This window comes from Vibrio sp. A8-1, from assembly GCF_013048685.1.
In the GTDB taxonomy this organism is placed as follows: Bacteria; Pseudomonadota; Gammaproteobacteria; order Enterobacterales; family Vibrionaceae; genus Vibrio; species Vibrio metschnikovii.
In genome coordinates, this window is sequence record NZ_VHTC01000004.1 from 1 (window position 1) to 57,671 (window position 57,671).

Sequence of the window (57,671 nt, forward strand, 5' to 3'; positions counted from 1 at the left end):
TCTCGTGGTCATGCCTGATTTACTGCATCGCACTTCTCGTCGAGTCGTTGGGCTATTCTATCTATTGCTAGGTTACCCAAGTCGACACAGCCTACTATCAGATTTCTGTTCGTCATCACCACGTTTTTGCCATTTGCTTCCTTCAGATTTCACCTCACGATGAACACCCTTGCATAGGCTAACGGTTCCCGCTCGACTGAGCCCGTAGAGGACTTTGACCTCCTAGATCAACGCCATGCTCGGCGCACAATTTCAAAACGCAGTGCTCTGCACTGCGTTTTACTTCTCTCCCCCCTGCACTCTCGTTTATTCTTCGCTTATTGCAGTCTCACTTTATTAGGAAATCTATGTCTAGAAGATCGACCAGACAACGTCAATGGTACAAACTGTCTCGCAAGAAAGAAACTTTTTCTAGCAACAAATAACTCTCCTTTGTCTTAATCTATTGCCTGTTCTCCATGGCTCTGCTTAACCATCATACCTCCGATTAGCCTGCTGACATCATTAATCCGTCAGCATGTAACGGAAGGCTGAGATGTCTCTTTTTACTATCAATCTCCTTTACAAGCATTTTTTACACGTTACTATCGCAGCAAAATGGTCTTCTTCACCCTATTTAGCCTTACTACGAGGGTTTTATGCTGTCAGATAGTGAGATTTGCCGTACAACTCCCCTACAAAACATTGAGCTCATCGCTAAAAAAGCGGGCTTATTGACTGATGAATTTCATAGCCAAGGCTCTTATAAAGCCAAAGTTTCATTACATTGCTTACAACGCCTTAAAAATGTCTCTTCAGGAAAATTGATCTTAGTTACGGCCATTACTCCTACGCCACTTGGCGAAGGTAAAACGGTGAACACGATAGGCTTAGCACAAGGTCTTGCGCACTTAAATAAATCCGTTATCGCTTGTATCCGTCAACCTTCCATGGGACCGATTTTTGGTGTCAAAGGCGGAGCGGCAGGTGGTGGCTATTCACAAGTTGCACCGATGAAAGAGCTCAACTTACATCTTACCGGTGATATTCATGCCGTCACTTCGGCGCATAACTTAGCCGCAGCAGCGATTGATGCCCGTCTATACCACGAAACTCGTCTTGGTTACGAAAATTTCTCCACACAGACAGGGTTACCTACACTGCGAATCGATCCTAAACGTATTGTTTGGAAACGAGTGGTCGATCATAACGATCGCGCCCTGCGTTACATCACTGTCGGCCGTAATCCTGAAGGCCAAACAACGAACGGCATTGAACGAGAAGACGGCTTTGATATTTCCGCCGCTTCTGAATTGATGGCGATTTTAGCGCTGGCGAAAAACTTAGCCGATTTACGTCGCCGACTTGGTCAGATTATTCTCGCTTATGATCTCGATGGACAAGCGATCACCGCCGAAGATCTCAAGGTCGCGGGGGCTATGGCGGTTTGTATGAAAGACACGATAATGCCAACGTTAATGCAAACCTTGGAAGGCGTTCCAACCCTCATTCACGCGGGTCCCTTTGCCAACATTGCCCATGGTAATTCATCGATTATTGCTGATGAGATTGCCAGTAAGCTAGCGGATTACACCGTGACAGAGGCTGGTTTTGGCTCTGATATGGGCTTTGAAAAAGCGTGTAATATTAAAGCCAATGTAGCTAATAGAGCCCCAGATTGTGCCGTTATCGTCGCAACTTTACGTGGAATTAAAGCCAATTCAGGGCTATTTGAACTCAAGCAGATAGACAGTCAGTTACTTTTTCAACCCGACAACGCGGCACTGACCGCCGGCTTCACCAACTTACAATGGCATATCGATAATGTGAATCGCTATGGTATTCCAGCCGTGGTGGCCATCAATCGTTTTCCACAAGATAGCGAAGAGGAGCTTCAGCAACTAGTTAGTCTGATTAAACGTCTACCTAATGATGTCAAAGTCACTGTTTCAGATGCCTATTCTCAAGGAGGGCATGGCGCACTAGACCTTGCCCAGCAAGTCATCGCTCAATGCCAAAAAGCCACACATTTTAAACCTCTTTATCAAGCGCAAGATTCACTGCTCGATAAACTCACTACGGTTGCGAAAAGTTATGGCGCAACGACCATCGAGCTCAGTGCACTGGCTAAGCAACAACTGGCCGAATTAGAAACGCTACCTTATCAACATTTCTCCGTTTGTTTGGCTAAAAATCCGATGTCTCTCACCGGAGATCCAGCCATTAAGGGTGCGCCCAAAGCCTTTACTCTCACCATTAGAGAGTTAAAACCATGTGCTGGTGCGGAATTCATTTATGCCTTATGTGGCAACGTGCTTACCATGCCCGGACTTCCAGCAAAACCCAGTTTTATGGCGATTGATCTCGATGATGATGGCAACATCATTGGTTTGAGTTAACCAATAACTGATCAGCAAGAGCAATTTCTTCACTTTGTTGCTCTTTCTTGCTCTATTTTACGTATAGATAACAGAGTCTTGATATTGTCGATAAGACACTACTGCTTAGCGTGCTTAAACAATGGTAATACACTCCGCTTTTTAGCACGACGGCCGTTTTAAATAGGCAATAATCACCATCACTGGTCATCTAAATAAAATAGGTAAAGGGCAAGATGAAGCGTTTTACAATATGGTTTTCCTCCAGCGTGCTAACGCTATTGGTTCTATTCTCTATCACTACTCGAGCGAATAATCTGTCTTTATCCGCAGCAGAGTCGTCTTATGCAATCGCGACTTTAGCGGGAGGATGCTTCTGGTGTACAGAGGCCGATTTAGAAAAACTCGACGGCGTCGTCAATGTTGTCTCTGGTTACGCAGGTGGTACATTAGCAAACCCAACCTATCAGCAAGTATCATCTGGAAAATCGGGACATATTGAGGTCATTCAAGTCACTTTTGATGAGCATCTGGTCAGTTATGAACAAGTGTTGGATTATTTCTTACGCCACATCGACCCAACAGACGCAAAAGGTTCGTTTGTAGATCGCGGGCTACAATATCGACCAGCGATTTTCTACCATGATTCAACCCAAAAGCAGATCGCTCAACAGTTAATAAAACAGGTTGATGCTTTAGGTATTTATCAAAAGCCCCTGAATACTGAATTGATTGAGTACACCGAATTTTGGCCCGCGGAAGAGTACCATCAAGATTTTTATAAAAAGAATCCGATTCGTTATAAATACTATCGTCATGCTTCAGGACGAGATCAATATTTAGACCAAATTTTTGGTCGTGAGCGTAATAAGAACCCCATCACATTACGTCAATTGATTGACAAATCGCTTGCAGAACAAAACATCAAGACCTACCACAAGCCATCGCCTGAAGAGATTCGGGCCAGGCTAACTGATGTACAATATTATGTCACTCAGCAAGAAGGCACGGAAAGGGCTTTCAATAATGAATACTGGGATAATCATCAACGCGGTATTTATGTAGACATCGTCACTGGGGAACCACTCTTTTCGTCGCAAGATAAATTTCGCTCAGGAACAGGCTGGCCAAGCTTCACCAAGCCGATTAATTCAGCGTACATTATTACCAAAAGCGATTTTCGTCTTTTCTATACCAGAACTGAAGTACGCAGTCGGTTCGGCGACTCACATCTTGGTCATGTTTTTAAGGACGGTCCGGCACCTACTGGCCTGCGTTACTGTATGAACTCTGCGGCAATGCGTTTTATTCCAGAAGAGAAAATGGCAGCGGAAGGATATGGCGATTATTTGCCCTTGTAGCATGAATTGGGCTGATATTGGACGAATAAGGTTGTTGCTCTACAACCCGAGAGATTGAGCTTAACTCGATAACGTCGTGCAATCTCATCACTCGCGCCAGCGGCAAATAAAAAGCCCCTCATTATCTCTGATGAGAGGCTTTTTATCTATTAACACCACAACGAGGTATTAACGTAATCCATGCAAAAATTCGGCGCGGGTGGCAGGGTTAGATTTAAATATCCCCCCTAAAGCGGTCGTGGTGGTTACGCTTGTCGCGTCCATGACACCTCGAGACTTTACACAATAGTGGGTAGCATCAATGGTCACCGCAACATCATCCGACTCAAGTAACGTCTGCAACGCAACTAAAATCTGTTGCGTTAAACGCTCTTGCACCTGAGGGCGCTGAGCAAAAAAACGTACAATGCGATTAATTTTTGATAGGCCAATAATTTTACCACGTGGAATATAAGCGACCGCAGCTTTACCATCGATGGTCACTAAATGATGCTCACAGGTACTGGTCACGGTAATATCCTTGACGCGTACCATTTCACTGACTTTCATTTTATTTTCAATGACGGTAATTTTTGGGAAGTTTTTATAATCAAGCCCAGAGAAAATTTCATCGACATACATTTTGGCAATCCGATGCGGTGTCTCTTGTAGACTATCATCCGCTAAATCTAGACCCAGAAGAGTTAAGACTTCACGCATATGAAATTCAATTTGCGCTTTTTTCTCTTCACGGCTAATTGCATTGGGTTGCATTGGCGTTTCCTGACCGCGGCTCTCTAGTGCTGCTTTCACTAACTGGGCGGATTCGCTCAAAATTGACATTTCCCCTACCTCTTCATTACCCCTCTCGAATGGCAGACAAGAATACTCGGATTTTTGAATAATTACATCCCTATTTTATGGGCGGACATTATTGTCATGCCCTTTATGTGTTAAAGTACCGACAAAAATAACCACCATAGGATCAACAATATGGGCTGTTGTGATGCGCCGGGCTTAATGCCGATTGAAGATGCGCTGCATTCCATGCTTTCTCGTATTACCCCAGTGAATCAAACACAGCAACTTCCGCTTGCTGAAGCTCTGGGGTTTGTCTTAGCCGAAGATGTTCTCTCTCCGATTCCTGTGCCTCCTTTTGATAACTCAGCAATGGATGGCTATGCAGTCAGACGAGCTGATATCGTCCATAATCAACCCTTGCCCGTAGCAGGAAAATCGTTTGCAGGTCAACCATTTACTGGAGAGTGGCCACCACTGACCTGTATTCGGATTATGACTGGCGCACAAATTCCAATCGGTTGCGATGCGGTGATCATGCAAGAGCAAGCGCAAGTCACCGAGCACGGTATTCAATTTTCTGTGAACCATGTTCAACCCAATGCCAACATTCGTCCGATGGGCGATGATATCGGACACAATGATCTAGTCTTGCGCAAAGGTGCACGCTTAACCGTTCGTGATATCCCAATGATCGCGACTTTGGGTATCAGTCATGTGAACGTATTACGTAAACCTAAAGTCGCCTTTTTCTCTACCGGAGATGAACTAAAACCACTCGGTGAGACGCTCTCTGAAGGACAGATTTACGATAGCAATCGCTATGGTATTAAACCGTTGATTGAAAATTTTGGCTGCGAGGCTATCGATCTGGGGATCATCCCTGATTGCCCAGCGACATTAAAAGCAACCTTTAATCAAGCGCAACAGCTTGCGGATGTCGTCGTCACGTCTGGTGGAGTTAGTGTCGGCGAGGCTGATTACACCAAAGATATCCTTGCCGAACTTGGCGAAATCGGTTTTTGGAAGCTCGCGATAAAACCAGGTAAACCTTTTGCTTTTGGTCGATTAGAAAACGCTTGGTTTTGTGGTTTACCGGGCAACCCGGTTTCGGCGATGCTGACTTTGTATGTTCTGGTACAGCCTATGCTGGCCAAACTGGCTGGACACAGCGAATGGCAAGCGCCTCAGTCTATTCCTGCACGAACCAAAAGTCCCTTCAAAAAATCGCCAGGCCGCACCGACTATCAGCGTGGTATTTATCACCTTGAAAATGGACAGTTTGTCGTAGAGAGCACCGGCAATCAAAGTTCTGGCGCTTTTCGTTCAATGAGCCTTGCTAATTGTTTTGTGGTATTAGAGCAGGATCGTGGGCGAGTAGAAGTTGGTGAAATCGTGAATATTCAGTTGTTTAATGCCTGTTTATCTTAAGGAACACTATGGATATTTTATCTGACCAAGAGATGCTGCGTTATAACCGGCAAATCATCCTTAACCAGTTTGATTTTGAAGGGCAAGAGGCGCTTAAACAAAGCTCTGTATTAATTTTAGGTGCAGGAGGCTTGGGCTGTGCCTCCAGTCAATATCTGGCTACGGCAGGTGTCGGTACGATAACCTTGATCGATGATGACTGCGTCGAACTATCGAATTTACAGCGCCAAGTGTTACATAGTGATGCCGATGTCGGTCGTAAAAAGGTCGACTCTGCAGCAGAATCATTGCGCCAACTCAATCCCTATCTAATCGTCAATACGGTGGATCAACGTTTGGCTGACGAGCCGCTAAAACGCTTAATCGAACAACATACTGTAGTAGTCGATGCTTCGGATAATGTCGAGGCGCGTAATCAATTGAATCGACTCTGCTTTGCAACGAAAACGCCGTTAATATCTGGCGCGGCGATTCGTATGGAAGGCCAAGTCTGTGTATTTCGATACCAGCATCCTGATGAACCTTGCTACCAATGCTTAAGTGCTCTTTTTGGCCACCACGTACTCACTTGCGTTGAAGCGGGAGTAATGGCACCTGTCGTCGGTATTATTGGCGCAGTCCAAGCCATGGAAGCGATAAAAATCATCGCCGATTATGGACACACCAAACTGGGTAAGCTTTTAATCTTGGATGCCTTATCAATGACCTGGCGTGAGATGACTTTACCTAAACAGGCCAGTTGCCCAATTTGCCACACCTGAAGGATAACGACGTGAAAAACGCGGTATTGTTATTTAGCCGCATGCTCACTACTCCCCCTTATTATAAGGAATAAGCCGCATGTCCCCACTGATTACTCCAACTTGGCTCTATGAACATTTAAGCTTACCTCAGTTAGTCATTTTGGATTGCAGCATTGAATTTCAGATTCCGAGCAAAGGTGAAAAAGATTGGCAAAACAAAATCCCCGGCTCACGTCGATTTGATTACGACCATGAATTTTGTGATATTGATAGTGCTTTGCCATACATGATGCCTGCCCAAACGCGTTTTAACCATCTCGCGCAACAATTGGGCATCAACCAAGATTCAGTGATTGTCGTCTACGATAATAGTGGGACGTTTGCTTCTCCCCGCGCTTGGTGGATGTTCCGTGCTTTCGGTCATCAGCAAGTCTATGTTCTCAATGGTGGATTACCAGCATGGAAAAAGGCAGGCTATCCTTTGACTCAAGCGTACTTAACGACCGTAGAGAACGGTGATTTTACTGGTGAACTTGAGCCGCGTTACTTTGTTGATGCTAACTACGTATTGAGCAAACTCAACGATCCGGCCAGCCTTACCATCGATGCACGCTCAGCAGAGCGTTTTCTAGCTCTGATTTCTGAACCTCGCCCAGGCATACGAAGTGGTCATATCCCGCATTCATGCAATCTGCCATTTACTCACTTGGTGAATGGTGGCGAGCTAAAACCAATCGACGAATTAACCCCTATTCTCGCCGATAGTCTATCGGCTGCTGATGAGTATCTGTTTAGCTGCGGATCAGGCGTGACGGCGTGTATTGTTCTTCTCGCCGCTTATCTTTGTGGTTATCAAAACCTCGCCATTTACGACGGTTCATGGACAGAGTGGGGACAACGCGATGAGCTACCTATCGAGCCATCCTGATCGCGTCATAGCCATTGACGGATGGCACTGCGTTAATCATCTACTGTACGTTGCGCATCTGTTCATCGAGGTTTAATACCGTCAGAGCATTACTGACGCTAGTGGCAATAACATCTATCGCTCCGGTGCGTAAGGCTCCCAGCAGCGCCAGTGGCTTACTATTTTCGGCCGCAATGGCAATCACTTCAGATATGGGCCGAAACTCTTCAATCCCTAATCCAATTACCCGATCACTCATCACGGTATTGGCGATTTGTCCATGAATATTAAAGAAATCGTAACCAGCAAAATCACCAACCACACCTTGCTGTAAGCGAGACTGAACGACTTCGTCAGGCGTAAACCAACCGAGGTCAACCATATAACTATTTTCACTCATATCGCCAATCCCTACTAAGGCAATATCGGCTTTACGAGCTAAATCTAAGGTTTGCTTAACCGTCGCATTTTGCATAAAAGCCAATTTTTGCGCGCGATTTTCCGCATAAGCCGGAGCGTATAGCGTTTCCGATGTGCCGCCGTATTTTTTCGCCATTTGGCGACAAATATGATCGGCATTAAACATCCCCCCACGAGGATGAATACCACCAATACTGCATACAAACTTACAATCTCGTGGAGTAATGACGCCGATATGATGGGCAACTGCCGAGACATTTCGACCTTGTCCAATAGTCACAACCATGCCATTTTTTAACGTGCCGGATAGATAATTTGAAACTAAGCCCGCAACTTGTTGCCTTTGTTGCTCTTCATTCGGTTGATCCAAGGCTACTAGAGCACGTTTTATGCCAAAACGTTCAATCAATCGCTGCTCAATTTTCGCACTAAAAACAGGGTGGTATTTAACGGTGATTTCGACAATACCTTCATCACGCGCCTGCTTGAGCATACGTCCAACTTTCGCTCGTGAGATAGCAAATTTTTTAGATATCTCTTCTTGGGTCGCTCCATCTTGATAATAAGCGACAGAAACTTCCGTGAGTAAGTCGGTACTTTCGACAGATATATCTTGATGCAAAGTCGTCATGATGATCTCTTTATTCTGCAAACCCATTGAAGTTGAGAGCCGCAGTGAATAGGTGGATAACAAAAAACATGAGCACGCTGACGATTAACGCTTCAAACAGTAAGGATCAGGCGCGCAAAAAAACGAACATTGAGCATATGCTCATCGTGCTAGGATAAGTGAAGTCCGCCTTCATTTGCAACATTTGTTCATGACAATGACATTTTCTCAGCGTAACAAGTTTCTCTCAATCAACCCTTGTCGTGACTAGCTTAGATTAGGCAAACGTTTCTTTTTCTACCTGCGAAATAAATAACATAAAATTGTTGATTCACATCACCATAAGCCACTAACTATGATTGACTTTCTAACTGGATAAGATAAAGATGGTCACATCATTTACTCAACGAACGAGCAAATGTTCATAACATAAGTTCGGTCGCTGATCATAATTGCGTTAGCTTTTCTGCCATACATTGGCTTGGCCAAAAGAAATAGGATGAACGATATGAGCAACAAATTAGAGCAACTTCGTAAACTGACTACTGTGGTTGCGGATACTGGTGAAATCGATGCCATTAAAAAATACCAACCTGAAGACGCTACCACCAACCCTTCGCTGATCCTAAAAGCTGCCCAAATCGCAGAATACGCACCACTGATTGATGCTGCTATCGAATACGCAAAATCACAAAGTTCAGACAAAGCACAACAAATCCAAGATACCTGCGATATGTTGGCAGTGAACATTGGTAAAGAGATCCTGAAAACTATTCCTGGACGTATCTCAACTGAAGTCGATGCTCGTCTCTCTTACGACACCGAAGGCAGTGTCGCCAAAGCTCGCCAACTGATCAAAATGTATAACGATGCTGGGATCAGTAACGATCGCATCCTGATCAAACTCGCTTCAACGTGGGAAGGTATCCGCGCAGCGGAAATTCTTGAGAAAGAAGGCATCAACTGTAACCTCACGCTGTTGTTCTCTTTCGCGCAAGCTCGTGCATGTGCTGAAGCTGGTGTCTTCCTCATCTCACCATTTGTTGGTCGAATCATGGACTGGTATAAGGCAAAAGAAGGTCGTGATTTTGCACCGCAAGAAGATCCAGGCGTCGTATCAGTAACAACCATCTACAACTATTACAAAGAGCACGGCTACAACACCGTCGTGATGGGTGCAAGCTTCCGTAATATTGGTGAAATTTTAGAACTTGCTGGTTGCGACCGTTTAACCATTGCACCATCACTACTGGCTGAGCTTGAAGCAGCAGAAGGTGAAGTGGTTGAAAAATTAGTCGATTCAAAAGGCAGCAAAGCTCGCCCTGCACCAATGACTCACGCAGAATTCCTCTGGGAACATAATCAAGATCCAATGGCAGTTGAAAAACTGGCTGAAGGTATCCGTAACTTCGCCGTTGACCAAGGTAAACTGGAAGTCATGATTGCAGCAAAACTGTAATTCGCTCAAGAATTAAAATTTGGGGAACGATTGACGTTCCCCTTTCCTTTCTAAATCTATTATTTGTCGGTAATTATTATGGAACGTAAACAACTCGCTAACGCGATTCGTGCATTGAGCATGGATGGAGTTCAACAAGCCAATTCTGGTCACCCAGGTGCGCCAATGGGTATGGCGGATATCGCTGAAGTGCTGTGGCGCTCACACCTAAATCACAACCCACAAAACCCACAATGGGCTGACCGTGACCGTTTTGTGCTGTCTAACGGCCATGGCTCAATGCTGATTTACTCACTGCTGCATCTAACTGGTTATGAACTGTCGATTGACGATTTGAAAAACTTCCGTCAACTGCATTCCAAAACTCCAGGCCATCCAGAATACGGCTATGCACCCGGTATTGAAACCACGACTGGTCCTCTCGGTCAGGGCATTACCAATGCGGTGGGCATGGCGATGGCTGAAAAAGCGCTCGCGGCTCAGTTCAACAAGCCAGGGCATGACATCGTTGACCACTTTACTTATGTCTTTATGGGCGACGGCTGCTTGATGGAAGGCATTTCTCACGAAGCGTGTTCGCTGGCTGGCACGCTTGGCCTTGGTAAGCTTATCGCGTTTTGGGATGACAACGGCATCTCGATTGACGGCCATGTTGAAGGTTGGTTCTCAGACGACACGCCAAAACGTTTTGAAGCTTACGGCTGGCATGTGATCCCAGCGGTTGATGGTCATGATGCACAAGCCATCAACGCGGCGATTGAAGCAGCTAAAGCTGATCCGCGTCCAACATTGATCTGTACTAAAACCATCATCGGTTTTGGCTCACCAAACAAATCAGGTTCTCATGATTGCCACGGCGCACCATTAGGCCACGATGAAATTAAAGCGGCTCGTGAATTCCTGGGTTGGCAATATGGCCCATTTGAAATTCCGGCTGATATTTACGCTCAGTGGGACGCTAAAGAAGCAGGCCAAGCTAAAGAAGCAGCTTGGGATGAGAAGTTTGCTGCTTACGCGGCTGAGTACCCAGCAGAAGCGGTTGAGTTTAAACGTCGCGTTAATGGCGATCTTCCAGCACAATGGGAAGAGCAAGCTAATGCTATCATTGCTGAGTTACAAGCGAACCCGGCCAACATTGCTTCACGTAAAGCATCACAAAATGCCCTTGAAGCGTTCGGTAAATTATTACCAGAATTTATGGGCGGCTCTGCAGACCTAGCGCCGTCAAACCTGACCATGTGGTCTGGCTCAAAATCACTCACCGCTGAAGATTTCTCTGGTAACTACATTCATTACGGTGTGCGTGAATTTGGTATGACCGCCATTATGAACGGTATCGCGTTGCACGGTGGCTTTGTCCCTTACGGCGCGACCTTCTTAATGTTTATGGAATACGCCCGTAACGCACTGCGTATGGCGGCGCTGATGAAAATCCAAAATATCCAAGTCTACACTCACGACTCTATCGGCCTGGGTGAAGATGGTCCGACTCACCAACCGGTTGAGCAAGTTGCTTCTCTACGCTTAACACCAAACATGAGCACATGGCGTCCCTGTGACCAAGTGGAATCTGCAGTAGCATGGAAACTGGCCATTGAACGCAAAGATGCGCCATCAGCGCTGATCTTCTCGCGTCAAAACCTCGCTCAACAACCTCGCACGGCAGAGCAAGTGGCTGATATTGCCAAAGGTGGTTATATCCTTAAAGATTGCGCTGGCAAACCTGAGCTCATCTTGATTGCAACCGGTTCTGAAGTGGAGCTAGCGGTGAATGCGGCGGCTGAACTTGAAGCACAAGGTAAGCAAGTCCGCGTGGTTTCAATGCCATCGACCGATGCCTTTGATAAGCAAGATGCGGCTTACCGTGAAGCGGTATTACCGGCAGACGTGACCAAGCGTATCGCGATTGAGGCTGGCATTGCTGATTTCTGGTACAAGTACGTTGGTTTTGGCGGCAAAATCATCGGCATGACGACCTTTGGTGAATCTGCACCAGCGGATCAACTGTTCAAGATGTTTGGTTTTACGACTGAAAATGTGGTGAAAACTGCTAACGAACTATTGGCTTAATCGTTAACCGAAAGCTGATAAACAAAATCCCGCCAAGGCGGGATTTTGTTATTTAAAGATTAATTATAAACAGCCCGTTTTATTCCAACGACATACCGGAGGCTCAGCATTGGCTAAACAATCATTACTGCGACAGATCGCTGCTCCGAGTGGCCAATCGGCGTCTTTTTTGACTGGTGCATCATTGGGTACGCCTAATGCTTGCAGGTATTTGGGTAGATAAGCGACACGAAAACACGACGTTTCTGCTTTATGGCAAGCACCGCTATTGATACAACACTGCTGCTCATCATTCGTTTGACGATGCTTAAACGCGCCCGTCAAATACCATTCAACTTGCCTACCTTGTTCAGTTGGGATTTTTCGATACTGGGCTTGTTGCTGATACTGATAGTTATAAGGATCTAAAATATCGCCTGACTGGGTCAATTTCAGCGTCTCTTGACACGCTGATAACTGCCAATTTTTTTGACGACTGCCTATACCATGTTGGCAACTTTCAGCAACGCCTAATACTTTCGCCGCCTCATCTTGCCCTAAGCCTAAAAATGAGTAGCTGTACATGGGTAACTCTTGATTTCCTACTTTGACACGACGTAATGCATCATTAGGTTCGCAATCGGGGCATGGGAAAGTAATCTGGCTGGAAGCTCCGCCCATTTCTACAATACCAAATTGCGTATTTTGCACTTCATCATGTACCGCTAACCAAGCGTATAATCCCTCTTCATAGCCGGAAAGGGTTTTCGTCACCACGTCAACCGAATCAGGCAATTGCTGGCGTAAAGCTTGATTCAGCGCTTGCCACATTTGTTGACTTTGTTGTGGATTATTTTGCTCAGCAATACGCATGCCTGCCGTGGCATACACCATCACCGACTGCAGTTCACAGGCCGTTTGCCAGTTAAAGGCTCGCCATGCTGGCTTGCCCTCATTATTGCGCGGCCCCTCTGTCTTTATCTGTTGTAATGTATCAGCCAACTGAGTGACCACTAGTGGAATATCCTGCGCGGTTTTCCCTCTATTCTGGCGAATAGGATCGGCTAAAGCCTCCATCTTAGGACCTTTATGAACTTTCCATTGGTCTGAACGCTGCTCATAGACATACATTCGCGTACCACTACTGCCCGCATCATAAATAATATGACATGGGTTCTTGTCACTGGCGAAGGCACTCGTTGCTGACAACAACGAAATAAGTAAACTGCTGCCGACTATCATGCGCTTAGACAGTAACGTCATACCTTGTTTTCTACTTTGATACATGGTTTATTTCTCTTCAAACCGTTTCGCAAGTTGATGAAAGTCATCCACTTTGCGGTTCATTTCAATGCTATATTCTTCAACTTTATGGGTTGCAGCAAGGTTTTGAGTGGCGGCAGAGGCAATCGAGTGAATATGTTGATTAACCTGATGAGTGATATCACGTTGTGATTGTGCTGCTTTCGCCATGTCAGCTACCGTATCGTGCATTTCTAGTAATAAGCTTTCAACTTGTTGTAAACGAGAAGCACTTTGCTCAGCCACCTCGCCACAAGCCTGAGTTTGCTGCTGACTTTGATGAATTTCTTTTTGCCATCCATCAATCGCTTGCAACATCGCATTAATACTCGATTGGATCTGCTCGGTGGCTTTTTGCGTTCGTCCCGATAAGGCACGGACTTCATCAGCAACGACCGCAAATCCACGTCCTTGCTCACCCGCTCGCGCTGCTTCAATCGCCGCATTCAACGCTAACAGATTGGTTTGATCAGCAATTCCGCCGATTTCTCCCATCAATTGACTCACTCGCTGAGCTTGATCGCTCAAAGCATAAGTGGTTTGAGTCGCTCTTTCTGCTTGCTCGTTGAGTTGCAATAAATTTTTCTGGGTCAGATCAATGCTCTGTTTGCTCTGAGTGCACTCTACGCGAGCTTGATCAATCAATGCATAGGAAACTTGAGTATTGTCAGAAACGGCATTCGCCGCCGCTTCAACCTCATCGGTAGCCTGCATTACTCGACGAATATCTTTTTCCTGCTGAGTTAATGCTTGTGCTACTTCGGTACTGGTTTTATGTAAGGTATTGGCCATAACTTGTAGTGGTTTCGCCGAATCCATCATCCGACCTAATACCGTTCGAATCCGAGCCGATGCCATTTTTAAATGATAATCAGCAATGGAAAACTGATGATTACCTGAATAAATCAATCGACTAATGCTGTCGTATTGTTGGCGCAGCTGAGCGAGCTGACGCGGTGTATCAATCAGCTCTTGGCGGAAAAATAATCCTAGAGAGATAACTGGGAGCACACTTGCCAAAAGCTGACTGCTCTGATCCCCCCACAAAGAGGCGGCAATCGGTGCACTCAATGAACCAAGTAATATCGCATAACGAACGGAATCCGCTATTGTCAGTGAAAATTTCCGGCCAGAGCGTTCAGCTTGACGCAGCCCTTGATAGGCTTTGTTGGCAATATCAACCCAACGGCGTTCAGGCTTGACTCGCACTGATTGATAGCCGGATATTTTTCCGTTTTCATAAATAGGCGTTACATACGCATCCACCCAGTAGTAGCCATTATCTTTGGTTTTATTTTTGACTATTCCACGCCAAGCATGGCCCTGTTTGAGACGCTTCCACATATCAGCAAATGCGGCTTTAGGCATATCATCATGGCGTACAATATTGTGATTTTGCCCTAATAGCTCTTGTTCGGTAAATCCGGCAATGCGACAAAAGGTTTCATTACAATAGGTGATCACACCTTTTAAATCGGTGGTTGAAACCAGTTGATCGTGTTGGCTAACGGGAACTTCTTTTGTTGAGGAAAACTGACGGCCTGACATAATTTCGTAACCTATGATTGGTTTTGTGGCGACTGTATACACAAAATAGAGAAATGTTTCAAAGTATTGTCTCATTTTAGTTGCACAAGCGTGAAAACTATCAATCTACGCTTAAATGAGCCGTAAAAACTATTCAGTCAGTCACATTTAACCACATCGCTCATTACTTACTGACTATCCATAATCATCAACAATTCAACACGACGATTACAAGCGCGGCCTTGAGACGTTTGATTGGTACAAGTAGGAGTATGCTCGCCATAACCACGGGTATAAATGGCGGCTAGTGATACTTGTTGTTCAAGTAAAATATTTTTCACCATATCCGCTCGGCGCATTGAAAGACCGTCGTTAAATCGCTCAGTGCCGGTATTATCGGTGTGCCCTTCAATCACAATATCAATCTGTGGCGTATTCGCTAAATAGCGTCCGAGTTGGGCGAGCCATTGTACTGATGCACTTGGCACCACCGCCGATCCAGTTTGAAACTGCACTGCACGTTTGAGTTTGACCATCGTATGATCGCCAGGGATAAGTTCATAATCTAAGCCATTGGCGGACAGGAAGCTTTCTAAACTACTATCGGAGAGGGTTTTCATCGGCTGATGCTTAGCAGGCATAGACTCGGGTTTTGCGGCCATAAGTGAAGCAGGAGCCAAACGCCAGTCAGGATAACGAACCTCGGCATCATTTTTCGGTGCGGTGTCTAATAAATTGCTTTTGAACATTTTATCAGTCGCCAGAGAGCCACACCCCGATAAAAACAGTAGCAGTGATAGTATGAAGACTTTCATCCGTTGGGTTCCCATTTTTTAGTATCACCTTGGTTATCGGCCGCCAGCGCAAAACTTTATGATGTATTGCTAACAATTTGCTCTTCTGCTGTTTGCCTCACAAACAGAACTGGTTAGACTGAGCCCTCTTTATGATTTTAATTTGGTTGATTATGAAAAAAAATTTTATTCGCTTTTGTGGGCTTATCATTAGCGTAGTGTTGATTCTTGGTTGTAGCGAGCCAACAGGCCCTAAGCAAGGTGTTCATTATCAGAAATTATCTAACCCTCTGAGCTCCCCTTCTCTTGCGCCGATCACCGAAGTGTTTGCTCTCACTTGTACTCACTGCCGAACCATGGAAACGTTTTTGCCTGAACTCGAACAGCTCACTGGGCAACGCTTCGGCAAACTGCATGTTACTTTTAATCAAGGCGCTCAACTGGGCGCGATGATTTATTACAGTGCAGTGATGCAGTTGGATGACATCCCTGATCACGATATGATGGATGACCTATTTGCTGCCGTACAAATGCCTGAAGGCACCACGCCAGCAGAGCGTAAAGCCGCCATTGATCATGCCTTTCATAGCCGACATATCATTAGTCCTTATGATTTTAATGAGATGCAGCAACAACAGCTAATGACAATGCTCGCTTCTGCAGAGCAAATGTCGACACAATCGCAAATTAATGCGGTCCCCACTTTTATTGTTAACGGTAAATACCTGCTGTTAACTAGCGGTCATAGTGACCTAGCCAATATGGCAGAAACGCTGACTTATTTACTTAAACAACCTTAATAAAGTATCTGTATTATGAATAAAATATTGATTGTTCTCGTTCTCTTATTAGCCGTGTTTTTTATCTATCGAAGCTGGAATAACAGTAAGATAGCGGAACAAAATCATGCGGTAGGAGAACGCTTTTTACAAGAAAACCGCCAACAAAATGACGTCATTGAAACTGAAAGTGGCTTACAGTACCAACTCTTACAAGCGGGTACTGGCGAAACTCATCCTAGCCCAACGAGTCGGGTAAAAGTGCATTATGAAGGTCGTTTTCTTGATGGCAGCGTCTTTGATAGCTCCATTAAACGTAATGAGCCCATTGTGTTTGGCTTAAATCAAGTCATTAAAGGTTGGCAAGAAGGTGTGCAATTGATGGTGGAAGGACAAAAAATGCGCTTTTTTATTCCTAGCCATTTGGCTTATGGAAAAAATGGGGCGGGTCCCATTCCTCCTGCAGCAACGTTGATTTTTGATGTTGAACTGATTGAAATCCAATAACTCAGCTTAGCCTTGGTATAACCGTCAACAAGAGTCATTGTGAATAAAACTCATCATAATGACTCTTATCTGACCGTATCTAACCGACTGATTACCCCTTTCCCATCTTAAGCGGTTACCGATTCACTGGATAAAAAACTAACCCCGCAGCGGTCACTAATACACAATCCATTCCGCCTGCATGCGCCGCTTGCATACCAAGTTCAGTATCTTCAAATACCACGCACTGTTTAGGTGTTAACTCAAGCAGCTGGCAAGCACGTAAAAATGTTTCAGGATGAGGTTTATGATGTTCCACATCCGTTGCCGTGACTAAAGCATCAAGTTTATCAAGTACCTCAACCTGAGCTAATAAGTTTTCCGCTGATCCTCTCTGACTGCCTGTGCCTATCGCGATTTTCTTTTTACCTAGCTGAGCACAAAAAATGTCATACGTCGCAGAAATCAAACCTCCCTTATCGGCCAATTGTGCAAAGGTATGCATTTTATGGTCAGCGACCTGATGAGCATTCAGATCTAAGTCGAATCGTCGATTGATCTCACTGACAATCTTAAAACTCGGCATGCCTCCCATGCTATGTAGCCATTTTCCATCAAAGGGAAAATTAAAATGGTCTGCGGTCGCTTGCCACGCTTGAAGATGCGCAGGCATCGTATCGATCAAAGTACCATCCATATCAAAAATCAGCCCATCATATTGGCTTAAGTTAAGTGTCATCTATACCTCCAAAGGATCAAGCCGTCACTGTTTACGCTACTTGATATAACCGAAGACAGCAAGTGAATGGTTAATCAGCGATTGAGTCCGTCGGTGATGTTCGGATCACACTTTGTAGCAAAACCTTTTTGACTTACAACTGTACGCTGATATTCTGGTGCACAGTTGTAAGCTAAAGGGCACTTTTATATGGTTAATAAACCACCATTGATCTGGCTTAATGTCATGATTTTTTCACTCAGCTTTGGTCTGGCGGCATTCGTTGCCCCTTGGTATGGCTGGCAATTTGGCTATGGCTGGGAACATCTTTTCTGGCTAGTGGTTTGCTTTTCATTTTGTAATTTATCCATTACCGTAGGCTACCATCGTCTATGGTCACATAAAGCTTTCGAAGCCCATTGGTTAGTGCGCTTACTGTGTGCGTTAGGCGGTGCATTTGCTCTACAAAATAGTGCTCTACACTGGGCATCGGATCACCGAGTCCACCACAAATTTGTCGACCAAAACGATAAAGATCCCTATTCCGCCAAGCGTGGATTTTGGTATTCACACATCGGTTGGATGCTTCGCCACTATAATCAAGCCACTTACGCTGATTACACGAATTGTCGTGATCTACAAAAAGATAAAATTGTCATGTGGCAACATAAATATTATGTTCCACTGGCAGTTGTCATGAATATAGGCGTGCCTTTACTGCTCGGTTGGTGGTATCAAGATATCATCGGTATGTTACTGATTATTGGCGCGGTCAGATTAGTCCTTAACCATCACACGACCTTTTTTATCAATTCACTGGCCCACATTTGGGGTAAGCAGCCCTATACCGATAAAAATACCGCACGTGATAACGGAATTTTGGCTTTCTTTACCTTTGGTGAGGGCTACCATAATTATCACCATATTTTTGAAAACGATTACCGTAATGGAATTCAGTGGTGGCACTATGACCCAACCAAATGGGTAATCAAAATATGTTCCTGGTTGGGATTAGCCAAAAAATTACGCGTCGCGCCGGCACTGAAAATTGAAACTGCACGGGCAGAAATGCGTTTAAAGTATGCGAAAAAAATCCTCAGTCAACAGCGGCAACATCAGCGGATCTTTACTCATATTCAACAAGAATTTGATGGTTTTGTTGAAACACTTCACGATTATTACGATCTGAAAAAACAGGTGTTAGAAAGCAAAGCCAATTCAGCGATACAGAGTTATGAACGCTCGATCCTCACAACACGCTATCGACAAGTAAAGATGCGTCTACAAGAGAAAAAGCAACGTTGGCAGCTATTAACCAAGCCGTATGCTTATTAAGCTATACCCAAACGACTTGGCGTTGCAGGCAGGCGGCAAGTGAGTGAATCTCCATGAGCATAGGCAAACGATGTGATTGGGGTGAACGAGCGTAGCCAACACCGCTGCAGATTCAAGTAGGAAGGGTATATTCATGATCTCTTCAAACGGGTGATACTAACTGCCGTATGAACATAATGATTGAATGTTCATACGGCGAAAACTCCCCGCATGGTCATATCACTCACCACCAAAATACGCATCAGAATAATCAGCAAACATTATTAATTTAACACGCCAATAACCAATAAAAATCAATACAATAACGTATTTATACGGATTTTTATTCTGCCAATATTTTCATTTGTTTTAGATCATACTAGTAGCAAGTTAAGCTCGTGCTATTGCCAAGTTTTCAGTAAATTCTCCAGTTACAAAAAGCCATAATTTGTTACATGGGTGAAGCCCATTTTACTGGAGAAGACTATGCTTGAACTGCTGATTGGCGCAATCGTCACCATTGCGGTCGGTTATTTTATCGTTAAGGGTTATAAACCAGCGGGGGTACTATTAACCGCCGGAATAGCCTTATTATTAATGACTGGGATATTAGGCTACGCGATTTTACCCGCATCAATTACACCAACCGGTAACTTGATTACCGATTCAATGGAATATGTGAAGTTTACCCTACAAAACCGTGGTGGCGGTTTAGGTATGCAAATCATGTTATTGTGCGGTTTTGCCGCTTATATGACCCACATCGGGGCAAATAACGTAGTGGTTAAACAGTTTTCTAAGCCACTTTCTGTTATTCGCTCGCCTTATGTCTTACTGGTTGCAGCTTACATTGTCGCTTGCTTAATGTCCCTTGCGGTAAGCTCTGCGACAGGCCTAGGCGTGCTACTGATGGCAACTCTCTTCCCTATGATGACAGCGATGGGTATTTCTCGCCCTGCTGCAGTAGCGGTGTGCGCTTCTCCAGCCGCCATTATTTTATCCCCTACTTCTGGCGATGTGGTGATCGCGGCAGAAAAGTCTGGGCTAGCTTTGCATGTCTTTGCGGTAGAAACCGTTCTTCCTGTTTCCATTTGTGCGATCATCGTGATGGCAATCGCTACCTTCTTCTGGAATAAATACCTTGATAAGCGCGATAACACCCCAATGGAACGCGTAGACGTTTCTGCGATTGAAGTGAAAGCGCCAGCCTATTACGCGATTCTGCCTTTCTTACCAATTATTGGCGTTTTCCTATTTAATGGAGAAACCATCCCCGGCTTATCGTTGGATATTTACACCATTGTTGTCGTATCGATTTTTGCTGGTGCGGTGATTGATTTCATCACTAAACGCTTTGATGGTAAGAAAACACTCGAAGATCTGGAATCTTGCTATGAAGGTATGGCAGAGGCATTTAAAGGCGTGGTGATGCTGTTGGTTGCGGCAGGGGTTTTTGCTCAAGGACTGATGTCGATTGGTGCGATTGATAACCTACTTGGATTAGCCGAAACCGCTGGCGCTGGTGGTTTAGCATTGATGCTAATTTTAACCATTTTAACCATGGCTGCGGCTATCGCCACAGGCTCGGGTAATGCTCCGTTTTATGCATTTGTGGAACTTGCCCCAGCACTAGCCGCGAAAATGGGCGTTAACCCAGCGTTTTTAATTATTCCGATGTTACAAGCTTCAAATCTAGGCCGTACCGTTTCTCCGGTATCAGGGGTCGTCGTTGCCACCGCAGGTATGGCGCATATCAGTCCTTTTGAAGTCGTTAAACGTACTTCTGTTCCTGTTTTGGCAGGTCTTATCACCGTGATTATCGGTACTATGGTATTGGTACCAATGATGGCTTAGTGTCACTGCTGCATTTCATTAACAGATTTAAAAATAAGGCGCATTACTGCGCCTTGTTTTTGAATTATGGTTTTTGAGTTATGGGTTAAAAGCTGAATCTTATTGACGCAAGACTCTTGCTTGAGCGCCAAACACCATTACTGCCGCGCACAATATCATCGCAAACACCACAGCAGGGCCAATCGGCCAATCCCAATAAAGAGAAGCTGCAAATCCAGCCATCATGGCGATATAACCTATTGCTAAGCCAGCAGCGGTTTTACGTTGCCAAGGTAAATAGCATACCGCCAACGCTGGTATAATTAACGAGGCAAACTCTAAGTACACCCCTAAGTTAATCACGAGCGGTGGGATGGCAACGGCGAATAGAAAATAAAACGCCTTACCTTGTAACCAACAGGAGCGATAACGCACAACGATTAACATCGCGAGAGCAATAACCAATACGGGAATCACGTCTTGCCATTGAGACCACAATAAGCGACCGTTTAGTAAACTCTCTATGCTTTCTTTACCATGCGGCTGCTGAGCAACCAATAACATTGCTGCGCAAGCAGCCAACACATAAAAGAGTCCAATGAAGGCTTCCAAATGGGTTTTGATTCGCCCCTCAAAAAAGCACAACAACCCCGCCATACTAAAGGTAACTAAGCTGGCAGCCAGCATTTTCCACCATAAGGAACTGCTGTATTGCGGCCACCATAACTCCACCGCTAACATACCGACCGCCGCCATTTGCGCCATCGCTAGGTCAATAAATATCACCCCTCGCTCTAGCACCTGCCTACCCAAAATCCAGTTGATCCATAAAGAGATAAAGCCAATCAACAATGGGGCTAGCATCCATCCGTAAGCACTCATTATTGCTCCTTAACTAGGCTCAATAAGCGATCAATAGAATCATCGACCAGTGCAACTAATGATGAGGTGTTCGGCTGTCCACCAACACTTTGCGCCAGTTCCACCACCGGCACATTGGTACGCGATGCTAACCAATAAGCCGCATCTTTAGGCTGGTGAGAGGCATAAACAATACCGGATAAACTCGACCAATCTTGCTGTGCTAAGCGATTTAAATGACCCGCCGTTGGCGGAATACCAGGTTTTGGTTCTAAATCCGCGACTTGTTCCATGCTGAGCCAATCAAATAAATAGGCGAATGTGCTGTGATACCCCGCCACTTCCATCCCATGTAGAGGCACAGCTCGCGCTTGCCACTCTTGCATTTTTTTATGCCATTGCCAGCGAAAGCGTGCGCCATTGGCTTTAAACTTCGGAGCATCATCGGGGGCTAGCAATGCCAGACGATCACTCAATGCGCGTGACACAGCAATCATATCACCAATCGCAAACTGAACGTGGGGATTACCATGGGCATGAACATCGCCCATGGAGCGATCAACGTGATCATGCTCATCCAGTAAACGCACATAATCACTGACCCAAAACAAACCAGGCTGACCATTTTGTACTTGACGATTACGGCTCTGCCGCTGCAACTCAGGCAGCCAACCAATTTCCAGTTCAGCGCCGGAGCAAACCACCAAATCGGCATTGCGCATGCGCGCAATCAGTGAAGGGCGAGCTTGTACATAATGAGGATCTTGCAATGCCGTAGTGGCTGAAAAAACTTGTGCCTGCGGCGCATGAGCATGGACTAAGTCAGCCCAATCGGGCTGACAAACAAACACATTTAAGCTCGCCATCGCCGGCATACTGACACAAGCGAATAGACTCAATAATTTAAAACGCATGAGCATGGTGCGCTCCAAAAGACATGACATATTGTAAACTGAATAAGGTTTGATCGCCCTGAGTATGATTTTCACGGGTAATTTGTCCACGTACCCGACCAAAATGAGACGCGTGCCAATCTAATGCCAGATCCCACTCTTTCAAATCATCACGACTGAATTCACCATGGAAATGATCATCATGCGCATGGACATCGCCACTCACGGTGCGCATTTTTCCATAACGGGTACTCACTGTCCAAGTCGGATTAAATTGATAAGCCACTTCTGCGTACCAACCATTAGCACTTTGTTTCGCGCCTGGAGCTGTCGCCATTTGTGTATCAAAGCGATTGTCCAAATACCAAAACTCGGTTGTTGCTCTTACATTACGTTGACGATAATTACCTTCCGGTGCCCATTTCCACGTGAAATCCGTACCGTACAAATTACGACCTGTTAATGAGGGCCCATGCGAATGACCGGCATGATCGTGATCATGGTCATGATCGTGGCTGTGATCGTGTGCGCCTGAAAACTGACGGCCATTACCGTTATACAGTGAACTGATTCCCCAGCGCCAACTGTGTTCAAGTCCAATATCAGCCCCCACTTGGAGGTTAGCCGTATATACCCCCACCGTCGCTGGCTTATCATAACCAGCATCTAATGGCTTACCACCTAACGCTTCGACGCTGGCTTGCAGATAAAAATCGGTTGGTAATAACCAAGTCATTTGTACACCATCATCAAAATAATGGCCGCCAAGTAAGGCGCGATACACTGCCGGACGCTCAACAAAGGCGTCTTCATGCATGTGCTTACTGTTTAAGTAGCCGACATTGGATAACAGACGTCCTGCTTTAAGCTTTAAGCCAAACGGTAAACTCATGGTTTCTATCCAGGCCTCTTCCAGCTCTAACTCGGTTTTAGAACCATGGCTATCTAATACCGCCACCAACTGACCTTTAAAGTTATGATCGATGTTACTGCTTAACATCAGCTCAGAATGACCAAGGCCAAATCCCTTGTCACGACTTCCCCAATGGCGATTGTCGCTCTGATAAGCACCATCTAAAACAACACCAATATCGACTTGTGGTGATGCTAAGCTTTGTCCAATAAAACCCATTACACCAAACCCAATCACCGCTACGACTGATTTATTCACCGAGTTTCTCCTATAAATATACACAATGATTATTGATTACCTATTGATGGCAACGAATGTTATGTTATAACATATCAACAATCAACTACTACTATGGTACTTAAGGAAAAATCCATGTTATCTCTATCTCATCGTCAAGCCCCTCGGCTGGCGGCACTGTCACTCAGCGTATTATTGCTATTAGGTTGTCAAGAAGGTGAAAATCACGCGACCAGTAACGAAGACTCCGATCATCATCACTCAATGATTACTTCTCGGCTGCTGATTTCAGAACACAATAGCCAAACACTACACCTGTTTGATAGCCAAGCTTGGCGTCAGCGCACCCAATTTACTTTGCAACAAACACCCTCAGGGCTGAAAACCAGTCCAAAGGGGCGATACGCTCTAGCTCTGCAACGAAATTTTGATCAAGTCGAAGTGATTGATAGTGGTATTGTCGCCGAACAACATGGCGATCATTATCATTTGCACAATCATAGTCCGAGATTGTTGTCTGAACGCTATCAGGGAGTAAAGCCAACCCACTATGACGTTACACAAGATCAAGTCGCGCTGTTCTTTGATGGTGATAACACGACTAGCGCAAACGCGCAATTTCGCGTATTAGATGAGCAATCGATAGGTCAAGTTTCTAGTGTCGCTATCCATTCCTTTGACCATGCCCAGCATGGTACTGCTCAGTTACTGAGAGATTTCGCTTTTACTGGCATTAAAGATCAAAGCACCACTAGCTTGCCGGATAAAGTGATTGCACTGAAAAGACACGGTGACCATTTTCATCGCCTCCAGAGCTTCACGGCTCAAGACTGCCCTGCTTTACATGGCAGTGCGCAAACGGCAAACTTGGTCGCTTTTGCGTGTTTAGAGCACGTGCTTGTCGTCAATGTACAGGGGGAAACGATAACTTCACAATCCATCAATAATCCAACGTTTAATAACGGTACTCGCTTTGGAACGTTATTTGGCTATCCTGCTAATGACACGCTACTTGCGGTGGCTAATAACCAGCAATTCTTTAGTTTGAAAAATGGTCATTTTCAGGAAATCGACTGGAAAACCGAGCAAACTCAACGCACACTCGCCTATTTAACCACCGAGGAGTACTTATTCATCGTTACGCCACAAGCACGGTTGATCGCTTATCATGCGGCGGATAATTTTGCTCAGCAATTCAGTTTATCGCTCTGGGACAATGTACCAACATTAGCAGAAGGCCAACGGATCCAAATGGCCTTCGATCCGAGAAATCAACAGTTATTCATCACCAATCCGGCTGACCAAACGGTGCTGCAACTCAGTGTGACTGAGCTACGGATTGTACAGCGTCACCAATTAGGCTTTATCCCTCAGTTTATTACTTGGTTAGGCACTACTGAACACGAGCATCATCACTAAACCTGTCTTTGCAGCCCATCGTTTCGCTGGGCTGCAATATAGTCATTTAGCCTACCAATCGTTCAACATTTAATCACATTCAGCGTTTTAATGTGATTAGTATCATATTTTTTTGGCTAAACCCTACGCTTCGTGCTAGAATCCGCGCCAATTAGATAGTCAGATAATTCTTACACACTGGCTATTACTAGGGATAACTTACCCACAGTACTTGAAGTGGCTCGCTATATAGCAAGTAAATGTATGCTTGATACACAAAGAGAAGCTTTGTGGTGAAAACCATGCAATACCGCTATCTTCCAGCAGCAAGGGTATATCATCATACGGATGTGACCGATTAGTTTTTACCGCGAGGTCACCCACTACCATGTCGTTTTTAAAAAATTTAGCTATCCGCAAAAAAATTGCGCTGGCGTTTAGTATTATTGCTGCCGTCAATATTATCTTTGGCGCATACCTTTACCGCTCTCTTAACTCTATTCAACACGATGTACTTAACCTGACCGACGATACCTTACCATCCATGATGATGGTCAATACCATTAAGTACAATATGTCATCGGTACGTCGAGCACAAATTGGTTTACTTTCTTCAACGGATAGCCACGAGATCGCTGAGGATATGCGCTGGATGGACGACCACTATCGGACTATTCAAGCAGATTTAACCCGCTATGAAAATAGTATTTGGAGCGATCATGAGCGCTCAATTTTTATGCCAGTCAAAAACTTATGGCAAGAGTATCTGCGTGTTCTTGGCTCATTCAATAATGATGTCATGAATCACAACATGACAAAGGCTCAACAAGATTTACAAAATGCTTTACCAACGTTTGAGCGTCTAGAACTGGCGGTGGATGAGTTACTAAAACTGAACCTTTCCTATGTCGATAATAACCGCACTGAATTAACAGATTTAATTGATACTATTAGTCAATTCTCTATTTCCAGTATTGTTGCCCTGCTTGGCTTTATGGTCTTTATGACTTGGCTACTGGCGAATTTAATCTGCCGTCCTTTACAACAAGTGGTTACTCAAGCCAACGCGATTGCTGATGGTAACTTAGGCCATCAAATGGATCGCCAACAAATTGGCCAAGATGAGCTCGGTGAACTCGCTGACGCTTGCACCACCATGCAAAATAACTTGCGTGTGATGGTCGAAGAAATTGTCGCCGGTGCAACACAATTAACTCAAGCGGTTGATGAAGTCAGCGCCGTCTCAGAACAAACTTCACAAGGTATGCGCGAGCAGCAAGAAGAAGTGATGCAAATTGCGACCGCAATGACAGAGATGAAATCCACAGTAGCAGAAGTCGCACGTAATACCGAAGTGGCTTCAGATTCTGCGCGTGATAGCAATCAACAAGCCATCACTGGCGCACAACAAATGAATGCAGTCGCTAACTCTATTATCCAAGTGACACAAGAGATTTCTCAAGCCGAGCAACGCGTACTAGAACTGGAAGATCAAGCGCAACAAATTAATATGGTGGTAGATGTGATCAGCAATATTGCTGACCAAACCAATTTGCTTGCTCTCAATGCCGCAATTGAAGCCGCGCGAGCTGGCGAACAAGGTCGTGGCTTTGCCGTAGTTGCCGATGAAGTGCGAGCCCTTGCAGGGAAAACTCAGCAATCAACAGGTGACATTGTGGCTATTATCCAGAACTTGCAAAGTTGCGCAGCAAAAGCACGCCAAGCAACGGCACAAAGTAGCGAATTAATGGGCCAATGTGTCAACCAAAGTCATCAGACTCAAGAAGCCATCGAACAAATCAGCACCCAAAGTGCACAAATTGCTGATATGACGATTCAAATTGCCAGCGCTTGTGGTGAGCAAGATTCCGTCAGTGAAGAGTTGAGCCGCAACATTGAACGCATCAATGAGTCAGCGAAACAAGTCGCGCAAGGTTCATCAAGTGCCGCTCAAGCCTGCGTTGAACTCAGTCAACTCGCCGCTCAATTACAAAGCACGGTCAATCGCTTTCGGGTATAAAGCGATGGTTTGATAACCTGTTTTTAATATTGAATACAGAAAATGGCGAGCTTTTATGCTCGCCATTTTTATTATAAAACAGACACAAATGCCCCCTTAACTTTATCATGAGCCAACGCTATCGCTTGGCTTAGATCAGCAATGAGATCATCAGGATGCTCAACACCGATACTTAAACGAATCAGTTTATCGGTTATCCCATACTTCTCCCTCTGCTCTTTATCTAAGCCAGAATGAGTTGTCGTCGCAGGATGACAAGCTAAACTTTCCAAATCACCCAAACTTACCGATTGTTTGAATAGCACCAGACTATCTAGGCATTTTCTTACCGCATTAAGATCGGATCTTAATTCAAAACTGACCATCGCTCCCCATACTGGCGGATTTTTATCATCACGACTTTCGGTTTCTAATCCAGGGAAATAGACTCTTGCTATCAGAGGATGCTTTGCTAAAAACTCAGCGACTTTAAATGCTCCATTTTGGTGCTGTTCCATTCTCAAAGATAGAGTCCTTAAACCTCGATGTAATAAGTAGGCTTCTTGAGGACCAAGGCATGATCCAAGCTGCTTATTGGATATTCCACGGATGAGATTTAAATAATGGTCGCTCCCTGAAATCACGCCAGCAATAATATCTCCATGACCACTTAAATACTTGGTGGCACTGTGTACAACAATATCAATACCCAATTCTATCGGCTTGAGTACAGCAGGAGATAAAAAAGTATTATCACAGACTGTAATCGCACCTATATTTCTAGCTGTACTAACAACTGAATGAATATCATTAACTCTGACGGTTGGGTTAGAGATAGATTCAAAAAATATGACTCGAGTATTGGGATTTGCTCGCAGAGTTAAATCCGATACATCAGCGTAATGAACAACTTTTATGCCCATTCGAACCAGTAAGTTATCGCATAAACTTTGTGTTCCTCCATAAATAGGATCGACAATCGCTAATTCATCGCCGGTATCTAATAAAGAGAGTAATACACTACTGATTGCTGACATACCACTCGAAACAGCTAAAGATTGTTCAGCCCCCTCCATATTCGCTAATTGAGTTTCTAACATACTAATGGTTGGATTACGCATTCGGCTATAAACATAACCATTTTCTTCGCCTGAAAAAATCTTTTTACCATTTTCAAAATTATGGTATTCAAATGCACTACTTTGATAAATGGGTATAGTTAATGAGCCAAATTGATCTTCTATTACACTACTGTGTAGTAATTGTGTTTTATTATTCATATTTATCTACTTTTTTAGTTTTTAACGATTGTTTTATAATATTTATTAGCCACTTCAGGATGAGATCTTAAACGCCCTTTTAATACATTATCTCCCACTTGATAGAATAGTGGGTTATTAGGATCTGAAGTTGGACCTAAAGCTTGATTTTTTAACCTTTCTGGTAAAAATAATTTAGGCACTCGACTCTCTAATCTAGGCCCCATGAAATACGCAATAGAGAACCGCTCCTGTCCATGATTAGGACTAACTACACGATGTTCAGTCGCCTTTAAGTAACCATCTGAAGCAAGCTCAAGTAATTCACCAATATTCACAATTAAGGTGTCTTTTTTCGGCGGAACCGCGAGCCATTTATCATTAATTAATACTTCGAGACCACTAACCTTATCTTGGAGAAGTAAAGTTAAATAACCTGGGTCTTTGTGTGCTCCTACGCCTTGACGTGAAGAGCTCTGTGCCGAATCAACATAAGGATAACGGATCAACTTTAGATGTTGATATGGATTACCCATTATCGAGTGACTAAATACATCGGGATCTTGTTCTAACGCCAAAGCAAAGGCTGATAACAACTCTTGAGCAATAAAAGACAGATCATTCATAAAGTCTAAAATAAGCTCACGCATATGAGGAATACTTTCTGGCCATTGATTAGGACCATAAATATTCATCCATAACGGTGAGTCTTCTAATTGCCTTACTGGTTCTTCATTCATGACATCAAACTGTTCACGTATATCTATGCTCCCTTTGGTTTTTTCCTCTCCAATACCAGAAAAACCTCTGAAATGTGGGGAGTTAATCATGGAAACTTTATTTTTCTCTTCTGAAGATAAAGTGAAAAAATCAGTAGCTATATGATGAATATGATTGATTTTTTCATTATTAACACCAAAATCTGATAGATAAAAAAAACCAACATCTCTTGCAACTCGGCTAAGTGAATAAATAAATTGGTCTCTATTGGAGTAAAGTTCGGCTAAAGATAGCGTTGGTAATTCATGCATTATTATTTTCTCCGTAGTTTATATTCTATTTTAATAAAACTATTATCACGAATACGTTATGAATAGTGATTAAAAATACAGGTGTTCAATAAATCATAAAATTAAGATTTAATAGTCCCTCACCATAAAAATAGTGGTATTTAAATTTAGGTAAAGTTAAATATTCCATCAATAACTAATCTAATAAGTTTTAAACACGGATATTGATATCTACTATCACTCCCTAAATTTAAATCTAATCGCTAATTTTAAATAAATATTATTTAAATGAATTAACATTTCGTTGAACTTGTAATTGAATATCATCAATAAGTGCTTTTACTTCCGGCCATGGTCCATGTCCTGACTCAATATTAATATGACCAGCATAACCCGCATCGTAGGTCAGTAGGCCCAAATCAGAAGCTAAACAGCAAGCATGGTCATAGTTCATCCAAGGATCATTTCTACTCACTACCATGGTCCCCAAAACACCAAGGGCGCGAATTGTTAACGCTTCGACAATCGAACGTTCGTTCGGAAAATCAGCCTTATGACCATAAGAAGTGAATCGATACGGGGAAGCCGGTGCAACAAATAAGACACCACTCACTTTCGATTGTAACTGTTTTCGAACGATAGCATCTAAAGCGGCTAAGCAACCGAAACTATGAGCAACGATGATAATGGGTAGCGTTTGCTGATCTAGATACTGTTGGATCTGTGCTGACCATTGACTAAGAATCGGTTTATGGTGATCAATCGCCTTTATCCTCTCCGTGTTAGGGTATTGAGTCTGAAGCCATGTTTGCCAATGCCCATTAGGGCTGCCTTTATAACCTGGAATAACCAAAATTTTATCTATCATGCTCAATCCCTAATCAATATAGATGAATGTAACCTATTGATTGCACAAGTCATGCCAAATCAGTGCATTTTATAAATTAGTTAAATATCAATGTAATCAACTGAAAATTAATGGTTTTCACATCTCTATTTCATTAAAAAATTCCATATAACTTTTTATTACTATATGGAATAAAAACTCATTTCTAAATAACAATAAACCCTTTAAATTTAACAGGTATTCCTCGAAAAATGAGTATGACAAAAATGGTTATTGGCGAAAATCACGGTCTAAAACAAACAATGCAGCAAGTACAATTGGTTTCACTGACTGATTCTACAGCTCTTATCCTTGGAGAGACCGGATCTGGAAAAGAAGTGATTGCCCGTTATATCCATAATCACTCTCAGCGATTTCAAAACGACTTTATTCGAGTAAACTGTGGTGCGATCCCTTCGGAACTGATTGATTCAGAATTATTTGGGCATGAAAAAGGCAGCTTTACTGGTGCAATCTCTCAAAAAAAAGGATGGTTTGAACGCGCCGATGGCGGTACGTTATTTTTAGATGAAATAGGTGAATTAAGTTTAGCGGCTCAAGTGCGCTTATTACGAGTATTACAAGAAGGCTCATTTACTCGGGTTGGAGGGGAGAGAGAAATCAGCGTTAACGTTCGTATTATTGCTGCTACACATCGAAATTTAGAACTCTCTGTCCAGCAAGGATTATTTAGAGAGGACTTATGGTTTCGTATTAATATTTTTCCAATTCATCTGCCAGCATTGCGCGAACGCTTTGGTGACATGCAACAACTCACCGAGCATTTTGCTCACAAAGCGTCCAATCGTCTAGGTTTACCTCTTTGTTTACCAAGTGATGAACAGATAGATTACTTAAAACGCTACCATTGGCCAGGTAATGTCAGGGAATTACAAGCCATTATCGAAAGAGCGGCGATTTTAGGACAGGGAAAATATCTTGCCATTGAACAATCGTTAATCTTACAACCTGACTCTTTGCAAGAGCCCACCACATCTCCACTAAACAGTGAAAGTCATGCAGAAGTCTCATCATTCCTTAGTTTAGAGAAGGTGATATATGATCATATCTGCAATGCGTTACGTCATTGCCACGGAAGAATAGAAGGTCCTTTTGGAGCAGCTAAACTACTCGCCATTAATCCAAATACTCTACGTTCAAAAATGCGTAAATTAAATATATCTCGTCATGCTTGCCATCATTACCGTTCCTAAAATCTATACCCAAACCATTTGGAGTTGTAATGAGTGAGCACCTATGAGCATAGACACGCTATGTGATTGGGGGATTAAACGTAGCCAACACCTCTGCAGCTTCACGTAGGAAGGGGATAAACCGTATAAAAACCCCCTTGAGGTTATCAAGGGGGTTCCGATATTTAAGGTGCCATATCAACTTCAACCGGCAGATAATGCTTGGACTCTAAATGTAACCATTCAGGGAGTACGGTACCGATGGAAATGGATGACCACGTGCCAGAAATAATCCCGATAAACATGGCAATAGCAAAGCCTTGTAATGGCTCGCCGCCCATTAACCAAAGAGCAGACACTGTCATTAATGAGGTACCTGAAGTCACCATCGTCCGAGAAAAAGTTGCGATCACCGCTTGATCATTGATCTCTGCCAGCGGTGCTTTGAGTTTAGCAACCAGCAATTCACGAATACGATCGGAAATAATGATCGAGTCATTCAGTGAGTATCCTAAGATTGCTAAGGTGGCGGCAAAAACAGTTAAATTAAACTCCATTTGCGTCACCGCAAAAAAGCCGAGCACTAAGATCACATCATGCAATAGCGCCAGTAAGGCACCACTCGCCAACCGCCACTCAAAACGAAACGAAAGGTAGCCTAATATACATAAGATACAAATCAATAATGCTAAGCCACCTTGATCGATCAATTCTTCACCAACTTGTGAGCCGACCATGCTATTACTCACCACTTCAATCTGAGATGAAATGGTGTTCAGTAACGTCTCTATTTCTGGAGCACTTTGCTGCTCTTCTACTAACGGGTAACGAATGACCCAGCGCCCTTCCTCACCAGACTGAATTACACTGGTAGAATCGCCCAGCTCCGGCTTGAGAACATTCAACACTTGATCGTGGGTTAATGATTTATCCACTCTGACTTCGGTTACCATTCCGCCAGTGAAATCCAGTCCCATATTAAGACCACGAATCGCAAAAGCCGCTAATGCTAACAGGGTTAAAGCAATCGAAACGATATTGGTAATGTGTCGAATCTGTCGAATATGTTGTTTTAGATAAGTCACCATCGTTATATCCTCACATCTCGGCGACTATCACGTCCCCAAATCAAATTAATTAATGCCCGTGATGCAAATACACCGGTAAACATACTGGTGATCAAGCCTAATCCCAGCGTTAATGCAAAACCTTGAATCGGTCCATTACCAATCGAATACAAAACAATCGCAGTAATCATCGTAGTCACATTGGCATCCAAAATGGTGCTAAACGCACTGCTAAAACCTTTATCAATCGCTTGAGCAAAACTACGCCCTTCATTTAACTTATCGCGAATTCGCTCAAAGATAAGCACGTTGGTATCCACCGCCATACCGACCGTCAACACCAAACCAGCAATCCCCGGTAAGGTTAATACCGCTCCCGGCAATAACGCAATTAAACCAAACAAACACACCATGTTGATCAACAAAGCAGCGTTCGCCACCCAACCTAAACGGCGATACCATAACGCCATAAAGGTTAACGTTAATGCCATCCCTAACGCCAAGGCCGCAAAACCATTTTCAATATTTTCAGCACCGAGCGATGCACCGATGGTTCTTTCTTCGACGATTGTCACTGGAGCAGTGAGTGATCCGGCTCTTAACAACAATGCCAGTTGTTGAGCATCTTGATTCGAACCTGCGCCGGTAATTCTAAACTGGCTCCCCAATTGCGATTGAATAGTCGCCACACTGATCACGCGTTCGCTGCGCTCCGTCTCTCCATTAGCATTGGTTTTGTACTCTCGATACACGGTAGCCATGGGTTTGCCAATGTGCTTGGCCGAAAAGTCACTCATTACTTTGCCACCTGCGTGGTCAAGCGAGATATTGACTTCAGAAAGGCCCATTTTGTCCATACCCGCGCGAGCATTAACGATATGATCACCTGTTAAAACTGGACGTTTATGCAAGATCACTAACTGACCATTATTGTCTTTCAGTTGTAAATCATCACGGCCAGCTATACCGCTAGTATTGACTTCATAAAACGCTAAGCTTGCCGTTGCACCAATGACGTTTTTCGCTTGCGCAGGATCTTGTACCCCAGGTAACTCAATACGAATACTATGTTCACCCTGACGCTGAACTAAAGCTTCGGTAATGCCAAGTTCTTCAATACGATCTCGCATGATTTTCAAGTTTTGCTGGATGGTCGCTGATTGAAAATCCAACTTATTTTGCTTACTGGGTTGCACTGTCAGTTGATCAGAAGACGACTTCACCTCCCAACCTTGATAATTTTCTTTGACAAACTGACTAATTTTATTGAGTGAGGCTCGTGAGTTGACGGAGACTAAAAAGCCATCATTACCTTCATGCTCAATTCTCACACCGCGAATGTGTTGATTAACGAGCATCTCTTTTATTTCATCAGTAATGCCATCTCGTTGCTCTTGAAACGCCTTATCGACATCGACATTAAGCAAAAACTGTACGCCACCGCGTAAATCCAAACCGAACTTAATTGGAGTAAATCCCATTTGTGTGAACCAAGGTGGAGCGACTGAAACGTAAGAAAAAGTTAAACTTTCTCCTTCTTGCACGAGATTATCTAAAAGTTTACGCGCTTGAGTTTGCTCTGTTTCGGTTTTAAAAACCAACGTGGTGTGGTTATTTTCCTGACGGATTTCTTGTGCATTAATTCCCTGCTTTTGCAGCAGTTGATTAACGGTTACTACATTATTTAAAGGGCTGTCTTTTTGATTAGACTCAATTTGAATTGATGGTTGTTCACCATACCAAGTAGGAATAGCACTTAAACCAAGTAAGACAACGGTTATAACCAATACCACGTATTTCCATGTCGCATAGCGATTCATAATACGCGCTGGCGTTTTAGCGGTTTTTCTCTGCATAACTCTCTCCTCGGGCATAGCCGAGTTAAAAAACTAAAATTGTGACATTGTCACGTAAATGTGAGATTAAGCAGAAAGGAAATGGCTATTTAATGCCACGTACATCGCGTTGGTCTCTTTCCAGCCAGAAAGACGATGTGAGGCATGAAAATGCTGATAGGGAATGGAAATCCAAGTTTGGGCAGCATAGCTCTCTGCATCGATAAAACGAGGCAGAGCGTGATTTCCTTCAAGATGAGGAAAATCAAAGCCATTATCGAGAGGTAAGTTGATCTCGGTGAGCTGCAAGCGAGGCGGATTAAGAATGGCTTGGGTAATACTTTTCGCCAACGTGTCGCTGGTTGGCACCGAATCGACATCGATCGGACTCTCTTGCGAATCAAACTCAAATGGATTTTGTACGCTGTGTGAAGCTGTATCTAAAACAGAATGGTTGAGAGTAATACTTGAGGTAGGGTAATTTTCCGCGCACGCCAATGCTTGCGAAGGCAATAACAACGCAAGAAAAGCTAGCCAGAAAAAATACGTTATACGTTCAAGCATGATCAGTTCATTCTTAATAGGACAGCTCAGTGTAGAACTGAGTGAAGTGTGACTCAAGTAAAATTTTCGTCAAATATAACTAATGCCTCTATCGCTAATCCTAAACCGTAGATCGCGTCCTCATGATTATTGATAAAAAATCGTTCCAGTTTGTGCATTAAGATAAATTTTATTCGCTTGGTTTAAACCACCACAATAGACAAAATAAACGTCCTCAGACCGATAACGAACGGATCGCACCCATCCCCCAAGCTCTTTAAAATCACCGGGCACACAGGTTTTGTCACTCAAGAGTCGATCGGTGGTTTGAATAAACATGGTTTGAAAAATATCTAAATCATCCGAGTTCATAATATAACTCAGCACAGTTTCTCGGCGCTCTTCAGGTGTGATCACGGGTGGATCAACCACCAATCCATCCAACGGAATCCACTCTGCTACCTCAGGGCCCCCTTCTTCATAGACGTAAAAAGGCGTTAACCTCCCCCAACCCTGTTGTTTTTCATACAAAAACACCGGTTCGCCACGATAAAGTAACCGATGGACAAATCCATCTCTATCAGGTTGCTCGCGCACACCAAGCGTAGGTTCATTGACGTAATAGTCCATGATCTCTGGCATAACAAAAGCAGGATCACTTGGCTCATGCTCTTCAGATATTGGTATTTCAGGCGTCAAACGTTGATTTAAAGCCTCTAATCGTTCTTGCTCTGGCTTGTAATAAAATAGGTAATAGCCAGCACCCGCACAGGCTAAACCAAAAATGAGAAGCAGCAGCATAAGTACTTTCTTCATAATCGTTAACTCCTCATTCTCTCTTTTACTAAAGGTTTTCTTGTTAGCCAATACTCAGTTTACATTGTAAATTTTCATTTTTCCTGATTACCGCATATGCACCAATGTTGAGCGAGCGCACGAACTCAACATATTGGAAGTAATCTCTCGCTTTAAAGGTCTATAATCATGGCTTAATAATCATTATAAGTTAATCATGTCATCGTCACAGGTTAAATATCTCACTCAATTTTTGATTGTATTGTGCATACTCGGGTGTGTACCTTTTCTCTATTTCGCTCACGAGCTTGCAAAGCTCGATCATCACACTGCACAACTCCCTAACGCAGAATCAACCATCGCGGTCGATACCTCGCAATTTACGGTTTTAAACCATCATGGCGACGCCGTTCTTCATTTATCATCGGCATCCACACACGACGCCAATGATCCTATTGCCGATTTACCGCAACAATCGCCAGCCCTCTGGCAATCGATTCAACAGCAAGCTCAGGGCTTATTGCTTTATCAAGGCCGTCACTATCATTTTATGCAACTATCACTGCCCGAGATGGAGATAACAGAGACAAGCTTATTGATTTTTAACAGCCATGATCCACAAACCGTCGAGCAACAACGCACCGCGAAACGTCACGATCTACTTGTGCAAGCCATCAGCGTCTTCTTGCTGCTTAGTCTGGTGGCCGGAAGCGGTGTGGTTTGGAATATCACTCACCAGAAAAATAGCCTTGAAAGTAAATTAGCCTTAGCGGCGATGAACGGTATGTCTGCCATTGTGATTACAGACAGACAAAACCGGATCATTAAAGTCAATCAAGAGTTTACCCGTTTAAGTGGCTACCGTTTAGAAGAGGTGCAAGGCAAGCAGCCGTCGATATTTGCCTCAGGCAAACACAATCAACAATTTTATGTTGATATGTGGAAATCGCTACAAGAAGACGGCTTTTGGGAAGGTGAAGTGATCAATAAGCGCAAAGATGGTTCACAGCTAACAGAAATCCTCCGAATTCAAACCATTTTGGATAATCAAGAGGTCATTCAATACTACGTTGCTTCATTTGTCGATATCACTCAACACAAAGCGTTAGAAAATAAACTGCGTGAACAAAGTGAGAAAGATGCTTTAACGGGGATTTGGAATCGTCGTAAATTTGACCAACAAATTCGCCTTGAATGTCATCGTGTTAAACGTTATCCAGAGCACGAGCACTCTTGTCTCGCCATTTTAGATATTGATCACTTTAAACGAATTAATGATCAGGTTGGCCATAGTCATGGCGATTATGTTATTCAGTCCGTCGCTGAAACGCTACGTGATGGTCTGCGTGAATCGGATTTTTTAGCACGTATTGGTGGCGAGGAATTTGCGATAATTTTACCCCATACCCCTATCGAGGAAGCGCAAGCGGTGATTGAGCGATTACGGATCAAAGTGTATCAACTTCACGCCCAAAATGTTTCGATTAGCGCTGGGATCAGTGACATCATGGGGTCGGATCAAGAGACTTATCAACGAGCAGATAAAGCCCTGTATGAATCGAAAGCCACGGGGCGCAATCAAGTTTCCATATTACTCAGTCAAGAAATGGCAAACTAAGTATATGATCACTCAGCCTCTCACCCATTTAGTGCGCATGCACGATACTGGTGCAAAAACAAGCAGCATGAACCGACTTCTTGTCGTGCTGGGGCGTTAATAATGACGTTTTTTGCTCTGTGAACCGGCTCGAAAGCCATACGACGAGGACGGTAATCAACCAATTAGTGACTGTTTTTTGTCTACGAGCCATTTGCATGATCGTTGCACAACTATACTATAGCCTAGCCTGAATAGAGGCAGCGATAGTGAATGCGTAGTAGCGTCACTTAATGTAAACAAGAATGCTGTCACGTCAAGCGGCCAAGGGAATATGACTAGCGTTTCACTATTTTGGCCCAATATTTGTACTATTCTGTATACAATCGTCGATTGCACAATAATAGGGAGACAAAAGATGCAAGATACCTTAACCGTCGTTTTAGCTGGAGGAATGGGTTCACGCTTATCTCCCCTGACCGATGACAGAGCAAAACCCGCCGTTCCGTTTGGCGGTAAATATCGTATTATCGATTTTACCCTCACTAATTGCTTGCATTCGGGGCTACGGCGTATTTTGGTACTCACGCAGTATAAATCCCACTCCTTACAAAAACATTTACGCGATGGTTGGTCGATTTTCAATCCAGAATTGGGGGAGTTTATTACGGTCGTCCCTCCTCAGATGCGTAAAGGCGGCAAATGGTACGAAGGCACGGCCGATGCACTGTTCCATAATATGTGGTTGTTATCGCGCAGTGATGCAAAGTATGTTGTCGTGCTCTCTGGTGATCATATTTATCGTATGGACTACGCCGCGATGCTGGAAGAACATATCGATAATCAAGCAGAATTGACGATTGCCTGCATGGAAGTGGCTCGCCAAGATGCCTCAGCATTTGGTGTTATGGCGATCGATGAAGCGCAACGAATTTGTTCTTTTGTTGAAAAACCAAACGATCCACCTGCTCTACCGAATAATCCCGATCGCAGCTTGGCGTCGATGGGCATCTATATTTTTACCATGGACACACTAAGGCAAGCATTATTTGAGGACGCGGAGCTTGAGCACTCAAGCCACGACTTTGGTAAAGATATTATCCCCAAACTGATTCCATCGGGTCGCGTGTTTGCTTATCAATTTGCTAATGAAAAAGGACGTGTCGCCAAAGACTGTTACTGGCGAGATGTCGGCACCATTGATTCGTTTTATGAAGCCAATATGGATCTGCTTGAGCCTGTCCCCCCAATGAATCTTTATCAGAAAAACTGGGCGATCCGCACCTATGAACCGCAACTGCCACCAGCACGTACCGTCTCATCAGCCACGGGTAATGAAGGCATTTTTATTAACTCGATCATTGCCAATGGCGTCATCAATTCCGGCGGTTCGGTGCAACACTCTATTGTCTCATCCAGCGTCAGAATCAATGATGGGGCAACGATTGTCGATAGTATTCTCTTTGATGATGTCGAAGTCGGTGAAGGCTGCCAGTTAGTCGGATGCATTATCGATAAACACGTCAAAATTCCGCCTTATACCAAAATTGGTGTCGACCGCGCAGCTGATTTACAACGCTTTACGTTGTCGGAAAAAGGCATTGTTGTCGTGCCGGAAAGTTACCAATTTTAGACAGCCTCGACAGTGAATCGTTAAGTAATAGCATAGAAAAGACCGCCATGTATCGGCGGTCTTTTAACCGTTAAGGAGTCATGCTAATCCTTATGGGCAAGCCACTTCATCCCAAAACCAATTGGTTTGAATCGGTGATTCCCAAGGCCCTGGATTATTTTTAGCAATAAAACACTTTCCGTTATACGTCACTGTCGTGCCATTAGCGACTTGACTAACACCAGGTTGCCATTGCACAACGTCTCCAGGAGTGCCACCACCATTGCCCGGTTCTTCACCATTACCACCGCCATTGCCATTGTCATCAGAAAGGTCGGCCAACGGTAAGTCTGGTTGCTCAGCTTTAAAAGCATACTCTCTGCCATTAATATTGACGCTGTAGTTCGCTGGTCCAGAAATCGGTAAATAATACACCATATCTAGTTCATAGCTCTCTCCCGCCGGTAATGCTTTCCAAGCTGGTAAGGAAAAGGCGACACGATGCATCGTCCCATCGAATCCTCCAATATTATCACTTCGCGTATGGCCTGAAGCAATAACGGCTAAGCCAGCACCAGATTGATCTTTCGCGTTATCCGGTGTAGAAACAGGGATATCAAACTGGAACTGCGTTCCTCCAGGAAGGTCAACCCCAGTATGGTTAGTAAAGGTCAAACGAGGGTTAATCGGATAGTTTTGATCGCCGACTTTGAAGCCATCGATGGTGACTCGAATATCCACCACTTGGTCAGGGATTGCGCCAGTTGCCAATCGATTACCATAAGGGGAAGCGGATTTGAACTTTTCATACATGGCTTTGGTCATGGTATTACCCATGTGGTACTCACCATTACCGCTAGCACAAGCTTGCTCTGTCCAATCAATTTGTCCACGCTGACCATTGGCATCGAGTACGTAGCAGTTATAGTCTCCGGCTAATTCCCAGAACATAATACCGCCGATTTCTTTATCAATAACATAGTCCGCTTTAATATCAATCGATTGTTTATCTTCGGTAGAAAGGAAGACTCGTTTTTCCGAGTTCCATAACCAAGGGGCAATCGCAACACTATCAAAATGACGCTGGTATTGGCCTACCCACGGTGTACTTTCAGGATGCAATCCATAAGCGGCCAAATAGGATCCCCAAATGCCTTTTTCGAGGTTTTTGGCATGCCACATTGGGTTAGAACCTGCGCCCATTTCATTACCATTGGCATCCAAATCATGCCACATGTTATCCAAGCCGAGAGCGCCGTAGCCACAGTTATTCTTTTCTCCTTCTCCAGTACCCGCTGGACACTCATTTTGATTCGGTAAAGGTGCTCGTCCCCAAAGGCCATTTTCACCTCCCGTCACCCCTTGCCATCCTCGCGTATAGTAAGGCACACCAATATTAATCCGTCCCGCTGGCATTGAACCACGGAAATAATGGAAAGCCCAATCGGTGTTCAGATAGCCGATGCCACCATATTGTGCTGTCGTATAAACGCCCCATTGAGCAAGTTCAGAGTCTTTACCCGTGTCGTAAAGAGCCGCATTATGTCCAACATGATCATTCCAAGCACCATGTAAGTCATAAGTCATGATGTTGACATAATCGAGATACTTCGCCACTTCCATGGTTTCCATACCACGTAGTAAGTAGGCAGATGAAGGGGCGGCGATAGTCAACATATAGTGAATACCATCTTGCTCACTAGCGATGTCTAATCGCTCACGCAGCACCCGCATTAATTCATGGTAAGAGCGCATGAGATAAGGACGACGTGATTCAGCGAAGGCTTTATCATCGGGATTGCCGGCACCGGACATCGAGGTTGGGTATTCATAATCAATGTCTAAACCATCAAAACGGTATTGACGCATCATCTCTATTGCGGAATCAACAAAAGTAGAAATCGCCTGATGATTAATAGAACCATCAGCATTGGTCGTCATAGTGTAGAAACCACCATCGGCGATTCGCTCACCATTATCGGCAAAATGACCACCCGTTTCCGCCCATCCGCCAATCGAGATCAAGGTTTTGACATCATAACGTTCTTTATAGGTTGCTAACGCGCCAAAGTGACCTTTAAAGCCCAGTGTCGGATCAATATCAACCCCATCCCATTCTTTTCCAACCGCAGGGTTGTTGGGGTCATCAACATTACCGATGTTGACCTTGCCATCAGAGCCAATACCGACAAACGCGTAATTAATGTGGGTCAGGTTTTGCCAAGGAATATCTTTCACTAAATAGGAGGTTTGAGGATCATCCCCCGCTCGCCAACTGGTGAAATAACCAATCACACGTCTTGGTTGACCACCTGCCATGATTTCACGTCCTTGCTCGTCGTAGACAGTACAATAAGGAACATTAACGCCTTCAGTTTGATACAAACCGTCAGGACGACACGTATTGGCAATAGGCGAATGGGCGACGGTTAATGTTAATATCGAAGAGCTGGATAGCGCACCTTTATCATCCGTCACTTTAGCTTGGATGGCTAAATTTCCAGAACGGATGACTTCGTAATCAAAAATATATGGCGCTTGTGATACCGTTGCAACGCGTTGGCCGGAGATAAAAAATTCTACCTTAGCCACTTGACCATCGCTATCGTCGGCGTCCGCAGAAACTCTTACTGTATCACCCAACTCAGCCGTGTTAGTTGACAGCGTTATTTCAACCGTTGGCGGCTGATTATCATCGCTACCCGTATCACCATCTTCACCAGCGTTGCCATTATCACAGCTACCAAGTAATTGCCACGGCGCATAATCACCGGAGAATTGGGCTGGGTTATTATTTTGTGTCCAATATTTCGCTTGATAGGCCACATGATCATGTTGAACTTGAGCACCACTAGTGTATACCGCACCAGACTGCCAATCTTCCAATCCATCACAGTTCACGGCGGCATAGCTGTTTAACGCCAGTAAACAGGAGACAGAAAGTGTGCTGAGTGTAAATACCCCTTTGGGTACTTTTACTTGCTTTAAGTGCATGTCTTTTTCCTTAAGTTATTGTTTCCAAATATTAAAGCAAACAGTCCTTACTCTGCATGCTTTAAATCTTTCGTGAAATAACTGTAAAACAGTCCACTTATTTAGCACCTAATAAAGTGTCAAAGTTAAGAATCACTCGCAAATGACCGCTTAAAGCCAGCAAGGTTTACATACTTATTTTGCATCAAGAGCTAACTTATTGAAGAAAGGCTATCTTTCAAGGTTGGTGCATGATAGGCAATGACGACGATTCAATACTGCGTAGCAAATCGATAAACAATAAGCTCACAATGGCGATGATTAAACTTTCGCTAGAGCACCTCGAGGAGTGTGATTAAAATGGCGTTTATACTCTCGGCTAAATTGTGAAGGACTGCTATAGCCAACCAGTCGCGCAGCATCATTAACCCGCTTACCCTCGATTTGAATTAACTCTTTGGCTTTATTTAAACGGACTTTTTTAAGATACTGCAAGGGTGATTCCATGGTGACGCCACGAAAGGCTTGATGAAAAGCCGAGACACTCATGTTCGCTTCTTCGGCTAACGTATTAACTGTTAAAGATGTAGCATAATCACGATGCACTTTACTCAGCGCTTTCGCGATTCGGGCATAGTGTCCTTCGTGATGAGCCAGTTCAAACAGCACGTGTCCCTCTAAGCTAGTCAGAGCTCGAAAAGCCATCTCTTCAAGCAAAGATCCGCCTAATAACTCAGCCTCTAATCCATCAATTAAAGCATTCATCAGCCTTTTACAGCTATTAAGCATGGTATGATTCATCTGTACCGATTTCAGGCCACAAGGATTATTCGCATCAACTGGCGGTTTAAAACCGTTTTCCTCTAAGGCGGCAACCTGCTTGAGCAATAGTGAATGATCAATATCAATGGTTAACCCTAATAATGGTTGATTCTGTTTAGCTACCGCTTCACATTCAAGTGGCATCGGCACACCGACCACCAGATAATCATTCGGTCCGTAATCAACGGCGTTAGCGCCTAAATGAATGCGTTTCTGCCCTTGACCCAAAATGACAATCCCAGACTGATAGATAAACGGCTGACGCGAGTTACCTTGACTGCTGCGATAAAACCACACTCCAGGGATCGCAGTATCAGTGCAGCCCTCAAGGTGATGTAGCGCATATTTATCAACATAGTTTTGCATCAATTGCGCCAGATCTGGCTTTTCTTCCGTTTGATTGACCATTCTGTTCACACCATCGTTTATTGTAGAAATAGGCAATAAATTTACAGGAATCACTCTATTGCTACCACAATTATTCTACTATTATGCATCTTGCAATGTATCAACCCAACTCTTGACTCCGCCAAAAACGAAGCCCATAGCAGCGAATACTGTGTCTTTAATAAAGGCCAAACGGTGGTCATATTCCTAATAAGAGGTACGAGTAATGCAATTTACCTATGTCAATCCGACTCAGATTTATTTCGGTCAGCAGCAGATCGCGGCAATTACCCAAGCGATTCCACGTCAGCATAAGGTTCTGGTCATCTACGGTGGTGGCTCAATTAAACACAATGGCGTTTATCAGCAAGTGGTCGATGCCCTGCAAGAACATACTTGGCTGGAATTTTCCGGTGTCGAGCCAAACCCAACCAAAGAAACCCTTGATAAAGCCGTTGCTATCGTTAAACAGCAAGCGATTGATTTTATTCTTGCCGTTGGTGGGGGTTCAGTGATTGACGGTTCAAAATACGTCGCAGCCGCCGCTAAATACTCAGGCGATGGTTGGGATATCATGTTAGGTAAACATCATGTCACCGATGCAACACCAATTGGTGCGATTCTCACCTTGCCAGCCACTGGCTCTGAATCAAACTCTGGTGCGGTGATCACCAAAGCAGCAACTCAAGATAAACTCTCTTTCTTATCACCATACGTGCAACCTAAATTTGCCGTGATGGACCCCGACGTCATGAAAACACTACCGGAGCGTCAACTCGTTAATGGTTTAGTCGATGCTTGGGTGCATATTTGCGAACAGTATCTCACCTATCCAACCCAAGCGATGGTCCAAGATGGCTACGCTGAAGCCCTATTGAAAAATCTCTTGGTGTTAGGCAAAGATTTTGCGCAAAGAGATAACGACGCTTGGCGTGCGAATTTGATGTGGACGGCAAACCAAGCACTGAATGGATTAATTGGCAGTGGTGTTCCCCAAGATTGGGCGACACACATGATTGGCCATGAACTGACTGCATTATGGCAGGTTGATCATGCTCGCTCACTGGCCATTGTCCAACCAGCACTATTGCGCAACCAATTAGCGGCTAAGAAAGCTAAGCTGGAACAAATGGGGCAACGCGTATTTAACTTAGCGCCGAGTGAAGATTTAGCCTTACGGACTATTGATGCGATTGAAGCGTTTTATCATCAGTTGAATGTCGATACTCAATTCTCTGCGCCCGATATGACCGCAGAGCAAGCTGTCGATAAGGTGATTGAACAACTGGAAGCGCATGGAATGGTGGCTTTGGGTGAACATCAAGCGATCACCCTTGAGCAATCGCGCGATATTCTTACGCAAGCCTTTATTTAATCAATTTGAGCAGCACTGCGGTGCTGCTCTTTCCCCACCTTATTTTTAAGCCTAAATAATAAGATTTTTAAATTTGTGACCGCCATCATTTTTTATTGACGGTAAATTGAATCTCTTCTACTATTTGCACAGCTTTTCATCTGAATAGTAGACCATCGTGACCATTCATCGCCTTAACATACTGATATTAGTATTGTTGATGAGCTTGTTTTTTGCTCAGGCGACAGTGTACTCACAAAATCATCCGACACTTTCATTGAGTAACGCTCATCCTACTGTTGTTCAAGATGATACAAGCGCCGCAACTCAGACGTCGAGTAACGTCAACGACAATAAAGAAGCCGTGCAACCTCATCACGCTATCCCCCATTTAAACCATTACCGATTAAATAGCGAAGATGAATACGCCTCATTGGGGCTGATCCCTATCTACTACTTACTCGCTGAAATTGTCTTATTGCCTATTGCTATTCTATCGATTGGCTATCGCCCATTGTTCAACCACAATATTGATTGGTCTTATTATACACACCGTTCATCAACCTGTATTTATGGCTGTAACAATAACAACTTACAATACAAGTTTACCCATTCTCGTCATTACTAATTTAAGACTGGTTTAGTCTTTCATAAACACCATATTGCTAAAAACTGATCTTCTTTGATAGACGGTATGTATTTCTATACCTAATCAACTAACTATCAGTAAGATAATGGTTTATCTTTCTAACCACTTAAATATTTTTAACTAATAACGAGCTATATACGATGAAACTTAAACATAAACTTATTCTTTCTTTATTAATACTCATTTTTATTATGAGTAGTTTTACTGCTTGGTCTGCACCTCATATACCTGTTATCAATAATATCATCTCAACTTATAACCCTACATGAGGAGTGTACAATGAAATTCATCCGTAATGAATGGGTATTATTTATAGGATTATTGACCGTCCTGTTTTTCAAAACGATCGGTAATGATCTTTTATTAGGTTCTAGCAGTAGCGTTTTGTATTGGTCTGCCGCTGGTTTTCTATTTATTATTGTTATGTTGTCTATCTTTGGTGTTGTAAAACACTCTGATGCATTAGCAATTAATCTTGGCGACCCGTTAGGCACTTTGATATTAACGCTATCAGTGATTTCCTTAGAAGTGATCATGATTTCATCGGTGATGCTTACTGGAGACTCGAACCCCGTATTAGCTAGAGACACCATGTTTGCTGTCATCATGTCGATACTAAACGGCTTAGTCGGTATAGCATTACTGATTGGGGGCCATAAATATCATATACAAAAATATAATATTCAAGGCATTAATTCTTATTTAGTGGCTATTGTTCCCTTAACTATTTTATGTTTAATACTACCCAATTTTACCAGTAAGAATGAGTTTGGTGAAATGTCCTTCATCCTTGCTTCGGCTTTGGTGGTTATCTCTATTATTCTTTATGGCATATTTTTGTATGTTCAAACAAAAAGCCATAGTTACTTCTTTATCGATGAAGATAACGATCATACCGATGAACATCATAGTATTCTAGGCAGCAATACTTATCACTTTTTATTATTATTTGGCTATTTGATTGTGGTTATTTTTCTTGCCAAGAGTATTGCTATACCTATTGATGCAAGTATTGGACACTTAGGAGCACCGGCTGCATTAGGTGGGCTAGTCGTGGCATTGTTAGTACTCGCTCCTGAAGGTGTGGGGGCGATCAAAGCTTCTTTGAATAATCAGTTACAAAGAGCCATGAATTTATTCTTTGGATCGATATTGGCAACGATATCACTTACCGTACCAGCGGTCATTGTTATCTCTAATATGATTGGGGAACCGATTATATTAGGTTTAGAGCCCGCACAAATGATTCTGTTGATCGCAAGTTTAATGGTCGCAAGTATTAGCTTCAGACATGGAAAAACAAATATCCTTAATGGAGTCACTCACTTATTTTTGTTCTTTATCTATATTGTACTGATTTTCGACTAACGCTTTCCTCCTCCATCATCGGCCTACGGCCGTATTGCTGGAGGAGTTGAGATCAAAGCTGAATAAAACCGGTTAAAGAGTACACATAGTAAGCGTCAGTTCGAGTTTTTATCGTAAAGTCATTGAATAAGCGTATAGTTTTGGTTATTTAACTCTGACCCTCTACCGATTAGGAAAGAAGCATAATGAAAAAAACAACGCGGATCATGGCGGCGAAAAAGCACGTCGCTTTAGTCGCTCATGATAACTACAAAGGTGAGCTACTACGTTGGGTGGTTGAAAACCAGTCTAAGCTTGAAAAACATGAACTGTACGCAACGGGCACGACTGGGCATATGCTCAATAAAGAAACCGGATTAGCGATTACCAGCATGATTAGCGGGCCAATGGGCGGCGATCAGCAATTAGGCGCTAAAATTGCCGAGGGGAAAATTGATGCCTTGATTTTCTTTTGGGATCCGCTTAACTCTGTACCGCATGATCCAGACGTTAAAGCTTTATTGCGCATTGCGAGTGTGTGGAATATTCCTGTAGCCACTAACCGCGCCACAGCAAAATTTCTTTTTAATTCCATACTCATGGAGCAAGAAGTCGAGATTGAAATCCCTGATTATCAGGCCTATCTTGCTGATAGAACGTAATGCACTTCACTCCATATCGATAAGCGACGATGGATCTTTAAATACTGTCGTGTGATCGATGAATGATGGCCGTAAGAGAAGAGGCGTGTTATCACGCCTCAATACCGACTCAGACCATCGCCTGCTGCGATAAAATCACTCTGCAACCGGCCTCTTCCATCGCTTGCCAAGCGTTATCAATATCACCTTGTGATAGATTAACGCCTCGACAAGCATCTTTAATGACCCAAGTTTTAAATCCTAATGACACAGCATCCAACGCAGTAAATTTCACGCAGTAATCTGTAGCCAGTCCGGCAATGTACACATCGCTGATCGCATGTTGCTGTAAATACTCGGCTAATCCTGTTGCATGGCGACGTTGGTTATCAAAAAAACCACTGTAGCTATCGATATCAAGATGAGTCCCTTTGTAGATAATATGTTCGATAGCATCGAGATTAAGGCCTGCGATAAACTCCGATCCGGCGGTATTTTGTACACAATGATCCGGCCATAATATCTGTTCAATGCCAGAGAGCATGATAACTTCTCCGGGTGTTTTACCTTGAGTAGAAGCAAAGCTCGCATGCCCTGCAGGATGCCAATCTTTAGTGGCAATCACATGATCAAAATGAGGCATTAATAAGTTAATCACTGGGACGACACTCTGCCCTTCAGGGACAGGCAAAGCACCATCGGACGCAAAATCATTTTGCACATCTACTAAAATCAAAGCATTATACATACTATTCCTTTATTCATATCGATTTACTGACTGGATATCCCTCGGTGAGCAACTCTTGGATAAAACAAGAGCCATTACCGCTGTAAGTTATCCAGACTTTCTCTTTGGCTCGGGTCATGGCGACATAAAATAGACGGCGCTCTTCTGCAAATGGAAAATCCACTTTAGATTGGGTCAAGGCGCTATCTAAATGACGGGCTTTCACTCGCGCGGGAAACTGCCCTTCATTAACCGCTAAGATAATAACAAAATCGGCCTCTTTGCCTTTACTCGCATGACAGGTCATAAACTCAATTTGCAGTGAGGCATATCGCCGTTGCCATTCTGCCAGATGCTCTGGTTGATGATAATGGTTACGACCTAATAACAACACCTGTTTCGGCACTTTAGCCTGACGATTAAGTTTATCGAGTATTTTTTCAATTTGATTACTGGCACACAGGACAACCGCTCGCTGCTTCTGCGACTTAAAACTATTTAGCGTCTTGGGTAACTGATGAGGATTTTTCTGCACAAACTGATTGGCAACCAAACCGATTTGATCGTTAAAACGATAAGTCGTATCAAGATGATGAATGGTCGATTGCGGAAAACGCGCTGCAAATTCCGTGGTTAAGTGAACATCCGACCCCGCAAATTGATAAATCGACTGCCAATCATCCCCGACCGCAAATAAATTAGGATGATTAGGCCCCTGTTCACACAACGCTTGTATCAACGCCAAACGAGCAGGTGAAATATCTTGGTATTCATCAATCATGATGAATTTCCAAGGCACAGAAAATTTGCCTTTGCGTACATAATCCGTTGCTTGGCTGATCATGATATTAAAATCGATCTGCTGCTCATCTTTCAGCATTTGCTGCCATGCTTGGTAGCAAGGCCAACATAAAGCAAGCTCACTGTTCAAGCGAGGATAATCAACATGATCAATGATGTATTGCTGAATCGCTTTTTTCGTCGTGCCCAATTGGGCGAGTTGATCGAGTTGCTTTTCCAACCATGCGATCAATTTAGGGTTTTCAACGTGGCTGCCTAGCTCATCATCACCGACTAGATAAGCAATCGGCCACTGCGCCAAATGTTTCTGCCAACGCTTAAAGTTGGTAGGTGTCATCCAGTGGCGCTTTAACCAGTCCGTACACCATGCTTTTTTCAGCTTATCATCCAATGCTAACGGCGAAATCACGACGGATTGATTTTCCACTTGGTTAATGATCGACAACCCTAGTTGATGAAAGGTGTTAACACGAATCTTATCGGCGGCAAGACCAATCTTACTTTTTAAACGCTGATCCATTTCATTCGCGGCGTCTTTGCCAAAAGCCACCAACAATAGTTCATCCGCTTGCGCTAAGTGGCTCTGTAACAAATAAGCCACTCGAGCCGTGAGCACACTGGTTTTACCTGAACCCGCACCAGCAAGCACCAAGTTATGATCATCATTGATCAACACCGCTTGCTGCTGAGATACATTAAGCGGAGAGGATTCAAGTTGTGAAAAAAGAACCGTCCAATTTTGACGCTCAATGTCTAACCAAGCTTGATTGCGGGCTTGTAAGGCTTGATCGGGAGTCAGTAACCAAGGTACTAATGGTTCCATGACATGAGGTAAATGTTTGATGGCTTCTTCTAAACTCATGTTCATCGCGGTTAGATCAGCAAAAACGTGATTGATCCATTCCTCTAGCGGTGAATGCGGTAAAAAAGCCGGTAAATGTTGTAAATGGTGCAGTTTTTGCTGCCATTGAGGTAAATGTAATCTCAATTGCTGACATTGCTGCTCAAGCCATTGTTGATAGACGTTGACAATATGATGCGCAAACTGTCGAGCTTGTGGCCAAGGCAAACCTTGTACAACCCAAACGCGTTGCGTATCTTGCTCTGGATGAGCAAAAAATCGTAACTCCGCCCACAAAATCCCGCGTCGCACCTTCACTTTTCCGTTCCAGACGGTAAAAGGAATCCGCTCTTCACTGTGCAGCGAAGAAAGCACCAAACGCTGATTTTCTAAGCCAACATGGTGATATTCATTAGCAATAAAAAATTGTGCAGTTTGGGTTGCACTTAGCTGCATTTTCGGCGATTCCTCTCGATTTTATCGACCTACATCATAACTCAATCATCAATAGCAATGAAAAATTAATGTCAATAATCAACAACTCACTAAGACAGAATGATACTTTTATTATTCTTGATCAGAATGTTAGCGTAAAGTTCTGCTAAACTGTGTGTTTTAAGGTTTGACATCGAATCTCACTGTGCAGCGACTTCATTTACTTCGCCTTTATTGGGCAAACAAAACCATTAATTACTGCCTACTGATCCTGATCACGCTCTTAGGTGTTGTCATTCCCGCTTGGCACTATCAAGTTAACACTTGGATAACCCCCCTGATCCTTGGGGTCATTGCCGCCGCCTTAGCAGAGCAAGACGATAAATTTACTGGCCGCTTAAAATCGATCGTCCTGACCTTTATTTGTTTTGCGATAGCCGCCTTCTCTATCGAAATTTTATTTGATACACCGTGGCTATTTGCGATTGGACTCTTTATTTCAACCTTCACTTTTATCATGCTGGGTGCCATCGGTACTCGTTACGCCAGTATTGCCTTCGGCTCTTTATTGATCGCCATTTACGCCATGCTCGGTGCCGACCAAAGTACGAACCTTTGGTTCCAACCGTTACTATTACTGACGGGCAGCGCATGGTATTACCTTCTGTCAATGCTGTGGCACGCATTTTGGCCAATGCAACCTGTCCAACAAAGTTTAGCCAACGTATTTGTTCAACTCGGCCACTATTTTGAGGCTAAAGCCGAGTTATTTTATCCTGTCTCCAATTTAGCCCCCCAGCCACATCGAATTAATGAAGCCAATTTAAATGGAGCAACCGTTAACGCGCTGAACCAATGCAAAGCGACCTTGCTTGCCCGCTCAAAACGAGGGCATGTGGATGGTGCCAGTGACCGTTTCCTTGGTCTGTACTTTGTGGCGCAAGATATCCATGAAAGAGCCAGTTCGACCCATTATCGCTACCAAGAGCTCGCAGAGTCTTTTGCACGTAGTGATGTGCTGTTTCGTTTTAAGCATCTGTTGCAAGCTCAAGCGCAAGCCTGCCACGATATCGCTCTCTCTATTCAGCTCGGCCAACGCTATCAGCACCGTAGCGATTCGATCATCGCCTTAGACGAATTACAGCTCTCTTTGACATACTTACAAGAGCAACAACAGTTAGAGTGGAAGCAATTATTAGCTCAGCTCAGCTATTTGTTTAATAATCTTGCTACGGTTGAAAAACAGCTCAGTAACGTCAGTAATCCCGATGTGCAAAAGACCGAAGATGATGTCTTACATGATACGGAAGCACACTCTATAAAGGCCATGTGGCAACGAATTCAAGCCAACTTTCATCGCGACTCATTACTGTTTCGTCATGCCGTTCGTATGTCTATCGCTCTCACCGCTGGCTATGGGATTTTACAAGGATTGGATTTAGACCGTGGATACTGGATCTTATTAACCACCTTGTTTGTTTGTCAGCCTAACTACGCGGCAACACGGCAAAAGCTGGTTTCCCGTATTATTGGCACCCTCGCGGGGTTATTGATTGGCGTTCCTCTCCTAACACTTTTTCCCTCACAAGAGAGCCAGTTAGCATTTATTGTGATTTCCGGCGTGATGTTTTTCGCTTTTCGTCTCAATAACTACGGTTACGCGACCGGATTTATTACCTTATTAGTGCTGTTTTGTTTCAACCAGCTCGGTGCCGGTTACGCAGTGGTACTACCACGTTTAGCTGACACCCTGATTGGCTGTGCTCTTGCTGTTGCCGCGGTGGTGTTTATTTTTCCAGACTGGCAGTCAAAACGGCTACATAAGGTCATGGCCGAAGCCGTACAAGCCAATAAACAATATTTAGCGCAAATCATTGGTCAATATCGTATCGGTAAAAAGGACAGTCTGAGTTATCGGATTGCACGACGTGATGCCCATAATCACGATGCTGCGCTTGCTGCAGCGGTCAGTAATATGCTCGCAGAACCGGGAAAGTATCGATCGGCAACCGATGAAAGCTTTCGTTTTTTAACCCTCAATCATGCATTACTGAGTTATATATCAGCGCTCGGCGCACACCGCACTCGAATCGATGATGAAAGCATCCATCAATTAGTGCTCGATGCCCATCGAGTTATTCATCAACATCTTGAAGTGTTGTATCAGCAATTATTTACCCATTGTGAACAGTGTGATACCAGCGATATCGACAATATTGGCTTGGAGAAACGGCTTTCTGAATGGAGAGAAGAGGATGATAGCTCTGCACGTATGGTGCTACAGCAGCTATATCTTATTTATCGAATGTTTCCAGAACTGCATTCTCTGGCGAGTAAATTTGCCGTCCGAGTGCATTGATAGTGAATAGCAACCACGACTCACCCGCGATGGGATAAAGTTGCACTCCAAGACGGACCAGAGTATGCTTAAAAAAACAGCGAGGAAGTATTATGTCTGTCTCTGCCGTCTCTTCTGGTTATCCTATTCTTCAGCAGTCATCAAAAATGGCTGGCGAAGCGGCGCATGAAATTCAACAGGCTCAAATCCACACTTCTCGCGCATCGCAAGACCCTGCTTTGCAGCGCAATTCTCTTGAAGAGAAACCCACTCCCCCAAGCAAAAAGCCTGATACGGTTAACGCATTAATGAATCTCAACCAAGCTCAACAATACAATCGTGTTGGAGCAAGCGTCATTCAACGTGAACAAGAGATGATCGGTAGCTTACTGGATGTTCGTGTATAATCCCTCGCTCAGCGATAATCAGTCATCATCAACTGATGCCATTGATTACCATAAATTGTCAGCACCGATGACTAGTTATTGAGTTTGCTGATTCGCTCAGTACAATGCTCGAAAAATTTTAATTGTGATCTCTATGCCCAAATTTACTCTGCCATCGTGCGGAGAAAGTCACGCTTTCTCTGCGCTTTCATCTGCTGATTCATTACAAGATGCCTTAGCACCGCATTTTGAGCCAGCGAGCAAGACGCTGATCGCAAGCTCAAAAATGACCCCACACCATGTAGAAAAACGTTGGCAAACCCTTAACCAACCTGAAGCACAGGCACAATTATGGGATGACCAGACTCAGCGTAATCTCGCTCATTACAGTAAAAATATTGAATATTTTATCGGCACCGTGAAAGTTCCTGTGGGCATCGCCGGTCCGCTGCGAGTCAATGGACTGCATGCTAACGACGATTTTTTGATCCCTTTGGCGACCACTGAAGCTGCGTTAGTTGCTTCTTATCATCGAGGATGTAAATTGATCACCGCCGCTGGCGGAACCAGTGTAATGCTCCTCAATGAAGGCGTCACTCGTACTCCAGTCTTTGCTTTTGATCATCTTGCGCAAGCTGGGCAATTTATCGCTTGGGTAACCACACAATACGAACAGTTTAAACAGCTGGCTCAAGCAACCACCGCCCACGGTCAACTGCATGATATAAACGTTACTATGGAAGGTAACCATGTGTATTTGGTGTTTGATTACCTAACCGGCGATGCCTGCGGGCAAAATATGGTGACCATCGCCACTAACGCTGTCTTTGAATTTATCGTCCATCATTCTCCTATTAAGCCGCGACATGCTTTTTTGGATGGCAATTTATCGGGTGATAAAAAAGCCAATAGCCATGTTTTACGTCATGTACGCGGTAAAAAAGTCACCGCGGAAGTGCATCTCTCCGCGGAACTGATCAAAAAATACCTGCATACCACTCCTGAAACGATGGTGAAATTTGCCGAAATGACTACGATTGGAGGAGTACTGAACGGTAGCGTTGGCATCAATGCACATTATGCAAATGCTCTCACCGCTTTCTCTATTGCTTGTGGTCAAGACCCGGCTTGTGTGGCGGAATCTGCCGTGGGAATCACGCGGATGGAGCTCAACTCACAAGGCGGATTGTACGCTTGCGTTACGTTACCGAACTTGATGGTCGGCACCGTCGGTGGTGGCACCTCACTGCCTAGCCAAAAAGCGTGCTTAGCACTACTTGGGCTAACGGGAAGCGGTAACGCACGAGCCTTAGCCGAAGTGGTGGCAGGTTTATGTTTAGCAGGAGAGCTATCGATTGCTGGGGCTTTCAGCGCAGGGCATTTTTCAAGAGCCCACCATAAACTTGCGCGCTGATCCATCCATAAAGGGAAGGTTACCCTTCCCTTTCCTAACGCAGCTTGAACTCAGCGTCACCTAGGGATGAGTTACCACAATATCTCGCTGGGTAACACTCACCCCTTTAATCTGGGCATAAACCTGCATACCAACGTGTAAACCTAGCTCTTGTAACGCCCATTCGGTGATGGTTGACCATAGCCAACAGTCATCGCCGATCGTTAATTGCAAAGCAACACTTTTGCGTCCTTCTCCTTGCTGAAGATGCTCGATACGCGTGATTCTGACTGGTAAAATATTGCGAATTGAGGTCGCTTGAGGAAACTGTCGCGTCACTGACACATCAGTAGCACGAATTTGCAAACGAACCCTCTGCCCCTCTACAGCATCTTCAATTTGCTGTACCCATAAACCGACCTGCTCACTCAAAGCAACATAACTCAGCCCATAATCTAGACGATGATGAGTAACCTTGCCCAATAACAAAGTACTTTGTTCACTAAACGATTGCCATGGACGCATCAACGAGGAGGACCATACCTGCTCAATCGGTCCCGATATCAATTCTCGTCCTTGATCTAATAACACTAAGTGATCCGCTAAACGTAAAATCTCACTCATGCTGTGAGTCACATACAAGATGGGAATGTTGATCTGCTGACCAAGGCGCTCTAAAAAAGGCATGACTTCTCTCTTGCGAGGTAAATCTAACGAAGCCAGAGGCTCATCCATCAATAATAAGTCAGGTTTGGATAATAAAGCCCGCCCCATCGCGACCCGCTGTTTTTCACCCCCCGATAAATCATGCGGATAACGTTCCAATAACGCATTTAAACCTAACAGACTCACTATCGACGTAAAATAGTCATCGTCGGCCACCGATACACCATAAGTCAGGTTACCACGCACTCGATAGTGGGGAAAAAGTCTTGCTTCTTGGAAGACATAGCCTATTCGACGCCGCTCAGTAGGAATATTAATCCCTTGTTCAGAATCAAATAACACTCGATTCGCTGTTTTTATATAACCAGAATCTGGTTGTTCTAACCCACTAAATAAGTTAATTAACGTCGTTTTTCCAGCACCTGAACGACCAAAGATGGCACTGACACCACGGCTGGGTAAGTGCAAATCCACATCAACCTGCATACAACCAAGCTGCTTTTTCACTTTTAGATGGAGGTCAGTCATTGCTTCATCCCCAAACGACGGCGCATACGCCGATTCAGCCATTCAGAAAAAAACAGCGACACTAAGGCAATCACAATCGAAATAAGACACAAACGCGCGGCTTCCATTTCTGAACCAGGAGTCTCAAGAAAATTGAACATCGCTAACGGTAGGGTTTGTGTTTCTCCCGGAATGTTCGAGACAAAACTGATCGTCGCACCAAACTCACCGAGACTGCGCGCAAAAGAGAGCATAGTACCGGTAATAATCCCAGGTAAAGTCAGCGGTAAGGTGATAGTAAAAAAAACTTTCAGCGGCGACGCCCCTAATGTGCGCGCGGCTTGCTCAAGCCGAGGATCAACCATTTCAATACTCAAACGAATCGCTCTGACCATTAAAGGTAAAGAAATCACAAAACAAGCGAGTACGGCTCCACGCCAGCTAAAACTAAAAGACACGCCAAGCCATGTCTCTAACCAACGACCAATAACGCCTTGTTTGCCCATAGTGATTAACAATAGATAGCCAACCACAATCGGGGGTAGTACCAACGGGAGGTGGATAAGACTGTCGAGGAGACCTTTACCAATGAAAGTTTTTCTTGCCAATACCCAGGCGAGGATTAGACCAATCGGCAATAACCAAACAATGGTATAAGTGGCGACTTTCAGGCTGAGTTGCAGAGCAAGCCATTCATAATCACTGAGCAAACTGTTCATGCTCCATGTCTGTCGTAAAACCGTAACGAGCCAATATCGATTTTCCAGCCGGTGACGTGACGTAATCAATAAAAGTTTGATTATTGGATTTATCACTCAGTCTTAACAAAGGGTAATGAATCGTATCGTGTAAGCTGTCATCAAACACGGTTAAGGTCGTGACTTTATCCGTCGATTGAGCATCGGTTTGATAAACCATGCCTAACGCAACCTCCCCTCGCTCCACTAGAGCCAGTGCTGAACGGGCATTATTGGTCGGAGCCAAATAAGATCGCACCTCATCCCAAACCCCAAGCGAACTCAGCACTTGCTGAGCATAAATCCCAACAGGTACGGCATCCGTATTACCAACCGCCAAACGGCTTTGGGCTAAACGCTGTTGCCATTGCTGCCGGTCGTTGACATCAAATGACGCCGATGACGATGTAGCGGGCTGGATCAAAACCACTCGGTTACCTGCAATTAAAGTTACATGCTCAGAACCAATATTTTGCTTATCGATCAGATACCGTGCCCAATCATCGCTCGCTGCCAAAAACAGATCCGCAGGCGCACCGCGCTCAATTTGTCGGGCCAAAGAAGAAGATCCACCAAAGACCGGCACGACCCTTGTGGTATGGCTCGCCTGATAGTGCTTAATCAATTCGTTGACGGCGTTGGTCATCGATGAAGCGGCATACAAATGAAGCGTCTCTTGAGCAAACAATGATGGGCTGAATGACAGTAGCAATAATGAAAACGCACGCTTTAAACCTTTGAACATAGTGATATCGCTTCCCTAAATGGCGACCAAAACGGGTTAAGCAAAGTTCGAACTTTGGTTAACCGCTCATTTTGCGCCTATTTTACCAGCAAAGTCTGAATAGAAGATTGATTAATTTACTGAAATGGCCTGTAATTCGCATACGATTATTGTATCTTTACGCTTTCTTCTTCTTAGGATGAATATTTCATGCTCACAAGACTCTCTAGCAGCCTTCTTTTATTGTTGGCAACACTGACCTCTCATGCTGCTTTCGCCAACAATTTTAACTACAACTTTTTTGAAATCAGAACGGCATTAAACCCCGAGTCATTCGGGGGAGAGTTTAATACCTATTTTACCGAAAATTCGCACCTCATTGGCCGAGTCGATTCGCGTTTTGAGGGCGATTGGGATGCCGCCGTCGGAATGGGGTTCAATGGTCCAATTAATCCTTTTGCCGATATCTATGGACAAATGCTCGTCCACAGCACACGAGGCAGTCGTGAAGAAGGCAATAAAAACGATATGATGATCGAGCTCAACGTCGGTACTCGTGTTTGGTTAACCGAAACCTTAGAAGGGCATCTGCGTATTGGCCGTAATGAAGATAACTCGATATTTATCGCGGGCATCCGCTTCCACTCAACCCAACAAATGGCATTAACGGCTGAAGTCCGCAATGCTGGTATTTGGGGACCGCAAATTGGTATGGGGGTTCGCTTCCATTTTTAATGGGTTAGCACAACAAATCTCCCCTGCATAAGATCGACTTGAGCGCTGATCGTTCCAAAACTATCAGCGCTCTGAATTAGCACATTGTTGTTTAAAAAAGCACAGCGCTTGATAAAACATCTCTTCTTTGAGCGGCTTCACTAATACGTATTCCGCTCCGGCCTCAATGAAGGCTTGTTGTGTCTCTAGCAAGCCATCGGCCGTACAGGCATAGATCGGTAACGACAGTTTCATCTCATGCCG

Annotated in this window: 47 protein-coding genes and 1 pseudogene (1 of these 48 running past the window's edge); 24 read left to right on the forward strand and 24 right to left on the reverse strand. The window is 44.1% G+C overall.

Going from position 1 to position 57,671, the window contains the following annotated elements; translation table 11 throughout:
* Nucleotides 1-638: 638 nt before the first annotated feature.
* Nucleotides 639-2,378, forward strand: coding sequence for a formate--tetrahydrofolate ligase (locus FKN93_RS02930; protein ID WP_170904448.1), 1,740 nt, complete (start codon nt 639-641; stop codon nt 2,376-2,378).
* A 215-nt stretch (nt 2,379-2,593) separates the two neighbouring features.
* A complete protein-coding gene (gene msrB / locus FKN93_RS02935; protein ID WP_158145410.1) occupies nt 2,594-3,718 on the forward strand; it encodes a peptide-methionine (R)-S-oxide reductase MsrB in 1,125 nt (374 codons plus the stop codon).
* A 168-nt stretch (nt 3,719-3,886) separates the two neighbouring features.
* Here the strand turns inward: msrB and folE are convergent, their stop codons facing one another.
* Nucleotides 3,887-4,540 (reverse strand): GTP cyclohydrolase I FolE, encoded by a 654-nt coding sequence (gene folE, locus FKN93_RS02940; RefSeq protein WP_004396634.1) that lies wholly within the window; start codon nt 4,538-4,540, stop codon nt 3,887-3,889.
* Between the two features lie 150 nt (nt 4,541-4,690).
* On the opposite strand from folE, the gene moeA reads away from it, so the two are divergent.
* The 3 genes from moeA (at nt 4,691) to FKN93_RS02955 (ending at nt 7,597) form a co-directional block, all read left to right on the forward strand.
* Entirely contained in the window at nt 4,691-5,926 is a 1,236-nt protein-coding gene (moeA, locus tag FKN93_RS02945) for a molybdopterin molybdotransferase MoeA (RefSeq protein WP_158145408.1), read from the forward strand.
* Nucleotides 5,927-5,934: 8 nt separating this feature from the next.
* On the forward strand, nt 5,935-6,687 hold the full coding sequence (moeB, locus tag FKN93_RS02950; RefSeq protein WP_154171173.1) for a molybdopterin-synthase adenylyltransferase MoeB: 753 nt from the start codon (nt 5,935-5,937) through the stop codon (nt 6,685-6,687).
* A 79-nt stretch (nt 6,688-6,766) separates the two neighbouring features.
* Nucleotides 6,767-7,597 carry a sulfurtransferase gene (locus FKN93_RS02955; RefSeq protein ID WP_170904449.1) on the forward strand — a complete coding sequence of 277 codons (831 nt, stop codon included), beginning with the start codon at nt 6,767-6,769 and terminating at the stop codon, nt 7,595-7,597.
* A 40-nt stretch (nt 7,598-7,637) separates the two neighbouring features.
* Here FKN93_RS02955 and FKN93_RS02960 read toward each other — a convergent pair whose 3' ends face one another.
* The gene (locus FKN93_RS02960) at nt 7,638-8,627 is read right to left on the reverse strand and encodes a sugar-binding transcriptional regulator (RefSeq protein WP_004396638.1); all 990 of its coding nucleotides are present in this window, start codon (nt 8,625-8,627) and stop codon (nt 7,638-7,640) included.
* 487 nt (nt 8,628-9,114) lie between these two features.
* Between FKN93_RS02960 and tal the strand changes: the two genes are divergently transcribed.
* Both tal and tkt read left to right on the forward strand, forming a co-directional pair.
* Nucleotides 9,115-10,065 (forward strand): transaldolase, encoded by a 951-nt coding sequence (gene tal, locus FKN93_RS02965; RefSeq protein ID WP_040905471.1) that lies wholly within the window; start codon nt 9,115-9,117, stop codon nt 10,063-10,065.
* 78 nt (nt 10,066-10,143) lie between these two features.
* Nucleotides 10,144-12,135: a transketolase gene (gene tkt, locus FKN93_RS02970; RefSeq protein WP_170904450.1), complete on the forward strand. Its 1,992-nt coding sequence runs from the start codon at nt 10,144-10,146 to the stop codon at nt 12,133-12,135.
* Between the two features lie 63 nt (nt 12,136-12,198).
* On the opposite strand, the gene FKN93_RS02975 is transcribed toward tkt, so the two are convergent.
* The 3 genes from FKN93_RS02975 to FKN93_RS02985 form a co-directional block, all read right to left on the reverse strand.
* The gene (locus FKN93_RS02975; protein WP_170904451.1) at nt 12,199-13,401 is read right to left on the reverse strand and encodes a nucleoside phosphatase; all 1,203 of its coding nucleotides are present in this window, start codon (nt 13,399-13,401) and stop codon (nt 12,199-12,201) included.
* 3 nt (nt 13,402-13,404) lie between these two features.
* Nucleotides 13,405-14,964: a PAS domain-containing methyl-accepting chemotaxis protein gene (locus FKN93_RS02980; protein WP_170904452.1), complete on the reverse strand. Its 1,560-nt coding sequence runs from the start codon at nt 14,962-14,964 to the stop codon at nt 13,405-13,407.
* Nucleotides 14,965-15,131: 167 nt separating this feature from the next.
* Nucleotides 15,132-15,758: an OmpA family protein gene (locus FKN93_RS02985; RefSeq protein ID WP_170904453.1), complete on the reverse strand. Its 627-nt coding sequence runs from the start codon at nt 15,756-15,758 to the stop codon at nt 15,132-15,134.
* A 152-nt stretch (nt 15,759-15,910) separates the two neighbouring features.
* Here FKN93_RS02985 and FKN93_RS02990 point away from each other — a divergent pair, with 152 nt between their 5' ends.
* Nucleotides 15,911-16,537 (forward strand): thiol:disulfide interchange protein DsbA/DsbL, encoded by a 627-nt coding sequence (locus FKN93_RS02990; protein WP_154171180.1) that lies wholly within the window; start codon nt 15,911-15,913, stop codon nt 16,535-16,537.
* A gap of 15 nt (nt 16,538-16,552) precedes the next feature.
* Nucleotides 16,553-17,023 carry an FKBP-type peptidyl-prolyl cis-trans isomerase gene (locus FKN93_RS02995; RefSeq protein ID WP_170904454.1) on the forward strand — a complete coding sequence of 157 codons (471 nt, stop codon included), beginning with the start codon at nt 16,553-16,555 and terminating at the stop codon, nt 17,021-17,023.
* Between the two features lie 115 nt (nt 17,024-17,138).
* Here the strand turns inward: FKN93_RS02995 and FKN93_RS03000 are convergent, their stop codons facing one another.
* A complete protein-coding gene (locus FKN93_RS03000; RefSeq protein WP_170904455.1) occupies nt 17,139-17,741 on the reverse strand; it encodes a beta-phosphoglucomutase family hydrolase in 603 nt (200 codons plus the stop codon).
* A 189-nt stretch (nt 17,742-17,930) separates the two neighbouring features.
* On the opposite strand from FKN93_RS03000, the gene FKN93_RS03005 reads away from it, so the two are divergent.
* Both FKN93_RS03005 and dcuC read left to right on the forward strand, forming a co-directional pair.
* Nucleotides 17,931-19,055, forward strand: coding sequence for a fatty acid desaturase (locus FKN93_RS03005; protein WP_158145391.1), 1,125 nt, complete (start codon nt 17,931-17,933; stop codon nt 19,053-19,055).
* A gap of 465 nt (nt 19,056-19,520) precedes the next feature.
* Entirely contained in the window at nt 19,521-20,888 is a 1,368-nt protein-coding gene (gene dcuC / locus FKN93_RS03010) for an anaerobic C4-dicarboxylate transporter DcuC (protein ID WP_154171184.1), read from the forward strand.
* Nucleotides 20,889-20,987: 99 nt separating this feature from the next.
* On the opposite strand, the gene FKN93_RS03015 is transcribed toward dcuC, so the two are convergent.
* Genes FKN93_RS03015 through FKN93_RS03025 form a run of 3 tightly spaced genes read right to left on the reverse strand, consistent with a single transcriptional unit; the run spans nt 20,988 to nt 23,753 of the window.
* Complete coding sequence (locus FKN93_RS03015) at nt 20,988-21,749, reverse strand: zinc ABC transporter permease (protein ID WP_170904456.1); 762 nt, start codon at nt 21,747-21,749, stop codon at nt 20,988-20,990.
* Entirely contained in the window at nt 21,749-22,648 is a 900-nt protein-coding gene (locus FKN93_RS03020) for a zinc ABC transporter substrate-binding protein (protein ID WP_170904457.1), read from the reverse strand. The genes FKN93_RS03015 and FKN93_RS03020 overlap by 1 nt, the downstream gene beginning before the upstream one ends.
* Complete coding sequence (locus FKN93_RS03025; RefSeq protein WP_212752400.1) at nt 22,632-23,753, reverse strand: TonB-dependent receptor; 1,122 nt, start codon at nt 23,751-23,753, stop codon at nt 22,632-22,634. Before FKN93_RS03025 ends, FKN93_RS03020 begins: the two co-directional genes overlap by 17 nt.
* Nucleotides 23,754-23,906: 153 nt before the next feature.
* Between FKN93_RS03025 and FKN93_RS03030 the strand changes: the two genes are divergently transcribed.
* Both FKN93_RS03030 and FKN93_RS03035 read left to right on the forward strand, forming a co-directional pair.
* A complete protein-coding gene (locus FKN93_RS03030; RefSeq protein WP_170904459.1) occupies nt 23,907-25,190 on the forward strand; it encodes a hypothetical protein in 1,284 nt (427 codons plus the stop codon).
* 367 nt (nt 25,191-25,557) lie between these two features.
* Nucleotides 25,558-27,189 carry a methyl-accepting chemotaxis protein gene (locus FKN93_RS03035; protein ID WP_158137252.1) on the forward strand — a complete coding sequence of 544 codons (1,632 nt, stop codon included), beginning with the start codon at nt 25,558-25,560 and terminating at the stop codon, nt 27,187-27,189.
* A gap of 71 nt (nt 27,190-27,260) precedes the next feature.
* Here the strand turns inward: FKN93_RS03035 and FKN93_RS03040 are convergent, their stop codons facing one another.
* The 3 genes from FKN93_RS03040 to FKN93_RS03050 all read right to left on the reverse strand — a co-directional run bounded on the left by FKN93_RS03040 (nt 27,261) and on the right by FKN93_RS03050 (nt 30,305).
* Nucleotides 27,261-28,448, reverse strand: a complete 1,188-nt coding sequence (locus tag FKN93_RS03040) for a PLP-dependent aspartate aminotransferase family protein (RefSeq protein ID WP_154171190.1) — start codon at nt 28,446-28,448, stop codon at nt 27,261-27,263.
* A 14-nt stretch (nt 28,449-28,462) separates the two neighbouring features.
* Entirely contained in the window at nt 28,463-29,458 is a 996-nt protein-coding gene (locus FKN93_RS03045; protein WP_158137249.1) for a 2-oxoglutarate and iron-dependent oxygenase domain-containing protein, read from the reverse strand.
* Between the two features lie 259 nt (nt 29,459-29,717).
* Entirely contained in the window at nt 29,718-30,305 is a 588-nt protein-coding gene (locus tag FKN93_RS03050) for an alpha/beta hydrolase (RefSeq protein ID WP_170904460.1), read from the reverse strand.
* A gap of 230 nt (nt 30,306-30,535) precedes the next feature.
* Here FKN93_RS03050 and FKN93_RS03055 point away from each other — a divergent pair, with 230 nt between their 5' ends.
* Nucleotides 30,536-31,537 (forward strand): sigma-54 dependent transcriptional regulator, encoded by a 1,002-nt coding sequence (locus FKN93_RS03055; RefSeq protein WP_249374148.1) that lies wholly within the window; start codon nt 30,536-30,538, stop codon nt 31,535-31,537.
* A 164-nt stretch (nt 31,538-31,701) separates the two neighbouring features.
* Here the strand turns inward: FKN93_RS03055 and secF are convergent, their stop codons facing one another.
* The 4 genes from secF to FKN93_RS03075 all read right to left on the reverse strand — a co-directional run bounded on the left by secF (nt 31,702) and on the right by FKN93_RS03075 (nt 35,777).
* Nucleotides 31,702-32,604, reverse strand: coding sequence for a protein translocase subunit SecF (gene secF, locus FKN93_RS03060; RefSeq protein ID WP_170904461.1), 903 nt, complete (start codon nt 32,602-32,604; stop codon nt 31,702-31,704).
* Nucleotides 32,605-32,606: 2 nt separating this feature from the next.
* Nucleotides 32,607-34,439: a protein translocase subunit SecD gene (secD, locus tag FKN93_RS03065; protein WP_004396658.1), complete on the reverse strand. Its 1,833-nt coding sequence runs from the start codon at nt 34,437-34,439 to the stop codon at nt 32,607-32,609.
* A gap of 66 nt (nt 34,440-34,505) precedes the next feature.
* A complete protein-coding gene (locus FKN93_RS03070) occupies nt 34,506-34,982 on the reverse strand; it encodes a hypothetical protein (protein ID WP_050782751.1) in 477 nt (158 codons plus the stop codon).
* 126 nt (nt 34,983-35,108) lie between these two features.
* On the reverse strand, nt 35,109-35,777 hold the full coding sequence (locus FKN93_RS03075; RefSeq protein ID WP_158145369.1) for a hypothetical protein: 669 nt from the start codon (nt 35,775-35,777) through the stop codon (nt 35,109-35,111).
* Nucleotides 35,778-36,414: 637 nt separating this feature from the next.
* Between FKN93_RS03075 and FKN93_RS03080 the strand changes: the two are divergent.
* Together FKN93_RS03080 and glgC are read left to right on the forward strand one after the other, a co-directional pair.
* Nucleotides 36,415-37,374 (forward strand): annotated as a pseudogene (locus FKN93_RS03080) (sensor domain-containing diguanylate cyclase); the annotation flags it as partial.
* Between the two features lie 397 nt (nt 37,375-37,771).
* Nucleotides 37,772-38,986: a glucose-1-phosphate adenylyltransferase gene (gene glgC / locus FKN93_RS03085; RefSeq protein WP_170904463.1), complete on the forward strand. Its 1,215-nt coding sequence runs from the start codon at nt 37,772-37,774 to the stop codon at nt 38,984-38,986.
* A 90-nt stretch (nt 38,987-39,076) separates the two neighbouring features.
* On the opposite strand, the gene FKN93_RS03090 is transcribed toward glgC, so the two are convergent.
* Both FKN93_RS03090 and FKN93_RS03095 read right to left on the reverse strand, forming a co-directional pair.
* Complete coding sequence (locus tag FKN93_RS03090) at nt 39,077-41,959, reverse strand: glycosyl hydrolase family 18 protein (protein WP_170904464.1); 2,883 nt, start codon at nt 41,957-41,959, stop codon at nt 39,077-39,079.
* 300 nt (nt 41,960-42,259) lie between these two features.
* The gene (locus FKN93_RS03095; protein WP_004396663.1) at nt 42,260-43,168 is read right to left on the reverse strand and encodes an AraC family transcriptional regulator; all 909 of its coding nucleotides are present in this window, start codon (nt 43,166-43,168) and stop codon (nt 42,260-42,262) included.
* Between the two features lie 205 nt (nt 43,169-43,373).
* Between FKN93_RS03095 and FKN93_RS03100 the strand changes: the two genes are divergently transcribed.
* The 4 genes from FKN93_RS03100 to FKN93_RS03115 all read left to right on the forward strand — a co-directional run bounded on the left by FKN93_RS03100 (nt 43,374) and on the right by FKN93_RS03115 (nt 47,159).
* Entirely contained in the window at nt 43,374-44,522 is a 1,149-nt protein-coding gene (locus FKN93_RS03100) for an iron-containing alcohol dehydrogenase (RefSeq protein WP_004396664.1), read from the forward strand.
* Nucleotides 44,523-44,721: 199 nt separating this feature from the next.
* Nucleotides 44,722-45,129, forward strand: coding sequence for a hypothetical protein (locus tag FKN93_RS03105; RefSeq protein WP_040905101.1), 408 nt, complete (start codon nt 44,722-44,724; stop codon nt 45,127-45,129).
* Between the two features lie 300 nt (nt 45,130-45,429).
* Entirely contained in the window at nt 45,430-46,518 is a 1,089-nt protein-coding gene (locus FKN93_RS03110) for a calcium:proton antiporter (protein ID WP_004396665.1), read from the forward strand.
* A 185-nt stretch (nt 46,519-46,703) separates the two neighbouring features.
* Complete coding sequence (locus FKN93_RS03115; protein WP_004396666.1) at nt 46,704-47,159, forward strand: methylglyoxal synthase; 456 nt, start codon at nt 46,704-46,706, stop codon at nt 47,157-47,159.
* Between the two features lie 109 nt (nt 47,160-47,268).
* Here the strand turns inward: FKN93_RS03115 and pncA are convergent, their stop codons facing one another.
* Nucleotides 47,269-47,886: a bifunctional nicotinamidase/pyrazinamidase gene (pncA, locus tag FKN93_RS03120; protein ID WP_170904465.1), complete on the reverse strand. Its 618-nt coding sequence runs from the start codon at nt 47,884-47,886 to the stop codon at nt 47,269-47,271.
* 13 nt (nt 47,887-47,899) lie between these two features.
* On the reverse strand, nt 47,900-49,963 hold the full coding sequence (helD, locus tag FKN93_RS03125; RefSeq protein ID WP_170904466.1) for a DNA helicase IV: 2,064 nt from the start codon (nt 49,961-49,963) through the stop codon (nt 47,900-47,902).
* A gap of 184 nt (nt 49,964-50,147) precedes the next feature.
* Between helD and yccS the strand changes: the two genes are divergently transcribed.
* From yccS to FKN93_RS03140, 3 genes are all read left to right on the forward strand, one after another.
* Nucleotides 50,148-52,301, forward strand: a complete 2,154-nt coding sequence (gene yccS / locus FKN93_RS03130; protein ID WP_004396669.1) for a YccS family putative transporter — start codon at nt 50,148-50,150, stop codon at nt 52,299-52,301.
* 92 nt (nt 52,302-52,393) lie between these two features.
* Entirely contained in the window at nt 52,394-52,687 is a 294-nt protein-coding gene (locus FKN93_RS03135) for a hypothetical protein (RefSeq protein ID WP_004396670.1), read from the forward strand.
* Nucleotides 52,688-52,820: 133 nt separating this feature from the next.
* Entirely contained in the window at nt 52,821-54,080 is a 1,260-nt protein-coding gene (locus FKN93_RS03140) for a hydroxymethylglutaryl-CoA reductase (RefSeq protein ID WP_170904467.1), read from the forward strand.
* A gap of 60 nt (nt 54,081-54,140) precedes the next feature.
* Here FKN93_RS03140 and modC read toward each other — a convergent pair whose 3' ends face one another.
* Genes modC through modA form a run of 3 tightly spaced genes read right to left on the reverse strand, consistent with a single transcriptional unit; the run spans nt 54,141 to nt 56,714 of the window.
* Complete coding sequence (gene modC / locus FKN93_RS03145) at nt 54,141-55,253, reverse strand: molybdenum ABC transporter ATP-binding protein ModC (RefSeq protein WP_170904468.1); 1,113 nt, start codon at nt 55,251-55,253, stop codon at nt 54,141-54,143.
* Nucleotides 55,250-55,951 (reverse strand): molybdate ABC transporter permease subunit, encoded by a 702-nt coding sequence (gene modB / locus FKN93_RS03150; RefSeq protein ID WP_170904469.1) that lies wholly within the window; start codon nt 55,949-55,951, stop codon nt 55,250-55,252. Before modB ends, modC begins: the two co-directional genes overlap by 4 nt.
* Nucleotides 55,932-56,714: a molybdate ABC transporter substrate-binding protein gene (gene modA / locus FKN93_RS03155; protein ID WP_170904470.1), complete on the reverse strand. Its 783-nt coding sequence runs from the start codon at nt 56,712-56,714 to the stop codon at nt 55,932-55,934. The genes modB and modA overlap by 20 nt, the downstream gene beginning before the upstream one ends.
* Before the next feature lie 189 nt (nt 56,715-56,903).
* Between modA and FKN93_RS03160 the strand changes: the two genes are divergently transcribed.
* Nucleotides 56,904-57,428: a hypothetical protein gene (locus FKN93_RS03160; RefSeq protein ID WP_040905104.1), complete on the forward strand. Its 525-nt coding sequence runs from the start codon at nt 56,904-56,906 to the stop codon at nt 57,426-57,428.
* Nucleotides 57,429-57,491: 63 nt separating this feature from the next.
* Here FKN93_RS03160 and FKN93_RS03165 read toward each other — a convergent pair whose 3' ends face one another.
* Nucleotides 57,492-57,671: the 3' end of a LuxQ periplasmic sensor domain-containing protein gene (locus tag FKN93_RS03165; protein WP_170904511.1), read on the reverse strand. 2,352 nt of this gene lie beyond the right edge of the window; only the last 180 of its 2,532 coding nucleotides appear in the window; the start codon falls outside the window, past its right edge; the stop codon is at nt 57,492-57,494.

What these genes read in the sequence shown, in the direction of transcription:
- FKN93_RS03005 (WP_158145391.1), top strand. Translation starts at nt 17,931, where the DNA reads ATGGTTAATAAACCACCATTGATCTGGCTTAATGTCATGATTTTTTCA.
- tkt (WP_170904450.1), top strand. Translation starts at nt 10,144, where the DNA reads ATGGAACGTAAACAACTCGCTAACGCGATTCGTGCATTGAGCATGGAT.
- FKN93_RS02955 (WP_170904449.1), top strand. Translation starts at nt 6,767, where the DNA reads ATGTCCCCACTGATTACTCCAACTTGGCTCTATGAACATTTAAGCTTA.
- FKN93_RS03035 (WP_158137252.1), top strand. Translation starts at nt 25,558, where the DNA reads ATGTCGTTTTTAAAAAATTTAGCTATCCGCAAAAAAATTGCGCTGGCG.
- FKN93_RS03115 (WP_004396666.1), top strand. Translation starts at nt 46,704, where the DNA reads ATGAAAAAAACAACGCGGATCATGGCGGCGAAAAAGCACGTCGCTTTA.
- FKN93_RS02960 (WP_004396638.1), bottom strand. Translation starts at nt 8,627, where the DNA reads ATGACGACTTTGCATCAAGATATATCTGTCGAAAGTACCGACTTACTC.
- FKN93_RS03000 (WP_170904455.1), bottom strand. Translation starts at nt 17,741, where the DNA reads ATGACACTTAACTTAAGCCAATATGATGGGCTGATTTTTGATATGGAT.
- FKN93_RS03050 (WP_170904460.1), bottom strand. Translation starts at nt 30,305, where the DNA reads ATGATAGATAAAATTTTGGTTATTCCAGGTTATAAAGGCAGCCCTAAT.
- FKN93_RS03095 (WP_004396663.1), bottom strand. Translation starts at nt 43,168, where the DNA reads ATGGTCAATCAAACGGAAGAAAAGCCAGATCTGGCGCAATTGATGCAA.
- FKN93_RS03090 (WP_170904464.1), bottom strand. Translation starts at nt 41,959, where the DNA reads ATGCACTTAAAGCAAGTAAAAGTACCCAAAGGGGTATTTACACTCAGC.
- FKN93_RS03030 (WP_170904459.1), top strand. Translation starts at nt 23,907, where the DNA reads ATGTTATCTCTATCTCATCGTCAAGCCCCTCGGCTGGCGGCACTGTCA.
- FKN93_RS03135 (WP_004396670.1), top strand. Translation starts at nt 52,394, where the DNA reads ATGTCTGTCTCTGCCGTCTCTTCTGGTTATCCTATTCTTCAGCAGTCA.
- FKN93_RS03020 (WP_170904457.1), bottom strand. Translation starts at nt 22,648, where the DNA reads ATGCTCATGCGTTTTAAATTATTGAGTCTATTCGCTTGTGTCAGTATG.
- secF (WP_170904461.1), bottom strand. Translation starts at nt 32,604, where the DNA reads ATGGTGACTTATCTAAAACAACATATTCGACAGATTCGACACATTACC.
- secD (WP_004396658.1), bottom strand. Translation starts at nt 34,439, where the DNA reads ATGCAGAGAAAAACCGCTAAAACGCCAGCGCGTATTATGAATCGCTAT.
- glgC (WP_170904463.1), top strand. Translation starts at nt 37,772, where the DNA reads ATGCAAGATACCTTAACCGTCGTTTTAGCTGGAGGAATGGGTTCACGC.
- folE (WP_004396634.1), bottom strand. Translation starts at nt 4,540, where the DNA reads ATGTCAATTTTGAGCGAATCCGCCCAGTTAGTGAAAGCAGCACTAGAG.
- moeA (WP_158145408.1), top strand. Translation starts at nt 4,691, where the DNA reads ATGGGCTGTTGTGATGCGCCGGGCTTAATGCCGATTGAAGATGCGCTG.
- FKN93_RS03110 (WP_004396665.1), top strand. Translation starts at nt 45,430, where the DNA reads ATGAAATTCATCCGTAATGAATGGGTATTATTTATAGGATTATTGACC.
- FKN93_RS03100 (WP_004396664.1), top strand. Translation starts at nt 43,374, where the DNA reads ATGCAATTTACCTATGTCAATCCGACTCAGATTTATTTCGGTCAGCAG.
- FKN93_RS03040 (WP_154171190.1), bottom strand. Translation starts at nt 28,448, where the DNA reads ATGAATAATAAAACACAATTACTACACAGTAGTGTAATAGAAGATCAA.
- FKN93_RS02980 (WP_170904452.1), bottom strand. Translation starts at nt 14,964, where the DNA reads ATGTCAGGCCGTCAGTTTTCCTCAACAAAAGAAGTTCCCGTTAGCCAA.
- FKN93_RS03105 (WP_040905101.1), top strand. Translation starts at nt 44,722, where the DNA reads ATGAGCTTGTTTTTTGCTCAGGCGACAGTGTACTCACAAAATCATCCG.
- helD (WP_170904466.1), bottom strand. Translation starts at nt 49,963, where the DNA reads ATGCAGCTAAGTGCAACCCAAACTGCACAATTTTTTATTGCTAATGAA.
- FKN93_RS02990 (WP_154171180.1), top strand. Translation starts at nt 15,911, where the DNA reads ATGAAAAAAAATTTTATTCGCTTTTGTGGGCTTATCATTAGCGTAGTG.
- FKN93_RS03160 (WP_040905104.1), top strand. Translation starts at nt 56,904, where the DNA reads ATGCTCACAAGACTCTCTAGCAGCCTTCTTTTATTGTTGGCAACACTG.
- tal (WP_040905471.1), top strand. Translation starts at nt 9,115, where the DNA reads ATGAGCAACAAATTAGAGCAACTTCGTAAACTGACTACTGTGGTTGCG.
- FKN93_RS02930 (WP_170904448.1), top strand. Translation starts at nt 639, where the DNA reads ATGCTGTCAGATAGTGAGATTTGCCGTACAACTCCCCTACAAAACATT.
- FKN93_RS03055 (WP_249374148.1), top strand. Translation starts at nt 30,536, where the DNA reads ATGAGTATGACAAAAATGGTTATTGGCGAAAATCACGGTCTAAAACAA.
- FKN93_RS02985 (WP_170904453.1), bottom strand. Translation starts at nt 15,758, where the DNA reads ATGAAAGTCTTCATACTATCACTGCTACTGTTTTTATCGGGGTGTGGC.
- FKN93_RS03045 (WP_158137249.1), bottom strand. Translation starts at nt 29,458, where the DNA reads ATGCATGAATTACCAACGCTATCTTTAGCCGAACTTTACTCCAATAGA.
- FKN93_RS03015 (WP_170904456.1), bottom strand. Translation starts at nt 21,749, where the DNA reads ATGAGTGCTTACGGATGGATGCTAGCCCCATTGTTGATTGGCTTTATC.
- FKN93_RS03070 (WP_050782751.1), bottom strand. Translation starts at nt 34,982, where the DNA reads ATGCTTGAACGTATAACGTATTTTTTCTGGCTAGCTTTTCTTGCGTTG.
- modA (WP_170904470.1), bottom strand. Translation starts at nt 56,714, where the DNA reads ATGTTCAAAGGTTTAAAGCGTGCGTTTTCATTATTGCTACTGTCATTC.
- moeB (WP_154171173.1), top strand. Translation starts at nt 5,935, where the DNA reads ATGGATATTTTATCTGACCAAGAGATGCTGCGTTATAACCGGCAAATC.
- FKN93_RS03075 (WP_158145369.1), bottom strand. Translation starts at nt 35,777, where the DNA reads ATGAAGAAAGTACTTATGCTGCTGCTTCTCATTTTTGGTTTAGCCTGT.
- FKN93_RS02995 (WP_170904454.1), top strand. Translation starts at nt 16,553, where the DNA reads ATGAATAAAATATTGATTGTTCTCGTTCTCTTATTAGCCGTGTTTTTT.
- FKN93_RS03025 (WP_212752400.1), bottom strand. Translation starts at nt 23,753, where the DNA reads ATGGGTTTTATTGGACAAAGCTTAGCATCACCACAAGTCGATATTGGT.
- FKN93_RS02975 (WP_170904451.1), bottom strand. Translation starts at nt 13,401, where the DNA reads ATGTATCAAAGTAGAAAACAAGGTATGACGTTACTGTCTAAGCGCATG.
- dcuC (WP_154171184.1), top strand. Translation starts at nt 19,521, where the DNA reads ATGCTTGAACTGCTGATTGGCGCAATCGTCACCATTGCGGTCGGTTAT.
- FKN93_RS03140 (WP_170904467.1), top strand. Translation starts at nt 52,821, where the DNA reads ATGCCCAAATTTACTCTGCCATCGTGCGGAGAAAGTCACGCTTTCTCT.
- pncA (WP_170904465.1), bottom strand. Translation starts at nt 47,886, where the DNA reads ATGTATAATGCTTTGATTTTAGTAGATGTGCAAAATGATTTTGCGTCC.
- msrB (WP_158145410.1), top strand. Translation starts at nt 2,594, where the DNA reads ATGAAGCGTTTTACAATATGGTTTTCCTCCAGCGTGCTAACGCTATTG.
- modC (WP_170904468.1), bottom strand. Translation starts at nt 55,253, where the DNA reads ATGACTGACCTCCATCTAAAAGTGAAAAAGCAGCTTGGTTGTATGCAG.
- modB (WP_170904469.1), bottom strand. Translation starts at nt 55,951, where the DNA reads ATGAACAGTTTGCTCAGTGATTATGAATGGCTTGCTCTGCAACTCAGC.